This is a genomic window from Rhodanobacter soli (assembly GCF_039523495.1).
Taxonomy (GTDB): domain Bacteria; phylum Pseudomonadota; class Gammaproteobacteria; order Xanthomonadales; family Rhodanobacteraceae; genus Rhodanobacter; species Rhodanobacter soli.
The window spans coordinates 1,027,812-1,083,161 of record NZ_BAAAFK010000001.1; the positions used below are offsets into that span (position 1 = coordinate 1,027,812).

A 55,350-nucleotide genomic window follows, 5' to 3' on the forward strand; every position below is an offset into this window, starting at 1 on the left:
GGCTGGGCAATCCCGGTGCCGAATACCTCCGAACCCGGCATAACGCCGGGTTCTGGCTAGTTGATGCCCTCGCCAGCGGGCAGGGCGAGCGCTTCGCCTTCGACGGCAAGCTGCACGGCGAAGCCTGCCGCGTGCGCCTCGGTGGCGAGTCGGTCTGGCTGCTGAAGCCGGCCACCTTCATGAACAAGAGCGGCATCGCCGTGGTCTCGGCGCTGCGCTATTACAAGATCGAGCCGGAGCAGTGCCTGGTCGCGCATGACGACCTGGACCTGCCGCCCGGCACTGTGCGCCTGAAGTTCGATGGCGGCCACGGCGGCCAGAACGGCCTGCGCGACATCATGGGCCACCTCGGCCACGGCAAGTTCCATCGCCTGCGCGTGGGCATCGGCCATCCCGGCCACCGCGACCAGGTCACGCCGTGGGTGCTGGGTCGGCCGTCGGCCGCGGACGAGGACGCCATCCTCGACGGCATCGCCCGCGCGCTGGACGTGCTGCCGCTGGCGGTGGACGGCCAGTTCGACAAGGCGATGCAGCAGTTGCATACGACGGGAACGGGGAATGGGGAACGGGGAACGTAAGCGCCTGATCAAGGCCGCAACGTTCGCGCCTCCTCAAACCTCATGTTCCCTGTTCCCCATTCCCCGTTCCCCGGAGTCCCACCATGGGCATCAAATGCGGCATCGTCGGTCTGCCCAATGTCGGCAAGTCCACCCTGTTCAACGCGCTGACCAAGGCCGGCATCGCGGCGGCGAACTTCCCGTTCTGCACGATCGAGCCGAACGTCGGCGTGGTGCCGGTGCCGGACCCGCGACTGAACGCGCTGTCGGAGATCGTCAATCCGCAAAAGGTGGTGCCGACGGCGGTGGAGTTTGTCGACATCGCAGGCCTGGTTGCCGGCGCGTCGAAGGGCGAGGGACTGGGCAACAAGTTCCTGGCGCACATCCGTGAAGTGGACGCGATCGCGCACGTGGTGCGCTGCTTCGAGGGCGACGTGATCCACGTCGCCGGCAAGGTCGATCCGATCTCCGACATCGACACCATCGACACCGAGCTGGCGCTGGCCGACCTGGAGTCGGTGGACAAAGCGCTGAACCGCGCCGAGCGCGCGGCCAAGGCAAACGACAAGGAAGCGCTGGCGAAGAAGCCGGTGCTGCAGAAGCTCTCCGCCGGCCTCAACGAAGGCAAGTCTGCGCGCAGCCTGGGCCTGGACGAGGAGGAGAAGGCGCTGGTGCGCGACCTGTTCCTGCTCACCCTGAAGCCGCTGATGTACATCGCCAACGTCGCCGACGACGGCTTCGAGAACAACCCGTTGCTCGATGCCGTGCGCGAGCGCGCCGTCGCCGAGGGCGCCGAAGTGGTGCCGGTGTGCGCGGCGATCGAGGAGGAGCTGGCGCAGTTGGAAGAGGCCGACCGCGACGAGTTTCTCAAGGACATGGGCCTGGACGAGCCGGGTCTGAACCGGGTGATCCGCGCCGGTTACAAGCTGCTCGACCTGCAGACCTACTTCACTGCCGGCGTGAAGGAAGTGCGCGCGTGGCAGGTGAGGCGTGGTGCGACCGCGCCGCAGGCCGCCGCGGTGATCCACACCGACTTCGAGCGCGGCTTCATCCGCGCCGAGACAATCAGCTACGACGACTTCATCCAGTACAAGGGCGAAGCCGGTGCCGGCGCGGCCGGCCGGCTGCGCAAGGAAGGCAAGGAATACATCGTCAAGGACGGCGACGTGCTGCACTTCCTGTTCAACGTTTGAGCGGCATCCCGAACGAAGGCAGCGCACCCACGGGTGCGCTGCCTTCGTCGTTCAGAGCGCGCTGCCGCCGAATTTCCAGGTGAACTGCAGGTAGTAGCTGCGTCCGGCCGCGTCGAACCACGAGATGTCGTAGTACGGGTACGACGTGTAGGTGGGATCGCGCGGCGGCATCTTGTCGAACAGGTTGTCCACCGCCAGCGACAGCTGCGCGTGGTCGCTGAACTTGTACTGGATCGAGGCGTTGTAGCGGTAGGTGGCGCCGATCCAGGCGGTCTCGCCGGCTGCGGTATCGACGATCTGGTCGTATGAATCCGAGTTCGGCAGGCGACCCAGGCGCGAGCCGAACAGCGTCGCCGACCAGGCGTTGCGCTCCCACGACACGCTGGCACTGGCCTTGCTGCGCGGGATGTCGAAGCCGCTGTTGACCGCGAGCTCGTCCAGCACCGGGTCGCCCGGGTACTGCTGGAACAGATGGTTGCGTGCCCAGGTGTAGTTGCCGTTGAAGCGGAACGTGCCGATCGCCGTTGCCAGCTTGTAATGCGTGCTGGCATCGATGCCGCTGGTGCGCTCGTTGGCGACGTTGATCGGGTTGACGAAGATGCCGTACAGGCCGCCCGGGTCGACCGCGCTGCTGGTCGGATAGCGGTTCACCCGCGAGATCGCGTCGACGCAGCTGGGCGAGTTCGCATCGACCGCGTTGCCGTTGACGTCGGTGCCGATGCGGCAGTTCGCTTCCAGCTGCAGGATGCGGTCGGTGCTGAGGTCCTGCACTTGGTTCTGCATGCGGATGCTGAAGTAGTCGACCGAGAAGTCCAGGTTCGGCGTCGGCGACCAGACGAAGCCGGTGGTCCACGAGGTGCTGGTCTCGGAATCGAGGTCGCGGTTGCCCTGGCGCGTGCGGATCAGGCCCTCGCCGGAATAGTCGCAGTCGGTGATGTCGACGCCCGGTTCCTCGGTGCGGCAGCGGTAGTAGTCATTGCCCGAGGTCTCGTCGTTGCCGATGCCTGCGTAGACGTAGTGCAGGTCCGGCGCGCGGAACGCGGTGCCGTACGAGCCGCGCAGCAGCAGGCTGTCGAACGGGCGCCATTCCAGGCCGGTGCTGTAGGTCAGCTTGCCGGTCTTGCGGCCGGAGAAACGGTACTGGTCGTAGCGGCTGGCCAGGCTGAGGTTGAGCGTCTCTAGCAGCGGCAGGCGCAGTTCGCCGGCGGCGGCCCAGCGGTTGCGGCTGCCGTGGCCGTCGGAGTCCTTCCAGCTGTAGTAGTAGTACTGCGTGGCCAGCGGGTCGGGGTTGAGGTCGTAGGCCTGGTTGCCGTACTCGACCACGCCGGCGAAGCCGGCTGGCCCGGCCGGCAGCTGGAACAGGTCGGTGTTGGTGAGGGTGAACGCCAGCGTGTCGCTGCGCGATTCGGGGCGATAGTTCGTGCGCGCGGTGATCGCGTCGTACTCGGCGCGGGTCAGCGGCGTGTACAGGCGGGCCGGGTCGGCGTCGAAGATCGGCAGGCCGCTGTCGGCGTCGACGCCGAGCTGCGGGCCGAGGTAGAGGTCGTTGGCCTTCGCCGCCACGGTCTGCGGCCAGCTGATCAGCGCCTTGTATTGCGAATGGCTGAGCGCAGCTTCGTAGTCCCAGCGTTCGCCGAACGTGCCCTTGAAGCCGGTGGTCAGGCTGAAGGTCTTCTGCGTGTTCTTGATCATGCCGCGGTCGAGGCCACCCATTTCTTCCGGCGTGAACTGGCGGTACCAGTTCTCGATGCCGCCGCTGTGCGCGTTGTAGAAGTAGCCGTCCTCGTTGCCGTCGGGCGCCTGGTAGTTCCACTGCTCGACGTCGCGGAACAGGCTGACCTTGCTGTAGCCCAGCTGCATGTCGCCGAACCAGGACAGTGTGTCGTTGATCTTCAAGTTGGCCGAGGTGTAGGTGTTGATGCCGCGGCGCTGGCTGAGGATGGTGCCGTAGCCGATCGATTCGGCACTACCGCAGAAATTGCCGTAGCGCGGCCGGTTCGCGTACACCGTGGTGCCGCCGTTGAGATACGACAGCGCATCGCAGGTGGCCTGGCCCGGGTCGATGTAGTCGTCGTTCCAGTCGCCGTTGAGGAAGGTGCGCCGCGGCACCTGCGAGCGCGCGGTGGGCGCGTCGGCGGTGGAGTCCTGCAGTTTGCGCTGGTACGCCCAAAGCGGCTTCTGCTCGATCAGCTCGGCGCCGAACACCAGGTTGAAGTCGTTGTGCGAGAAGCCGGTGGAGAAGTTGAGCTTGTACGACTCGCCGCCGCCGCGGGTGGTGTCGCCGTAGCGCAGGTCGATGGTGGTGCCGTCGGCATGCTGCTTCAGGATGAAGTTGACCACGCCGGAGATCGCGTCCGAGCCGTACACCGCCGAGGCGCTGCCGGTGAGCACCTCGATGCGGTCGATCATGCCGATCGGAATGTTGGAGATGTCGGTGAAGTTGCTGCGGCCCTTGAACGGCATCGGGAAGTCGGCGATGCGCCGGCCATTGACCAGCACCAGAGTGTGGTTGGGACCGAGCCCGCGCAGGTCCACCTGTTCCGCGCCCGGGGAAAAGTCGGCGCCACTGGACGACTGCTGACTCTGCGTCTCGCCGCCGTTCTGGGTGATCGCGCGCATCACGTCGGGCACGCTGGCGAAGCCGCTGGCCTTGATGTCGCTGGCGGTGATCACGGTGACCGGCGCCGGCCCCTCGATCTGCGCGCGCGGAATGCGCGAGCCGGTGACCTGGATCTCGTCCAGCCGGGTGGCTTCCTGCGGGGCCGCTGCGGCCGCGCTGCGGCTGCTGGCCGGGGCGGATGGTGCCGGCGGCTGGGCGGGCTGGCTGGCGCCCTTCACGATGACGGCGGCGCCGGAGTCGTCGCGATGGACGGTGAAACCGCTGCCGGCCAGCAGCCGTCCCAGCGCGTCGTCCGCCGACAGCGTGCCATGCACGCCGGAGGTGCGCAGCCCCTTGAGCTGGTCGGCCTGGTAGATGAATTGCGCGCCGGATTGGCGGGCCAGGGTATCCAGCGCGGTGACCAGGTCCCCGGCCGGAATATCAAGCTGTCGGACTGTAGCGGTTTGCGCGGATGCCATGGCGGACACCGAACAAGCCAGCACGAACATCGCGCCGCGTAGCGAACGGATCATCGTCACCTCTCCCCAGGTGGGCGCACACGATGTGCGCCATGTATTGCCGGGACGAACTGACGACGCAAATCCCGCCCGTCGGTTGCCGTGTGCTGGCGTCAGCGCCGGGTCAGCACGATGTTGCCGCCCTGCTGACGGGCCCTGATCGGGAAGCCCTGCGCCAGCAGCCGCACGAAGGCGTCGGTGTTGGACCAGCGGAAGTTGCCGCCCACGCGCATGGCGCCGACGTTGGCATCGCCGATCACGATCTTGCGAGTGTTGTAGCGGTTGAATTCGGCGGCGGCGGTGGCCAGCGGGGTGTCGTGGAAGCTGACGAAGCCGCTGCGCCAGCTCAGGTATTCCTCGGCCTGCTGCACCGAACCGGAGTGCACCACCACCCCGGCATCGCTGGCCAGCGCCACGCTGCCGGCGGGCAGCAGGGTGGTGGGTTGGCGGTGGCCGCCCGGTAGGCGATCCGATTCCAGCCGTACCAGGCCCTCGGTCACCACCACGCGCAGGTCGGCCAGGTCGCGGCGCACGGAGAAGCGGGTGCCGACGGCCGTCACCCGACGACCGCCGATGCTGACCACGAACGGCCGCGCGGGGTCCTTGGCCACCGCGAAGAATGCCTCGCCCTGCTGCAGGTCGACATGGCGCTCGCCGTGCGACAGGGTGACCAGGATGCGGCTGTCGCTGCTCAAGGTGGCGGTGGAGCCGTCGGCCAGCGGCACCTCCTGCAGATCGCCGATCGCCGTGCGGAAGGACGCCTGCTCCACCGCGGTGTAGTGACGCCAGCCGAGCGCCAGCGACACGACCAGTGCCAGCACCGCGGCGGTGGCGAGATGACGAAGCAGGCTGCGGCGTTGTCCCCGATGCCGACGAGGGACGTGCCGGTGTGCGTCGGCGTCGGTGTGCGCCGGGCGCAGGTGGCGCGGTTCGTCCGCAGGTTCATCGGCGTTGCCGAACGGCGAGGGCGTCCAGCTGCCGCGCGCAGGTACCACGCCCGCAGGTACGCCGGCGCCAAGTGCCTTCAGCCGGTCGCTCTGCCGCCACGCTGCGTCGAGCCGGATGAAGGCGACGCGGTGGGCCGTGGACGCGTCCAGCCACGCGTCCAGCTGCTGCCGGTCGCGTTCGCTCCAGTCGCCGGCGTCGCGCCTGGCGAGCCAGGCGGCGGCGGTATGTTCAATCTCCCTGCTGCTGACCATGTCCGTTCTCGTATGCGGTGTCCATCGCGTCGCCGTGAGCCGGGCGACGTGCATGGCTGCCGCCGTAGAAGTATTCCGCGATCAGGCGCGCACCCTTGGCGACCTGCTTCTCCACCGTCTTCTCGCTGATGCCCATGCGCGCCGCCACTTCCTTCTGCGACAGCTCCTCGACCCGGCGCAGCCAGACCACCTCGCGGCAGCGGTCGGGCAGGCGGTCGAATGCGTCGGTCAGGCGCTTCAGCTCCTGCCGTGCGCCTAATCGCCGTTCCGGCGAGATCTCGTCTATCAGGACGTTCAGCGCGTCGATATCACCCACGGCCTCGATCGAGACGACGCGTCCGCGGCGCAGCCGGTCGGTCATCAGGTGGCGTGCGGTGGTGAACATGAAGGATTTCGGCATCGCCGGGCGGGCCTTCGCCGCGGCCTCGTAGACGCGCACGTAGATTTCCTGGCGCAGGTCGTGGATCTCTTCGCGGCGGAACCAGCTGCGCAGCAGATAGCGCATCAGCGCGCTCTCATGCACCAGGATTTCGCGGGCAAACCAGTTGTTGAGAGAGTCGTCCACACGGCGACCTTAGCGTCAATCCGCAGCGGAAATACAACGATGGGGGAAACGCTGCGCAGGTTCGTCCCGGTTTTGAGTGCGCCGCGCTTTGGACGCTTTCCGTACCACCTTCGCTCGGGATATCGACTGATGCTTCCGTTCAAGCAACTGCCCGTCTTCCTGCGTCCCGCCGCTTCCTGCCTGCTGGCCCTGGGTCTGGCGGTGATCGGCGCAAACGCGCTGGCCAAGTCGGCGGATCCGACCGCCGTACGCGATGGCTACGAGTATTACCAGGTCGGTGACCTCAAGGCGACCCGGTCCGGCGCTACCGAGCCGGCGCTGCTGCTGATGGGCGGTGGCGAGTGGCCGCACCAGGCGTTCGCCTGGTTGGTGGCGAAGGGCGGCCACGGCCATTTCGTGATACTGCGCGCGTCCGGAGACGACGATCTGCAGAAGGAGCTGTACCACGACGTCGGCGGCGTGGCTTCGGTGCAGACGCTGGTGTTCCACAGCCGCGCAGCGGCCAGCGATCCGAAAGTGCTGGAGGTCGTGCGGCAGGCCGACGGCATCTTCCTCGCCGGCGGCGACCAGGCGAATTACGTGCGGTTCTGGAAGGGCACGCCGCTGAACGCGCTGCTGGACCGGCACGTCGCCGAGGGCAAGCCGATCGGCGGCAGTAGCGCCGGCCTGGCGATCCTTGGCGGCCATGCCTACGGCGCGCTGGACGGCGGCAGCATGGTTTCGGAAGAGGCCTTGCGCGATCCGCTGGGCAAGGGCATCACCCTGGTCGACGGTTTCCTGCATATGCCGTATCTGCAGCAGGTGATCACCGACACCCACTTCAATGCACGCGAACGGCAGGGTCGGCTGATCGCCTTCGTCGCCCGGCTGCGGCACCAAGGTCATCCGGACGTGATTGGTCTGGGTGTGGATGAAGGGACGGTGCTGGCCGTCGATGGCAACGGCAGCGGCCGGGTGTTCACGCTGAACAACGGCTTCGCCTGGCTGCTGCGCCCCCAAGGCCAACCTGAGCGGGTCGAAGCGGGCAAGCCGCTGGACTACCGCGGCGTGCGGGTAACCGGCATCGGCACGCAAAGCCGGGTCGACATGCGTGACCTCAGCGTGCAGCGGCCGGTGTTCGAGACGATCACCGATGTGCGCGGCGGCAAGCTGTACCTGCATGGCGGGGTGCCGCCGCTGCTGGTGATCCATGGTGGCGCGGGGGTGGAGCGTGCGCAGATGACCCCGCAGATCGAGGCGCAGGCGCGCGTCGCGCTGGAGCTGGCGTTGCGCAATGGCCATGCACGATTGAAGGCGGGCAAGCCGGCACTGGAGGCGGTGACCGCCGCGATTACCGTGCTGGAAGACGACCCGCTGTTCAATGCGGGGCGTGGCGCGGTGTTCACGCATGACGGCAGGAACGAGCTGGACGCATCGATCATGGACGGCTCGACGCTGGCCGCCGGTGCCGTGGCGGGCGTGCACCGGGTGCGCAATCCGGTGCTCTTGGCGCGCGCCGTGATGGAGCATTCGCCGCACGTGATGATGGTCGGCAGCGGCGCGGAGCAGTTCGCCGCCGAGCAGGGTATCAAGCTGGTCGATCCTGCGTATTTTCGTACCGAGAAACGCTGGCAGGATCTGCAGAAGGCGCTGAAGGAATACGCCGCGGGCGAAAAGCTCGGAACACGACTGGCGGCGCTGAAGCACTTCGGCACGGTCGGGGCGGTGGCGCGCGACAGCGAGGGTCGCCTCGCCGCGGCGACCTCGACCGGCGGCATGACCGACAAGCGCTACGGCCGCGTCGGCGATTCGCCGATCATAGGTGCCGGCACCTATGCGAACGCCGCTTGCGCGGTCTCAGGCACGGGTTGGGGCGAGTACTACATCCGCGTTTCCGCAGCACGCGAGATCTGCCTGCGCATGACCGAGTTGAACGAATCCGCGGAGCAGGCCGGCAAGGCGGTGATCAATGAGGAAATACCGCAGATGGGCGGCGACGGCGGTGCGATCATCCTGGGCGCGGACGGCAGCGTGTCGATGCCGTTCAACACCGAGGGCATGTATCGCGGCTGGATCGGCGCAGATGGCGTGCCGCATGTGGCGATCTACAGCGGCGATCCGCTGGCGTTGCCCGGGCCGTCACGCTGATGGCGTGCCGCTCAGGCGTCGTCGTTGTCGCCTTCGGTGATCTGCCGCTGCATGCGGTCCAGGTAGGCGTCGAGTTCCTGCGTGCTGGTGAAGACCTCGTTCACCGGCACGGCCTTGACGATGTCGAACACCTTGCGCACCTGTGGCTGCGGGTTCAGCAGTAGGGTGTGGCCGTTGCGGGTGCGCATGCTCTTGCGGATCCTGGCGAAACTGCGCAGCCCGGCGCTGCTGACGTATTCCAGTCCGGCCAGGTCGACCACCACGGTGCCGCCGTCGCCGAGCCGGGGCAGCAGGGCCAGCATGGCTTCATCGAGTTCGCCGAAGGTCATCGCGTCGAGGCGGCCGCCGACGTGCACGACGACACGATCGGGTGCGGAGAATTCGTGGTTCAGGCTGAGCGTCATGGTGAAGATCCGTCCGGGTTCGGGTAAGCGAAGCGAAGCAGTAGATGGTTGCCGTCGGCATCCCGTGTGTAGCGCATTTCGCTGGCCATGGTGCGCGCGAGATGGATGCCGAGACCGCCGACCTGTTCACGGTCGGCGAGGTCGCCGGTAAGGTCGGGGGTGGCCGACTGCAGCGGGTCGAAGACGACGCCGTCGTCGATCAATTCGATCGCGACAGCGTCCGGCTGGGGCTGCAGCAGGATGCGGATCTGGCCGGGGCGTCCGTCGGGATAGCCGTATTCGACCGTGTTGACCATCAGCTCTTCCAGCACCAGGCGCATGTCACTGCGCAACGCGGCCGGCACGTCGGCTTCCTGCAGCAGGTTCTCGCAGCGGTCGAGCGCACCGAACACGTCGGCCAGTTGGTTGTCGATGCACATCTCGGTGCCCGGCGCCGTGGCGCCGTGCCAGGTCAGCGCCAGCACGGTGATGTCGTCGGCCTGTGCGGCCTCCCCCACGAAATGGTCCACGTCGCCCAGCAGTCGTTCGATGTAGCCGGCGGTGGAAGCCGTCGGCGGCACCTGGGCGAGGCTTTCCACGGTGCGCTCGATGCCGTACATCTGCTGCCAGCGGTCGCTGGCCTCGGTGATGCCGTCGGTATACATCAGCAGGGTCTCGCCCTGGCGCAGGCGCAGGCGATGTTCCGGGTAGTCGGAGTCCTCGTACAGGCCGAGCACCGCGCCGGTGGGGAAGTCCAGCAGTTGCGGCGCGCCGCGGCCGCACAGGATCGGCGGCTCGTGTCCGGCGCTGGCCAGCACCAGGCTGCCGTTGCCGGTATCCAGCAGGCCGCACAGCAGGGTGACGAACATGCAGCTGTCGTTGCCGCGGCAAAGTTCGAGGTTGAGCAAGCGCAGCAGGTTCTGCGGCGTCTGCGCGCGCGGCGCCAGCGCCTTGGCCAGGGTGATCGTCTGCGCCATGAACAGGGCGGCCGGAATGCCCTTGTCGGAGACGTCGCCGACCATCACGAAGAAGCGCTGCGGGTCGAGCATGAAATAACTGTAGAGATCGCCGCCGACCGCCCGGGCCGGGCGCAGCGCCGCATGCAGTTCGAAATAGGCGCAGACGGCGTCGAGATAGTGCTCGCTCGGCAGCAGGCCGATCTGGATCTGGCGGGCGATCTCCAGCTCGCTGGCCAGCCGCTGCTTTTCCCGCGCCACCCGGGCCAGGTTCTCCATGTGCAGGGCCAGCTCGCGGCGCATCTGATCGAAGGACTGGGTGAGGCGGCCCACCTCGTCGGGGCGGCGCGGCGGCGGCAGCTCGAAATCCAGCTCGCCGCGGGCGACGCGCTCGGCGCGGTCGGCCAGCACCCCCAGCGGCGCCATCGTGCGGCGGATGGTCAGCAGCGTGATCAGCGCGACGCCCAGCAGAGCCAGCAGGCCCAGCGCGAGACTCAGCAGGAAGATGCGCCTTACACCGGCATAGATCTGGTATTCCGGGACCACCAGGCCAAGCCGCCAACGGGTACCTTCGATCGGGGCGGAATAAACCCAGACCGGGCCGTGTGCCCGTGGGTTTTGCGCCACCGGCAGGCGCGTCGATTCGGCCTGGTCGCTTGCCAGCACCTTGAGCAGGGCCGTCATGCCGCGCTTGCCCACCAGGTCGGGGTTGTCGTGCGCCAGGTAGTCGCCGTCGCTGTCCAGCACGAAGGCATAGGCGCCCTCGGGTTTGGCCAGGCTGCCCAGTATCTGGTGCAGCCAGTCGAGCGTGACGTCGGCGTTGATGATGCCGACGGGGTGCCCGTCGCGACTGATCGCCACGGAGTAGTTGATCAGCTGGCGGTGCCGGGACTGCGAAAAGAACGCTCGCTGCCAGCAGCCATTGCCGCAGCCGAGTCCGCCGAGGAACCAGTTGCTGTTCCGGTAGGGGCTGGCGTCGCGCGCGAGGTCGCGGCTGGTCAAGGTGCCGTTGTCCAGCCGGCTCACGAACGGCGAGTGCGGCGGGGCGTGGGCCGGATTCGGCGAGGGCCTGAACACCGCAGCCAGCCCGTCCATGTCCAGGTTCGCAGCCAGGGTGTCGCGCAGCAGCGGTTCGGCGTCGTCCTGGCGGGTGGCGACGATCGCGGCGAGCATCCGTGCCGAAACTGCGACACGGTCGATCCGGGCCTGGATCTGGCTGCCGGCGTTGGCCGCCAGGGCCGCTGCCTCATGGTGGGTGTGTTCGAGGATCTGTGTGCGGGTCAGGCTGAGCAACAAGGCGCCAATGGCTGCCAGCACCAGGGTGGAGCCGACCAGGACCCACAGCGCCGTCCGTGATGCAATGCTGCGCAAGACCAATGAATGGCTCCCCCTGCTTCCCTGACCCCCATCTAGCCATGAAGCGGGGCGGGCCGCAAGCTGACGGATGGTGCGTCGACGCGGGCAAGTGCGTGCGCTCAGGCATAATCCCGGCTTCGGATTTCGCCCACGAGTCGTCAGCCCCATGTCCGGAAAACAGCACGAAGTGACGTTCCGCTTCCTCGCCCAGCCCACCGACGTCAATTTTGGCGGCAAGGTGCACGGCGGTATGGCAATGAAGTGGATCGACCAGGCCGGTTATGCCTGCGCGGTGGGCTGGAGCGGGGCGTACTGCGTCACTGCCTCGGTCAGCGGGATCCAGTTCGTGGCGCCAATCCTGATTGGCGACCTGGTCACAGTGCGGGCGCGCCTGATCCACACCGGCACCAGCAGCATGCATCTGGCGGTCGACGTGCTGGCGCGTGACCTGCGAAAGGACGAGCAGCGCCTGGCGACCAGCTGCGTGATGGTATTCGTGGCGCTGGACAGCCCGGACGGCAAGCCAACCCCGGTGCCGCGCTGGGAGCCGCGCGACGACAACGAGCGCCGGCTGCAGACGCAGGCGAAACAGCTGCTGGAGTTGTCCAAGGGCATGGAGCAGTTGGTCGATCTGCGCGCGACCTCGCTGGACTGAGGACCCCCGCGAAAAATCGCCTCCGCATGCGGAAGCGACGCCGCAAGGTGTTGACAGCTCGGGGTCCGATCCACACAATACGCGTTCTTTGTTGGAGGGATACCCAAGCGGCCAACGGGGGCAGACTGTAAATCTGCTGGCTTACGCCTTCGGTGGTTCGAATCCACCTCCCTCCACCAGCTTGAGTGCCATCGGTAATCAAGTTTGTAGAGATCCGACATGCAGGGCCGTGGAGGTGGATGAAATCCGCCGCCGTGGTTCGACAAAATCGCAGGAGCGATTTTGAACGCGACGCGAAAGTGGCGCGGCCCCGGAGGGGCGGAGGGCAGGATGCCCGGAGTAATCCACCTCCCTCCATCAGCAAGAGTTCCGCGCAGGGCGGGAGTAGTTCAATGGTAGAACATCAGTTTTCCAAACTGATTACGCGGGTTCGATTCCCGCCTTCCGCTCCATTGGGTACTTCACTTTTTTGAAAAGTCCGGCAGGACGCCGGCCTTGTCTTCGCCGTCATGGAGGATGGCTGAAATTTCCGCTCATGTAGCTCAGTCGGTAGAGCACTTCCTTGGTAAGGAAGAGGTCACAGGTTCGATTCCTGTCATGAGCACCACTCATTCGGCCGTCATGGTCAGCCCGAAACGGGCAGTTTTCTCCAGTTCATTGACTCCATCGGGGTTTAGCGCGCATGGCAAAGGGTAAATTCGAACGCACCAAGCCGCACGTCAACGTCGGCACGATTGGTCACGTGGATCACGGCAAGACGACGCTGACGGCGGCGCTGACGAAGGTCGGTGCGGAACGTTTTGGTGGCGAGTTCAAGGATTACAGCGCGATCGACGCGGCGCCGGAAGAGAAGGCGCGCGGCATCACGATCTCGACCGCCCACGTGGAATACGAGTCGCCGAACCGCCATTACGCGCACGTCGATTGCCCGGGCCATGCGGACTATGTGAAGAACATGATCACCGGTGCGGCGCAGATGGATGGCGCGATCCTGGTGTGCTCGGCCGCGGACGGCCCGATGCCGCAGACGCGCGAACACATCCTGCTGAGCCGTCAGGTCGGCGTGCCGTACATCGTGGTCTACCTGAACAAGGCGGACATGGTGGACGACGCCGAGTTGCTCGAACTGGTCGAGATGGAAGTGCGCGAGCTGCTGACCAAGTACGACTTCCCGGGCGACGACACGCCGATGATCCACGGTTCGGCCAAGCTGGCGCTGGAAGGCGATCAGAGCGAGATTGGCGTGCCGTCGATCATCAAGCTGGTCGATGCGCTGGACAGTTACATTCCGGAGCCGGTGCGTGCGATCGACAAGCCGTTCCTGATGCCGGTGGAAGACGTGTTCTCGATCTCGGGCCGCGGCACCGTGGTGACCGGTCGCATCGAGCGCGGCATCATCAAGGTTGGCGACGAAATCGAAGTGGTCGGCATCCGCGACACGCAGAAGACCACGGTCACCGGCGTGGAGATGTTCCGCAAGCTGCTGGACCAGGGTCAGGCAGGCGACAACGCCGGCCTGCTGCTGCGCGGCCTGAAGCGTGACGACGTGGAGCGTGGCCAGGTGCTGTGCAAGCCCGGCACGATCAAGCCGCACACCGACTTCGAGGCCGAGGTGTATGTGCTGTCGAAGGACGAGGGTGGCCGTCATACGCCGTTCTTCAAGGGCTACCGCCCGCAGTTCTACTTCCGCACGACCGACGTGACGGGTGCCGTGACCCTGCCGGAAGGCGTGGAAATGGTGATGCCGGGCGACAACGTGAAGATGGTGGTGAGCCTGATTCACCCGATCGCGATGGATGAGGGCCTGCGTTTCGCCATCCGCGAGGGCGGCCGTACCGTCGGCGCCGGCGTGGTGGCCAAGGTCATCAAGTAAGTAAAAGCTTTTGTGAGAAGTCCGGCAGGATGCCGGTCTGATCTTTGCCATCAGGGAGGATGGCTGAAACAAATGTAAAAAGTCCGGCAGGATGCCGGGTTGATCTTTGCCATCAGGGAGGATGGCTGAAATAATCCTCACGGGGCGAGCGGATTCAAGCCGCTCGCCGTCGTGTTTCAAGTTCAAGCCATGTACGCCAGTAGCTCAATTGGCAGAGCAGCGGTCTCCAAAACCGCAGGTTGGGGGTTCAAGTCCCTCCTGGCGTGCCACTTCCCCGAGGATCGAGACGGGTGACGATGGCAAGGTCGGCCGCAAGGCACGGCATGCTGCTGACACCTGGTCACTAGTGCATGAATACCAAGGCAGAACAGTCCAAGGGCACGAACGCCGCCGACATCGGCAAGCTGGTACTGGCGGGTCTGGTGCTGGCTGGCGGTATCTTCGCCTATTCCTGGCTCGGTCGGGATGGCAGCATTTCATCGTCGGTGCGCCTGCTGGGCGTGCTGGCTGCGATGGTGGTTGCGCTGGCGATTGCCGCGTTCACCGCGCTGGGCCGGCGGGTACGGAACTTCATCGCCGAGTCGCAGTTCGAAATGCGCAAGGTGGTCTGGCCGACCCGCGACGAGACGATCAAGACGACCGGCATCATCATCGTGGTGGTGATCATCCTGTCGCTGCTGCTGGGTCTGATCGACCTGATCCTGAAGTCGGTCATTCTCGACTGGCTGCTGAAGCTGGGTGGCTGAGGTGAGCATGAGCAAGCGTTGGTACGTGGTGCACGCCTATTCGGGCTTCGAGAATCAGGTGAAGCGTTCCCTCGAGGAGCGCATCAAGCGCGCCGAGATGGAAGAGAAGTTCGGCGAAGTGCTGGTGCCGACCGAGGAAGTGATCGAGATGCGTGGCGGCCAGAAGCGCCGCAGCGAGCGCAAGTTCTTCCCCGGCTACGTGCTGGTGCAGATCGAGACGAATACCGAGGGCAAGTCGCCCCGGATCGACGACGAATGCTGGCATCTGATCAAGGAAACTCCGAAGGTGATGGGTTTCATCGGAGGCACCGCCGACCGCCCGTTGCCGATTCGCGACAGCGAGGCCGAGGCGATCCTCAGCCGCGTGCGCGAAGGCGTCGAGAAGCCCCGGCCCAAGGTGCTGTTCGAACCGGGCGAGATGGTGCGCGTCACCGAGGGCCCGTTCAACGATTTCAACGGCGTGGTCGAGGAAGTCAACTACGAGAAGAGTCGCCTGCGCGTCGCGGTGCTGATCTTCGGTCGCTCGACCCCGGTCGAGCTGGAGTTCGGTCAGGTCGAGAAGGCCTGAGCGGACTGTTCCGGTCGGGGCGACCCGGCCATCCGATCCGGCGACCTTGGCACGGGGCTTGCTGACGATCCACTAAATCTCTATACTGCGCGGTTCACGCGGGGTCTTCTTGGCCCGGCGTGTCCGCGTTTCGGATCTGCACGAGGCAGATCTTCCCTCCATCCATGGAACGGTGAACAGCGAGGAGCCGCAAGGCGCCTGCACTCGCGAGGAAAATCCAATGGCAAAGAAAGTTGTCGGTTACATCAAGCTGCAGGTCAAGGCCGGCCAGGCCAACCCGTCGCCGCCGGTGGGCCCCGCCCTCGGTCAGCGCGGCCTGAACATCATGGAGTTCTGCAAGGCGTTCAATGCCGCCACGCAGAAGCTGGAGCCCGGCCTGCCGATCCCGGTGATCATTACCGCGTACTCCGATCGCAGCTTCACCTTCATCACCAAGACCCCGCCCGCCACGATCCTTCTGAAGAAGGCTACCGGTGTCGCCAAGGGCTCGCCGAAGCCGAATACCGACAAGGTCGGCAAGGTCACTCGCAAGCAGCTGGAAGACATTGCGAAGCAGAAGGAGCCGGATCTGACGGCTGCCGACCTTGACGCCGCGGTGCGCACCATTGCCGGTAGCGCCCGCAGCATGGGCCTGACGGTGGAGGGCTAAGACATGGCAAAGATCACGAAGCGTATGAAGGCCGCGCAGGCCGCGGTGCAGCCGGGCAAGTTCTACGCCCTGGAAGAGGCCCTGAAGATCGTCAAGGACAACGCCAAGGCGAAGTTCGCCGAGTCGGTGGACGTGGCCGTGCGTCTGGGCATCGACGCCAAGAAGTCGGACCAAGGCGTGCGCGGCTCCTCGCTGCTGCCGCACGGCACCGGCAAGACCGTCAAGGTCGCCGTGTTCTGCCCGCCGGGCGAGAAGGCCGAGGCCGCCAAGGCTGCCGGTGCCGACGCCGTCGGCATGGACGACCTGGCCGAGCGCATGCAGGCTGGTGATCTCGACTTCGGTCGCGTGATCGCCACGCCGGACGCGATGCGCGTGGTCGGCAAGCTGGGCCAGCTGCTCGGCCCGCGCGGCCTGATGCCGAACCCGAAGGACGGCTCGGTCACCGCCGACGTCGCCACCGCGGTCAAGAACGCCAAGGCCGGCCAGGTGAAGTTCCGCAACGACAAGGCGGGCATCATCCACGCCACCATCGGCAAGGCCAGCTTCGAGGCCGCCCAGCTGGCGGACAACCTCAACACGCTGATCGCCGACTTGCTGAAGGCCAAGCCGGCCACGGCGAAGGGTCAGTTTCTGCAGAAAGTGGCGTTGTCCAGCACGATGGGCGTCGGCGTTGCCGTCGATACCTCGTCGCTGGTCATTTCCGCGAAGTAAGACTCAAGCCCCGCTCGACGCTTTTGTCGGTGCGGGCAGTTTTTGAGGGTAGCCCCGGTTCTTCGCATGAAGATCGGGGCCGCTGTCAAAGACCGCAGGCGCGTTCAGCGCGCGACGACGACGGGCAGGGAGCTCGTACAAGGCAGGGAATCGCCGTCGCCGCCAGCGGGATCGCTTAATCGGGTTTCCTGCAAATCCGGCCTGCGTAGATGGTGCTGCCCCTTCTGGAATCGTTCGATTTTCTGGAAAGGCCAACACCCGGGACCCCCGCGTCCCCGACGTCACGGATGGCGTCGCCCAGGACCGCAAGCGGCAGGAGCCGTAAGCGGAGTTCATTTGGAGGAGTGCAATGGCTCTCAATCTGTCTCAGAAGCAAGAAGTAGTCGCCGAACTGGCAGAAGTTGCCGCGAAGGCTCACTCCCTGGTCGCTGCCGAGTATGCGGGCACCACGGTCGAACAGATGACCGCGATGCGCAAGAAGGCCCGCGAATCCGGCGTGTACTTGAGGGTTGTCAAGAACACGCTGGCGTCGCGCGCCGTGGTCGGTACCGAGTTCGAGGTCGTCAAGGACGCCCTGGTCGGTCCGCTGCTGTACGCATTCTCGACGGAAGAACCCGGCGCTGCCGGGCGTCTGATCAAGGAATTTGCCAAAAGCAACGACAAGCTGAAGGCGAAAATCGTCTCGGTGGAAGGCAAGCTGCTGCCGGCTGCGCACGTCGACGTGCTGGCCTCGCTGCCGACCCGCGAACAGGCGCTGGCCATGCTGGCCCGCGTGCTGGCCGAACCGGCCACGATGTTCGCCCGTGTCGTCAAGGCTGTGGCCGACAAGCAGGGTGGTGGCGAAGTCGCTGCCGAAGCCCCGGCCGAAGCCGAGCCCGCCTAAGTTCAACGTCTATTCAAACCGAATCCATTTCCAGAGGTAAATCAAATGTCCCTGACCAACGAACAGATCGTTGAAGCCGTCGCCGCCAAGTCGCTCATGGAAGTGATGGACCTGGTGAAGGCCATCGAAGAGAAGTTTGGCGTGACCGCAGCTGCCCCGGTCGCCGTGGCCGGTCCGGCCGCTGCTGCCCCGGCTGCCGAAGCGCAGACCGAATTCGACGTCATCCTGAAGACCGCCGGCGCCAAGAAAGTCGACGTGATCAAGGCTGTCCGCGCGATCACCGGCCTGGGCCTGAAGGAAGCCAAGGACCTCACCGAGGCCGGCGGCGTCCTGAAGGAAGCCGTATCGAAGGAAGATGCCGAGAAGTTCAAGAAGGACCTCGAAGCTGCCGGCGCCACGGTCGAACTGAAGTAATCGGCGCCCTTGCGCGTCGTCAGTTTGATCTAGCGTCAAGCAAGCCTGGGGGCGTGAGCCCCCGGGCTTTGCCTGCTTAGGCGGGAAGGGGAATGGAGAATAGGGATTCGCAGGTCGATTCCCCATTCTCGATTCCCAAATCCGCGGATTTGTCGAACATCTGATTTTTCATTCAGCCGGTGTGTGCACCACCGGCGTCACTGCGAACCGAGGCGCTACCGATCATGGCCTACTCGTTTACCGAGAAGAAACGCATCCGCAAGGATTTTGGCAAGCGTCCGCCCGTACTGGGCGTGCCGAACCTGCTGACCATCCAGACCGATTCCTACCGGGAGTTTCTGCAGGAGCATGTCGCGCCGAAACAGCGCGGCGAGAAGGGTTTGCATGCCGCGTTGAAGTCGGTGTTCCCGATCTCCAGCTATTCGGGCAATGCAGCGCTTGAGTATGTCGATTATCGCCTCGGCGAGCCGGCGTTCGACGAGCGCGAGTGCCGTAACCGCGGCATGACCTATGGTGCGCCACTGCGCACCACCGTGCGCCTGGTCATCTACGACAAGGACAGCCCGGCCTCGAAGAAGGTGGTCAAGTACATCAAGGAGCAGGAGGTCTACATGGGCGAAATTCCGCTCATGACCGACACCGGCACCTTCATCATCAACGGCACCGAGCGCGTGATCGTCTCGCAGCTGCATCGTTCGCCGGGCGTGTTCTTCGACCACGATCGCGGCAAGACGCACAGCTCGGGCAAGCTGCTGTTCTCGGCGCGCGTGATTCCCTACCGCGGCTCCTGGCTGGACTTCGAGTTCGACCCGAAGGACGCGCTGTTCACCCGCATCGACCGTCGCCGCAAGCTGCCGGTGACGGTGCTTCTGCGCGCGCTCGGCTACAGCAACGAGGAGATGCTGGGCATCTTCTTCGAGCACAACGTGTTCCACCTGGGCAAGAAGGGTGGCACCACGCTGGAGCTGGTCGCCGAGCGCCTGCGCGGCGAGACGCTCTCCTTCGACCTGGCGATCGGCGGCAAGGTGCTGGTGGAAGCCGGCAAGCGCATCACCGCGCGTCACGTGCGCCAGCTGGCGGCCGAGAACATCACCGCGCTGGAAGTGCCGGACGACTACCCGGTCGGCCGCATCGTGGCGACCGACATCGTCGACGCGAAGACCGGCGAGCTGCTGGCCTCGGCGAATGACGAGATCACTGCCGAGCAGCTGGAGAACTTCCGCAAGGCCGGCATCGAGATCGTGCCGACGCTGTACGTCAACGACCTCGACCGTGGCGCCTACATCTCGCACACCCTGCGCATCGACAACACCAAGACGCCGCTGGAGGCGCTGGTGGAGATCTATCGCATGATGCGCCCGGGCGAGCCGCCGACCAAGGATGCCGCGCAGAATCTGTTCTTCAACCTGTTCTTCACCTTCGATCGCTACGACCTGTCGGGCGTGGGTCGGATGAAGTTCAACCGCCGCGTGGGTCGCAAGGAAATCCTAGGCCCGGGCGTGCTGTACGACCACAAGTACTTCAGCGAGCGCAAGGAAGATGCGTCGCAGGCGATGGTCAAGGAACTGGGCGAAAGCTCCGACATCCTAGACGTGCTGAAAGTGCTGATCGACATCAAGAACGGCCACGGCACCGTCGACGACATCGACCACCTGGGCAACCGTCGCGTGCGTTCGGTCGGCGAGATGGCCGAGAACACCTTCCGCATCGGCCTGGTGCGCGTCGAGCGCGCGGTGCGCGAGCGCCTGTCGCTGGCCGAGGCCGATGGCCTGACCCCGCAGGACCTGATCAACGCCAAGCCGGTCGCGGCGGCGGTGAAGGAGTTCTTCGGCTCCTCGCAGCTGTCCCAGTTCATGGATCAGAACAACCCGCTGTCGGAAGTGACGCACAAGCGCCGCGTTTCCGCACTCGGGCCGGGCGGCCTGACCCGCGAACGCGCCGGCTTCGAGGTGCGCGACGTGCACCCGACCCATTACGGCCGCGTCTGCACCATCGAAACGCCGGAAGGCCCGAACATCGGCCTGATCAACTCGCTGGCCGTGTATGCCCGCACCAACTCGTACGGCTTCCTCGAGACGCCATACCGCAAGGTGGCGAACAGCAAGGTCACCGACAAGGTCGATTACCTGTCGGCGATCGAGGAAGGCGACCACGTGATCGCCCAGGCGAACTCGCCGCTGGACAAGCACGGCGCGTTCCTGGAGGACTTCGTGTCCTGCCGTTTCCGCGGTGAATCCGAGCTGCGTCCGGCCGCCGAGGTCGACTACATGGACGTCTCGCCGATGCAGACCGTGTCGGTCGCCGCGGCGCTGGTGCCGTTCCTGGAGCACGATGACGCGAACCGCGCCCTGATGGGCGCGAACATGCAGCGCCAGGCCGTGCCGACGCTGCGTTCGCAGACCCCGCTGGTGGGTACCGGTATCGAACGCGCGGTGGCGCGCGACTCCGGCGTCATCGTTTCCGCCAAGCGCGGCGGCGTGATCGACCAGGTCGATGCGGCGCGCATCGTGGTGCGCGTCAACGAAGAAGAGGTCGGCGACAACGACGCCGGCGTCGACATCTACACGCTGACCAAGTACACCCGCTCCAACCAGAACACCAACCTCAACCAGCGTCCGCTGGTGAACGTCGGTGACGTGGTGGCGAAGGGCGACACGCTGGCCGACGGTTCGTCGACCGATCTGGGTGAGCTCGCGCTCGGCCAGAACATGCTGATCGCGTTCATGCCGTGGAACGGCTACAACTTCGAAGACTCGATTCTGCTGTCCGAGCGAGTCGTGCAGGAAGACCGCTACACCTCGATCCACATCGAGGAGCTGTCCTGCATCGCGCGCGACACCAAGCTGGGCGCCGAGGAAATCACCGCCGACATCCCGAACGTGGGCGAGCAGGCGCTGGCGCGTCTGGACGAGTCGGGCATCGTCTACATCGGTGCCGAGGTGAAGGCCGGCGACATCATGGTCGGCAAGGTCACGCCGAAGGGCGAGAGCCAGCTGACCCCGGAAGAGAAGCTGCTGCGCGCGATCTTCGGCGAGAAGGCGTCGGACGTGAAGGACTCGTCCTTGCGCGTGCCGCCGGGCATGGACGGCACCGTCATCGACGTGCAGGTGTTCACCCGCGACGGTATCGAGAAGGACAAGCGCGCCAAGCAGATCGAGGAAACCGAGGTCAAGCGGGTCCGCAAGGATCTGGACGACCAGTTCCGCATCCTCGAGGGCGCGATCTACAGCCGCATGCGTACCCAGCTGGTCGGCAAGTCCGCGATGAGCGGTCCGGGCGGCCTGAAGCGCGGCGCGGAGATCACCGACGCGTACCTGGACGGCCTGAAGAAGGACGACTGGTTCAAGATCAACGTCAAGGACGAGGAAGTCACCGAGTTCCTCGAGCGCGCGGCCGACCAGGTCAAGCGCCACAAGGAGGAGTTCGACAAGCGCTTCAAGGAGAAGCAGGGCAAGATCACCCAGGGCGACGATCTGGCACCGGGCGTGCTGAAGATGGTCAAGGTGTTCCTGGCCGTGAAGCGCCGCATCCAGCCGGGCGACAAGATGGCCGGCCGCCACGGCAACAAGGGCGTGGTATCGAACGTGGTGCCGGTCGAGGACATGCCGTACTCCGCCGACGGCGTGCCGGTCGACATCGTGCTGAATCCGCTGGGCGTGCCGTCGCGCATGAACATCGGGCAGATTCTGGAAGTCCATCTGGGCTGGGCCGCCAAGGGCCTGGGCAAGAAGATCCAGAAGATGCTCGAGGCACAGGAGAAGGTCGCCAAGATCCGCGAGTTCCTCGACCAGATCTACAACACCCATGTGGCCGGTGCCGTGCAGCACGTCGATCTGAAGTCGCTCACCGACAAGGAGATCTTCACGCTCGCCACCAATCTGCAGGAAGGCGTGCCGATGGCGACGCCGGTGTTCGACGGTGCGGAAGAGACCGAGATCAAGGCGATGCTCAGGCTTGCCGACCTGCCGGAATCCGGTCAGACCATGCTGTACGACGGCCGTACCGGCGAGGCGTTCGATCGCCCGGTCACCGTGGGCTACATGCATTACCTCAAGCTCAACCATCTGGTCGACGACAAGATGCATGCGCGTTCCACCGGTCCGTACTCGCTGGTCACCCAGCAGCCGCTGGGCGGCAAGGCGCAGTTCGGCGGCCAGCGCTTCGGCGAGATGGAAGTGTGGGCGCTGGAAGCCTACGGCGCGGCGTACACCCTGCAGGAAATGCTGACGGTGAAGTCCGACGACGTGCAGGGCCGCAACCAGATGTACAAGAACATTGTCGACGGCAACCACGAAATGTCCGCGGGCATGCCGGAATCCTTCAACGTACTGGTGAAGGAAATCCGCTCGCTCGCCATCGACATCGATCTGGAAGAGATCAAGTGATCCGCGCAGTCACCGGAGATTTCGAATGAAAGACCTGCTCAATCTGTTCAACCAGCAGCGCGCGACGCCGGATTTCGACGCGATCAAGATCGCGCTGGCCTCGCCGGAGCTGATCCGCTCGTGGTCGTACGGCGAAGTGAAGAAGCCGGAAACCATCAACTACCGTACCTTCAAGCCGGAGCGTGACGGCCTGTTCTGCGCCGCCATCTTCGGACCGGTGAAGGACTACGAGTGCCTGTGCGGCAAGTACAAGCGCATGAAGCATCGTGGCGTGGTCTGCGAGAAGTGCGGTACCGAGGTCACCCTGGCCAAGGTGCGTCGCGAGCGCATGGGCCACATCGAGCTGGCCAGCCCGACCGCGCACATCTGGTTCCTCAAGTCGCTGCCCTCGCGCATCGGCCTGATGCTGGACATGACCCTGCGTGACATCGAGCGCATCCTGTATTTCGAGGCGTTCGTGGTGATCGATCCGGGCATGACCGCGCTCGAGCGCGGCCAGTTGCTCAGTGAGGACCAGTACCTGGAAGCGACCGAAGAGCACGGCGACGAGTTCGACGCGCGCATGGGCGCCGAGGCGGTGTTCCATCTGCTGAAGTCGCTCGATCTGCCGGGCGAAGTCATCCGCCTGAAGGAAGAGATCGGCTCCACCAACTCCGAGACCAAGCTGAAGCGGCTGACCAAGCGCGTGAAGCTGATCGAGGCGTTCCTGGAATCCGGCAACAAGCCGGAGTGGATGGTGCTGACCGTACTGCCGGTGCTGCCGCCGGACTTGCGTCCGCTGGTGCCGCTCGATGGTGGCCGCTTCGCCACCTCCGATCTGAACGATCTGTACCGTCGCGTGATCAACCGCAACAACCGCCTGAAGCGTCTGCTCGAACTCAATGCGCCGGACATCATCGTGCGCAACGAGAAGCGCATGCTGCAGGAATCGGTCGACGCGCTGCTCGACAACGGCCGTCGCGGCCGTGCCATCACCGGCACCAACAAGCGCGCGCTGAAGTCGCTCGCCGACATGATCAAGGGCAAGCAGGGTCGCTTCCGCCAGAACCTGCTCGGCAAGCGCGTGGACTACTCCGGTCGTTCGGTGATCGTGGTCGGCCCGACCCTGCGCCTGCACCAGTGCGGCCTGCCGAAGAAGATGGCGCTGGAGCTGTTCAAGCCGTTCATCTTCGCCAAGCTGCAGGCGCGTGGCGAAGCCACCACCATCAAGGCGGCGAAAAAGCTGGTCGAGCGCGAGGAAGCCCAGGTGTGGGACATCCTCGAAGAGGTGATCCGCGAGCATCCGGTGCTGCTGAACCGTGCACCGACCCTGCACCGTCTGGGCATCCAGGCGTTCGAGCCGAAGTTGATCGAAGGCAAGGCGATCCAGCTGCATCCGCTCGTCTGTACGGCGTTCAACGCCGACTTCGACGGTGACCAGATGGCCGTCCACGTGCCGTTGTCGATCGAGGCGCAGCTGGAAGCGCGCACGCTGATGATGTCGTCCAACAACATCCTCAGCCCCGCCAACGGCGAGCCGATCATCGTGCCGACCCAGGACGTGGTGCTGGGCTTGTATTACATGACCCGCGAGCTGATCAACGTCAAGGGCACCGGCATGGTGTTCTCCGGCATCTCCGAGGCGCGTCGTGCGTACGACAACCGCGCGGTCGAGTTGCACGCCAAGGTCAAGGTGCGTCTGAAGCTGGTGCACATTGCCGAAGACGGCACCCGCACCCACGAGACCAAGATCGTCGATACCACCGTCGGCCGTGCACTGCTGGCGGAAATCCTGCCGGAAGGCCTGCCGTTCGAGCTGGCCAACACCGAGCTGACCAAGAAGAACATCTCGCGCCTGATCAACTCCAGCTATCGCTTGCTGGGGCTGAAAGAGACCGTGGTGTTCGCCGACAAGCTGATGTACACCGGCTATCGCTTCGCGACCCGTGCCGGCATCTCGATCGGCATCGACGACATGCTGATTCCGGCCGAGAAGAAAACCATTCTTGACGAAGCCGAGAAGGAAGTCGTCGAGATCCAGCAGCAGTACCAGTCGGGTCTGGTCACCGCTGGCGAGCGCTACAACAAGGTGGTCGATATCTGGTCGCGCACCAGCGAACTGGTGGCCAAGGCGATGATCGATGGCATCGGCACCGAGAAGGTGATGGATGCCGACGGCAAGATGGTCAGCCAGAAGTCGATGAACTCGCTGTACATCATGGCCGACTCCGGCGCGCGTGGTTCGGTCGCGCAGATCCGCCAGCTGGCCGGCATGCGTGGCCTGATGGCGCGTCCGGACGGCTCGATCATCGAGACCCCGATCAAGGCCAACTTCCGCGAAGGCCTGAACGTGCTGCAGTACTTCAACTCCACCCATGGCGCCCGCAAGGGCCTGGCGGATACGGCGTTGAAGACGGCGAACTCCGGCTACCTGACCCGGCGCCTGGTCGACGTGGCCCAGGACGTGGTCATCACGATGGACGATTGCGGCACCGAGAACGGTGTGATCATGCAGCCGATCGTCGAAGGCGGCGACGTGGTCGAGCCGTTGCGCGAGCGCGTGCTGGGCCGTGTGGTGGTCGAGGACGTCTACGCCCCCGGCGACGACGACCAGCCGATCGTCACCCGCGACACCCTGCTCAACGAAGCCTTGGTCGAGAAGCTCGACAAGGCCGGCGTGCAGATCCTCAAGGTGCGTTCGCCGATCACCTGCGAAGCCGCGCATGGCGTGTGCAAGCTGTGCTACGGCCGCGACCTGGCCCGTGGTCACCTGGTCAACATGGGTGAGGCGGTGGGCGTGGTTGCCGCGCAGTCGATCGGTGAGCCGGGTACCCAGCTGACCATGCGTACGTTCCACATCGGTGGTGCGGCTTCGCGAGCGGCAGCGGTGGACAACGTGACGGTGAAGACCACCGGCTCGCTGAAGTTCAACAACCTGAAGTCGGTACAGCACAAGCAGGGTCACCTGGTTGCAGTGTCGCGTTCGGGCGAACTGAGCGTGATCGATGCCAGCGGCCGCGAGCGCGAGCGCTACAAGGTGCCGTACGGCGCCATCATCGCGGTCAAGGACGGTGCGCCGGTCAAGCCGGGCCAGACCGTGGCGAACTGGGATCCGCATACCCATCCGATCGTCACCGAGGTGGCCGGCGTGGTGCGCTTCATCGACTTCCTCGATGGCGTTACCGTGCAGAGCCAGACCGACGAACTGACCGGCCTGGAGTCGGCGGTGGTCACCGACCCGAAGCGCCGCGGCGCGCAGGCGAAGGACCTGCGTCCGATCGTGCGCCTGGAAGACGCCAAGGGCCGCGAGCTGAAGCTGCCGGGTACCGACATCGCCGCGCAGTACTTTCTGCCGGCCGGCGCGATCGTGTCGATCCAGAACGGTGCCGAAGTGGGCGTGGGTGACGTGGTTGCCCGTATCCCGCAGGAAAGCTCGAAGACCCGCGACATCACCGGCGGTCTGCCGCGTGTGGCCGATCTGTTCGAGGCGCGCAAGCCGAAGGAGCCGGCGATCCTGGCCGAGCGCTCCGGCATCATCAGCTTCGGCAAGGACACCAAGGGCAAGCAGCGTCTGGTCATCAAGGATGTCGACGGCAACGAGCACGAAGAGCTGATCCCGAAATGGCGCCAGGTCATCGTGTTCGAAGGCGAGCATGTGGAGAAGGGCGAGACCGTCGTCGACGGCGAGCCGAGTCCGCATGACATCCTGCGCCTGCTGGGCGTGGAGCCGCTGGCCACGTACCTGGTCAAGGAGATCCAGGACGTGTACCGCCTGCAGGGCGTGAAGATCAATGACAAGCACATCGAGGCGATCATTCGCCAGATGCTGCGCAAGGTCGAGATCGTCGAGCCGGGCGACAGCCATTACCTGCGCGGCGAGCAGATCGAGCGCGTGCGGATCAATGGTGAAAATGATCGTGCGGTCGCCAAGGGCGAGCGTCCGGCCGAATACCAGTCGATCCTGCTGGGCATCACCAAGGCATCGCTGGCCACCGAGTCGTTCATCTCGGCAGCCTCGTTCCAGGAAACCACCCGCGTCCTCACCGAGGCGGCGGTTCGTGGGACGCGCGATACCTTGCGCGGCCTGAAGGAAAATGTTATTGTCGGCCGTCTTATTCCGGCAGGCACGGGCTTGGCGTACCACGCATCGCGTCGTCGCCAGGGCGGCCTGACCGCCACGGAACTGGAGACTCTTTCCGGTTCCGCATCCGCGGTCTCGTTCGCCGAGGCTTCGGTCGGCAGTGAAAACGGTGTCGAGTAAACCCGTTCGGGATCCTACTCGCTGACATACGAAATGAGGTGCATGGACGCACCTCGTGTTCGGGTCCAGGACGGCTGAGCGTTGGCTTGCCTATGGCAGGCTGCTCATGTTAAATTCCCGCTTCTTGGCAGACCGAGCTTATTCGGGCTGCCTTTATGTTTTCAGGAACAGCTTCGCATGACGACAGTCAACCAATTGGTGCGCAAATCCCGCAGCCCCAAGACCTACAAGAGCGGGTCGCCGGCCCTGCAGAGCAGCCCGCAGCGTCGTGGTGTCTGCACGCGCGTTTACACGACCACCCCGAAAAAGCCGAACTCGGCCCTGCGCAAGGTTGCCAAGGTGCGCCTGACCAATGGCTTCGAGATCATCAGCTACATCGGTGGTGAAGGCCATAACCTGCAGGAGCACTCGGTGGTGCTGATCCGCGGCGGTCGCGTCAAGGATCTGCCCGGTGTGCGTTACCACACGGTGCGCGGCAGTCTCGACTGCGCTGGTGTCACCAAGCGCCGTCAATCGCGCTCGAAGTACGGCGCCAAGCGCCCGAAAAAGTAAAGGACTCGAAACATGTCGCGTAAAGGTTCACATCCCGCCCGTCTGGTTCTGCCGGATCCCAAGCACGGCAGCCAGCTGATTGCCCGTTTCATCAACATGGTGATGAAGAGCGGCAAGAAGTCGGTGGCTGAAAGCATCGTCTATGGTGCGCTGCAGTATATCGGCGAAAAGAATGCCGAGCCGGTGGCTCTGGTCGAGAAGGCGCTGAACAACATCGCTCCGGCGGTCGAAGTGAAGTCGCGTCGTGTCGGCGGTGCCACCTACCAGGTGCCGGTCGAAGTGCGTCCGGGTCGCCGCATGGCGCTGGCGATGCGCTGGGTCATCGACGCTGCCCGCAAGCGCGGCGAGACCTCGATGCCGCGCAAGCTGGCTGCCGAGTTGCTGGAGGCTTCGGAAAGCCGCGGTGGCGCTGCCAAGAAGCGTGAGGAAACGCACCGCATGGCAGAGGCCAACAAGGCCTTCTCGCATTACCGCTGGTAATTGCCTTGCTTTGCCGTCCTCGCTGACGGCAAAGCGCAAATCCGCCATTCACGGCGGACTCTTGGAGTTCAAGCCGTCTTCCCTGATGGCAAGAACAAGCCGGCATGCAAGTCGGACTCTTCACTAAAAGCGTGGCCCGGACGGCCGCATAGAATCGGGCAGGCAGCCCGGCACAGGTACATACCAATGGCACGCACCACTCCAATCGATCGCTACCGCAATTTCGGCATCATGGCCCACATCGATGCCGGCAAGACCACCACCACGGAGCGCATCCTGTTCTACACCGGCGTCAGTCACAAGATTGGCGAGGTGCACGACGGTGCCGCCACGATGGACTGGATGGAGCAGGAGCAGGAGCGTGGCATCACCATTACTTCGGCGGCGACGACGGCGTTCTGGAAGGGCATGGATGGCTCGCTCGAGCAGCATCGCTTCAACATCATCGACACTCCCGGACACGTCGACTTCACCATCGAAGTCGAGCGTTCGCTGCGCGTGCTTGACGGCGCCGTGTTCGTGCTGTGCGCGGTCGGTGGCGTGCAGCCGCAGTCCGAGACCGTGTGGCGCCAGGCCAACAAGTACAAGGTTCCCCGTCTCGCCTTCGTCAACAAGATGGACCGCACCGGCGCCAACTTCGACAAGGTGGTCGATCAGCTGAAGACCCGTCTTGGCGCGCATCCGGTTCCGATGCAGGTGCCAATCGGCGCCGAGGACGGTTTCGAGGGCGTGGTCGACCTGCTCAAGATGAAGGCGATCGTCTGGGACATGGAGTCCCAGGGCATGAAATTCGTGCTCAAGGATATTCCTGCGGATCTGGCCGACAAGGCTGCGGAAGCGCACAGCTTCATGGTGGAATCCGCTGCGGAAGCCACCGAGGAGCTGATGAACAAGTATCTCGAAGGTGGTGACCTCACCATGGACGAGATCATCGCCGGCCTGCGTCAGCGCACGCTCGCGAACGAGATCATCCCGGTGTTCTGCGGTACCGCGTTCAAGAACAAGGGTGTCCAGGCGATGCTCGACGCAGTGGTTCAGCTGCTGCCGTCGCCCGCCGACCGCCCGCCGGTTGCCGGTATCGACGAGAACGATCAGGAAGCCACGCGCAAGGCGGACGATGCCGCGCCGTTCTCCGCGCTCGCGTTCAAGATCATGACCGATCCGTTCGTCGGTTCGCTGACGTTCTTCCGTGTCTATTCGGGCATGTTGAACTCCGGCGATGCCGTGTACAACCCGATCAAGAGCAAGAAAGAACGCATCGGCCGTATCCTGCAGATGCATGCGAACGAGCGCCATGAGCTGAAGGAAGTCCGTGCTGGCGACATCGCCGCCGCGGTCGGCCTGAAGGATGTGACGACTGGCGATACGCTGTGCGCGCAGGATCACATCATCACTCTGGAGCGCATGACGTTCCCTGAGCCGGTGATCTCGATGGCGGTCGAGCCGAAGACCAAGTCGGACCAGGAAAAGATGGGCGTCGCCCTTGGCCGTCTGGCCGCGGAAGATCCGTCGTTCCGCGTGCGCACGGACGAGGAGTCGGGCCAGACGATCATCTCCGGCATGGGTGAGTTGCACCTGGACATCCTGGTCGATCGCATGCGCCGCGAGTTCAACGTCGAGGCGAATGTCGGCAAGCCGCAGGTGGCCTACCGCGAGACGATCCGCACGTCGGACGTCAAGTCGGACTACAAGCACGCCAAGCAGTCGGGCGGCAAGGGCCAGTACGGTCATGTCGTGATCGAGCTGTCCCCGATGACCGAGGCCGATCGCGCCGACCCGAACGTGAAGAATGATTTCCTCTTCATCAACGACATCACCGGTGGCGTGATTCCGAAGGAGTTCATCCCGTCGGTCGAAAAGGGCCTGCGCGAGACCATCACCAGTGGTCCGCTGGCCGGCTTCCCGGTCGTCGGCGTGAAGGTGAAACTCGTGTTCGGCTCCTATCATGACGTCGACTCGTCCGAAATGGCGTTCAAGCTCGCCGCATCCATGGCGTTCAAGCAGGGCTTCGCGAAGGCGTCGCCGGTGCTGCTCGAACCGATCATGAAGATCGAAGTGGTGACGCCGGAAGATTACGTCGGTGATGTCATGGGCGACCTGAGCCGCCGCCGTGGCCTGCTCCAGGGCCAGGACGACACGCCGTCGGGCAAGACCATCGACGCGATGGTTCCGCTGGGCGAGATGTTCGGCTACGCGACGACCATCCGCTCGCTGACCCAGGGTCGCGCCACCTTCACGATGGAATTCGACCACTACGCCGAAGCGCCGAACAACATCGCCGAGCAGGTCATGAAGAAGGCCTGATAAGGCCGGCTTTCCAATACATACCGTTCTTTTCTAGAGGTTCAGAGTCATGGCAAAGGGTAAATTCGAACGCACCAAGCCGCACGTCAACGTCGGCACGATTGGTCACGTGGATCACGGCAAGACGACGCTGACGGCGGCGCTGACGAAGGTCGGTGCGGAACGTTTTGGTGGCGAGTTCAAGGATTACAGCGCGATTGACCGTGCGCCGGAAGAGAAGGCGCGTGGCATCACGATCTCGACCTCGCACGTCGAGTACGAATCGCCGATGCGTCACTACGCGCACGTCGATTGCCCGGGCCATGCGGACTATGTGAAGAACATGATCACCGGTGCGGCGCAGATGGATGGCGCGATCCTGGTGTGCTCGGCCGCGGACGGCCCGATGCCGCAGACGCGCGAACACATCCTGCTGAGCCGTCAGGTCGGCGTGCCCTACATCGTGGTCTACCTGAACAAGGCGGACATGGTGGACGACGCCGAGCTGCTCGAACTGGTCGAGATGGAAGTGCGCGAGCTGCTGACCAAGTACGACTTCCCGGGCGACGACACGCCGATGATCCACGGTTCGGCCAAGCTGGCGCTGGAAGGCGATCAGAGCGAGATCGGCGTGCCGTCGATCATCAAGCTGGTCGATGCGCTGGACAGCTACATCCCGGAGCCGGTGCGTGCGGTCGACAAGCCGTTCCTGATGCCGGTGGAAGACGTGTTCTCGATCTCGGGCCGCGGCACCGTGGTGACCGGTCGTATCGAGCGCGGCATCATCAAGGTTGGCGACGAAATCGAAGTGATCGGCATCCGTGACACGCAGAAGACCACGGTCACCGGCGTGGAGATGTTCCGCAAGCTGCTGGACCAGGGTCAGGCAGGCGACAACGCCGGTCTGCTGCTGCGCGGTCTGAAGCGTGACGACGTGGAGCGTGGCCAGGTGCTGGCCAAGCCGGGCACGATCACCCCGCATACCGACTTCGAGGCCGAGGTGTATGTGCTGTCGAAGGACGAGGGTGGCCGTCATACGCCGTTCTTCAAGGGCTACCGCCCGCAGTTCTACTTCCGCACGACCGACGTGACGGGTGCCGTGACCCTGCCGGAAGGCGTGGAAATGGTGATGCCGGGCGACAACGTGAAGATGGTGGTGAGCCTGATTCACCCGATCGCGATGGATGAGGGCCTGCGTTTCGCCATCCGCGAGGGCGGCCGTACCGTCGGCGCCGGCGTGGTGGCCAAGGTCATCAAGTAAGAGCGGTTGGATCGCACCGGGTCGTCAGTGGCGACCTGGTGTCGGCCAGTTTCCTGCCGATCGCATCAGGTGAAGTGTTCTTTGCGAGATTTGTCATCGGACCACTTCACTAAGCAAACATTTGCAGGTATACTTCGCAGCTCACTTGTCGGTCAGGGCTTGACCCTGACCGATCTACCGCGAAATGAGGCGCAGGACGTGCTTCGAGTTCGCTGGCCGAGGACCGGCCCTCGCAAGTCGACGTAATCGCAGGGCACGCCCTGCTGAGTACGTCTTTTTGCGCGAGATGCAAACCTGTCCAAGCGAGCCAACCGGTGCTCGCTTGGTCTTTTCGAATTGGGGCCGTGCGGAATCTCCGGCGGTTGCCGATGTGGTGGCAAAGGGTAGTGCGAGGCGGTGAGAAGCCGCTTCGTTTCACATTACGTTCTTTCGACAACAGGACACGGTTATGGCGAACCAGAAGATTCGGATTCGGCTGAAGGCGTACGATCACCGGCTGATCGACCGCTCGGCCAGCGAGATTGTCGAGACGGCTAAGCGCACGGGTGCCACGGTACTCGGCCCGATTCCGCTTCCGACCAAGATCGAGCGTTACACCATCCTGACGTCGCCGCACGTCGACAAGGATGCACGCGACCAGTACGAGACTCGTACCCACAAGCGTGTGCTCGACATCGTCGACCCGAACGACAAAACCGTGGACGCGCTCATGAAGCTTGATCTCGCCGCTGGCGTCGATGTTCAGATCAAGCTCGGTTGAGCGACAGACAGGATACGAAGATGAGTATCGGATTGGTTGGCCGCAAATGCGGCATGAGCCGACTCTTCACTGAAGATGGCCGCTCGATTCCGGTGACGCTGATTGAAGCGACGCCGAACCGCGTGACCCAGTTGAAGACGGATGATAACGATGGCTACAGCGCCGTCCAGGTTTCGGCGGGCAGCAAGCGCGCGAACCTGCTGACGCAGCCGCTGAAGGGCCACTACGCGAAGGCCAAGGTTGAGCCGGGTCGTGGTTTGTGGGAGTTCCGCGTATCTGCCGACGATCTCGGCAAGTACACCGTGGGCGCCGAGATCAAGGCGGACGACGTGTTCTCCGTCGGCCAGATCGTCGATGTCGCCGGCGTGTCGAAGGGCAAGGGCTTCCAGGGCACGATCAAGCGCTGGAACTTCAAGATGGGTGACGCCACCCACGGTAACTCGCTGTCGCATCGCGCACCGGGTTCCATCGGTCAGCGCCAGACGCCGGGTCGCGTGTTTCCGGGCAAGAAGATGGCCGGTCACATGGGTGCCGTGCGCCGTTCGGCGCAGGGTCTCGAAGTGGTCAAGGTCGACGCCGAGCGTCACCTGATTGCGGTGAAGGGCGCGGTACCGGGTGCAACCGGTGGCGACGTCATCATCCGCCCGACGACCAAGGGTTGAGGAGAGTCGCCATGGAATTGAATGTCATTGGCGCCAAGCCGCTCAACGTGTCGGACGAAGTGTTCGGCGGTGAGTACAAGAAGGCCCTGGTCCATCAAGTCGTGATCGCCTATCAGGCGGCCGGTCGTGCCGGTACCCAGTCGCAGCTGTCGCGCGGCGAGATGTCCGGTACCACCAAGAAATTCAAGAAGCAGAAGGGCGGCGGTGCCCGTCACGGTGATTACCGTGCACCGATCTTTGTCGGTGGTGGCCGCACCTTCGCGGCGAAGCCGCGCAGCTACGAGCAGAAGGTCAATCGCAAGGCCTACCGCGTCGCGATCCGCTCGATCTTCTCCGAGCTGGTCCGTCAGGGCCGCCTGAAGGTCGTCGAGAGCTTTGGCGTCGAGACGCCGAAGACCTCCGCGATGGTGGCCAAGCTGGCCGAGCTGGAAGTTTCCGGTCGCGTGCTGCTGGTGTCGGAAGACGCCTCCGAGGCGGTGTTCCTGGCTGCCCGCAACATCCCGTATATCCATGTGCTGGACGTGATGGCCTTGAACCCGGTCAGCCTGGTCGGTTCCGATCAGGTGGTGATGACGGTTGAGGCCGTGAAGAAGGTCGAGGAGTGGCTGGCATGAACAACGAACGCATTCTCGACACGCTGCGCGCGCCGCACATCTCCGAGAAATCGGCGCGCTTGGCCGAGCACAACCAGTACGTATTCGTGGTTGCCCCCGCGGCAACCAAGGCCGATGTCCGCGCTGCCGTGGAGAAGCTGTTCGATGTCAAGGTCGAGCAGGTGAACCTCGTCAACACCAAGGGCAAGGTCAAAGCCTTCCGTCAACGCGCTGGCAGCCGCCAGGGCAAGCGTAAGGCCTATGTGCGTCTTGCCGATGGCCAGACCATCGACGTTTCCGCCAAGGCCTGAGCCAGGAGTTCTGTGAGATGGCACTAATCAACCACAAGCCGACCTCGCCGGGTCGTCGTGACGCAGTCAGCGTCAAGACGGAAGGCCTGCACAAGGGCGCGCCGTACGCGGCGTTGACCGAGTCGCAGTCGCGCACCGGCGGTCGCAATCATCATGGCCGCATCACCGTGCGTCATCGCGGCGGCGGTCACAAGCAGCATTACCGCATCATCGACTTCAAGCGTGACAAGGAAGGCATCGCCGCCCGCGTCGAGCGCATCGAATACGATCCGAACCGCACCGCACATATCGCGTTGCTGTGCTACGCCGACGGCGAGCGCCGTTACATCATCGCGCCGAAGGGTGTGCAGGTGGACGATCGCCTGGTGTCCGGCCGTGATGCGCCGATCAAGGCCGGCAACTGCCTGCAGCTGCGCAACATTCCGATGGGCAGCACGATTCATTGCATCGAGCTGCGTCCCGGCAAGGGCGCGCAGATCGCCCGCAGCGCCGGCGCCTCGGTGCAGCTGGTCGCCCGCGAGTCCGGTTATGCCACGCTGCGTCTGCGCTCCGGCGAGATGCGTCGCGTCTCGGTCGATTGCCGCGCCACCATTGGTGAAGTCGGCAACGGCGAGCACAGCCTGAAGAAGCTCGGCAAGGCCGGCGCCAAGCGCTGGCTGGGTATTCGCCCGACCGTTCGCGGCGTGGTGATGAACCCGGTCGACCATCCGCACGGCGGTGGTGAAGGCAAGACTTCTGGCGGTCGTCATCCGGTCAGCCCGTGGGGCACGCCGGCCAAGGGCTACAAGACCCGTAACAACAAGCGCACGCAGCAGTTCATCGTGCGTCGTCGTACCAAGTAACAGGAAGCCGACATGCCGCGTTCTCTGAAGAAAGGTCCGTTCGTCGACCTTCACCTCGTAAAGAAGGTGGAAGCTGCGGTTTCCGCCCACAACAAGCGCCCGATCAAGACCTGGTCGCGTCGCTCGATGATCCTGCCGGAAATGGTCGGCTTGACCATCGCCATCCACAACGGCCGTCAGCACGTGCCCGTCCTGATCAACGAGAACATGGTCGGGCACAAGCTCGGTGAGTTCGCGGTGACCCGTACATTCAAAGGCCATGTCGGCGACAAGAAGGGCAAGTGATGAGCACTGAAGCCAAAGCGATCCTGCGCGGCGCCCGCATTTCGGCGCAAAAGGCACGCCTGGTGGCTGATCTGGTCCGCGGACTTCCCGTGGGCCGGGCCAGCGACGTGCTCACCTACACCAACAAGAAGGCCGCACTCCTTGTCCGCAAGGTGCTGCTGTCGGCCGTCGCCAACGCCGAGAACAATCTCGGCGCCGACGTCGACGAACTGAAGGTGGCCAGCATCTTTGTCGACGAAGGTCCGGCGATGAAACGCATGTATGCCCGCGCCAAAGGCCGCGGTTCGCGCATTCTCAAGCGCACCAGCCACATCACTGTGGTTGTTGGTAACTGACCGGGGACATAGACGATGGGTCATAAAGTTCATCCCACCGGTATCCGCCTCGGCATTGCCAAGGACTGGAACTCGAAGTGGTACGCAAACAAGGCTGACTACGCCAAGTATCTCGTGGCCGACATCAAAGTCCGCGACATGCTGAAGAAGAAGCTGGCTGCCGCCGGCATCTCGAAGATCCAGATCGAGCGCCCGGCCAAGACCGCGCGCGTGACGATTCACACCGCCCGCCCGGGCGTGGTGATCGGCAAGAAGGGCGAGGATATCGAGAAGCTGCGCAAGGAAGTCAGCGACATGATGGGCGTCCCGACGCACATCAACGTCAGCGAAGTGCGCAAGCCCGAGCTGGACGCGCAGCTGGTGGCCGAGTCGATCGCGCAGCAGTTGGAGCGCCGCATCATGTTCCGCCGCGCGATGAAGCGCTCGGTCGGTAACGCGATGCGCCTGGGCGCGCTGGGCATCAAGATCAACGTGTCCGGTCGTCTGAACGGTGCCGAGATCGCCCGCTCCGAATGGAGTCGCGAAGGTCGCGTGCCGCTGCATACGCTGCGCGCGGACATCGACTACGGCTTCGCCGAGGCAAGCACGACCTACGGCATCATCGGCATCAAGGTGTGGGTCTACAAGGGCGAGATCTTCGATCTGACCCAGATTGGCCAGGAGTCGAAGGACGAGTCGTCCTCGCAGCCGCGCCGCGAAGGTGGCGAAGGTCGTCGTAATGATTCGCGTCGCGAGGCCGGTGACGGCCGCCGCGAGCGGTCTGCGAAGTAAGGAGAGTTGCCATGTTGCAACCCAAGCGAACCAAATACCGCAAGCAGTTCAAGGGCCGTAACGACGGTCTGGCGCAGTGTTCCAACCTCGTCAGCTTTGGCGAGTACGGCCTGAAGGCTACGACCCACGGCGCGCTCACCGCACGCCAGATCGAAGCCGCCCGTCGTTGCATCACCCGTTTCGTCAAGCGTGGCGGCAAGTTGTGGATCCGCGTGTTCCCGGACAAGCCGATCACCAAGAAGCCGATCGAAGTCCGCATGGGCGCGGGCAAGGGCAGTGTCGAGTTCTGGGTCGCACCGATCCAGCCTGGCCGCATGCTCTATGAAATCGAGGGTGTCGACGAGTTGACGGCTCGCGAGGCGTTCCGCCTGGCCGCCGCCAAGCTGTCGGTACAGACCCAGTTTGTGACCCGGGCGGTGATGTGATGGCCAGCAAAGATATCAACAACCAGTCGGCCGAAGAGTTGCAGAAGCATCTGCTGGACCTGCGCAAGGAGCAGTTCAATCTGCGCATGCAGAAGGGTTCCGGCCAGCTCACTCAGCCGCACCAGCTCCGCCGCGTTCGGCGTGACATCGCCCGCACGAAGTTCGTGCTCGGCGGCAAGAAGTAAGGGACGGCCGACATGAGCGACAACAACAAGCAGACGCGCACCCTCGAGGGTCGCGTCACCAGCAACAAGATGGACAAGACGGTCACGGTCCTGGTCGAGCGCCAGGAACAGCACTGGCTGCTCGGCAAGATCATCCGCCGGTCGACCAAGCTGCATGCGCAGGACGATCTGGGTGCGAATGAGGGCGACCTCGTGCGTATCGCGGAATGCCGTCCACTGTCCAAGACCAAACATCACCGCGTGGTTGAAATCATCACGCGCGCCAACGTCTAAGGGAGGGTGCAGACATGATCCAGATGCAAAGCACGCTTTCCGCAGCGGACAACAGCGGCGCGAAAGAACTGATGTGCATCAAGGTGCTCGGCGGCTCCAAGCGCCGTTACGCCGCGATCGGTGACGTGATCAAGGTCACCGTGAAGGATGCGATCCCGCGCGGCAAGGTCAAGAAGGGCGAGGTGTACAACGCCGTGGTGGTGCGTACCGCCAAGGGCGTGCGTCGTCCCGATGGTTCGCTGATCCGTTTCGACGGCAATGCAGCGGTCCTCCTCAACAACAAGCTCGAGCCGATCGGTACCCGTATTTTCGGGCCGGTTACCCGCGAGCTGCGCAGCGAGAAGTTCATGAAGATCGTCTCGCTTGCTCCCGAAGTGCTCTGAGCGGAGTCAAGAAATGAACCGTATCCGCAAGGGTGATCAGGTCCTCGTGATCACCGGCAAGAACAAGGGTCAGCGCGGCGATGTGCTGCGTGTTGCAGACGATCGCGTGTTCGTCTCCAACGTGAATCTGATCAAGCGCCACACCAAGCCGAATCCCCAGGCCAACCAGGCTGGCGGTATCGTCGAGCGTGAAGCCTCGATCCATCTCTCCAATGTGCAGCTGTTCAACCCCGCCACGAACAAGGGTGAACGCGTCGGCACCAAAACGCTCGAAGATGGGCGCAAGGTCCGCGTGTTCCGTTCGACTGGCGAGGTCGTGGACGCGTAAGGAACACGATCATGACGCGCCTTGAAAATTTCTACAAAGAGCAGGTAGTTGCCAAGCTCACCGAGCAGTTCGGCTACCAGAACGTGATGCAGGTTCCCCGCATCACCAAGATCACGCTGAACATGGGCGTGGGCGAAGCTGCGGGCAACAAGAAAGTGCTCGAGAACGCCGTGGCCGACATGGCCAAGATCTCCGGCCAGAAGCCGATCACGACCAAGGCGCGCGTTTCCGTCGCCTCGTTCAAGATCCGCGACGGCTGGCCGATCGGCTGCAAAGTCACCTTGCGCCGCGCGCAGATGTTCGAGTTCCTCGATCGCCTGATCAACATCTCGCTGCCGCGCGTGCGCGACTTCCGCGGTGTCTCGGGCAAGGCCTTCGACGGCCGTGGCAACTACAACTTCGGTATCAAGGAACAGATCATCTTCCCTGAGATCGACTTCGACCAGGTCGATGCGCTGCGTGGCATGGATATCTCCATCACCACCACCGCCAAGACCGACGAAGAGGCGAAAGCCCTGCTGGCCGCGTTCAGCTTCCCGTTCCGCAACTGATAGGCGTAATCCATGGCCAAGACATCAATGGTGAACCGCGATATCAAGCGGACCAAACTCGTCCAGAAGTTCGCTGCCAAGCGCGCTGAACTGAAGGCGACCGTGCTGAGCCCCAGCTCCTCCTACGAGGAGAAGATGGAAGCCCAGTCCAAGCTGCAGAAGCTGCCGCGCGACGCCAGCCCGGTGCGCCAGCGCACCCGTTGTGCGTTGACCGGTCGCCCGCGTGCCGTCTACGCCAAGTTTGGCCTGGGCCGCAACAAGCTGCGTGAAGCGACCATGCGCGGCGACGTGCCGGGTCTGCGCAAGGCCAGCTGGTAATACAAAAGCCGGAGTCGCTCGGGGCGCAAGCGTCGCGAGCGACTCACCGGGCTGCTCAATAAGCAGCCGCTGATGCGACTACCGCATCGAGATTCGCTAAAACCTGAAATTGCTGATATAGTCGGCGGTCTGCGCAAGGCAGGCTGCCGTTTGTGGCGGCTCACAATCTGATTGATTTCCGGTTTTATCGGATATCGGTGCACTCTGAAGGATGTTTTCATGAGCATGACTGATCCCATCGCCGATCTGTTCACGCGCGTCCGCAATGCCCAGGCCATGGGCAAGCCGACCGTGCGTATGCCGTCGTCGAAACTGAAGTTGGCGATCGCCAACCTTCTCAAGAACGAGGGCTACATCCTCGACGCCAAGACTTCCGCCGAGGAAGGCAAGCCGGTGCTCGAGCTCAAGCTCAAGTATTTCGAGGGCCAGCCGGCCATCGAGCGCATTTCTCGTGTCAGCCGCTCCGGCCTGCGTGTGTATCGCGGCAAGGACGAACTGCCGAAGGTCCTTGGCGGCCTTGGTATCTCGATCATCTCGACTTCCGCTGGTCTGTTGACCGATGCGCAGGCCCGTGCCAAGGGTCTGGGCGGCGAAGTCATCGGCCAAGTGGCATAAGGAGTCTTTCGATGTCACGTGTTGCCAAACAACCAATTTCCCTGCCCAAGGGCGTCGAGATGACTGTCGGTAGCGACAGCATTTCGGTGAAGGGCCCGAAGGGCACGCTGTCCGTGCATCACCTGCCGGGCGTCAGCGTCGCCGTGGACAATGGCGTTGCGAACATCAGCCTCGTTGATGGCGCCGACGACAAGTTCGGCGGTACCGCGCGTGCGCTGCTGTCCAACATGGTCACCGGTGTCTCCACCGGCTACGAGCGCAAGCTTGAGCTGGTCGGCGTCGGCTACCGCGTTTCCATGCAGGGCAAGTCGCTGAACCTGAGCCTGGGCTTTTCCCACCCGGTGGTGTTCGAGGCGCCGGAAGGCATCAGCATCGAAACCCCGACGCAGACCGAAGTCCTGATCAAGGGCGCCGACAAGCAGGCGGTGGGCCAGGTGGCGGCCAAGATTCGCGGTTTCCGTCCGCCGGAGCCCTACAAGGGCAAGGGCGTGCGCTATGCCGGTGAGAAGATCACGCTGAAGGAAGCCAAGAAGGCGTAATGCGGGTCCCTCCGCGAAGGTCGGTCATTTATGACCGGCTCTTCAAAAGAGCCCAACCCCATCCAGCCGATCCGCTTTCGAGGAATTATGACGATGAACAAGAACGAAAACCGCCTGCGCCGTGCCAAGTCCACGCGTGCCCACATCCGCAAGTTGGCCGTGGCTCGCCTGTCGGTGCACCGTACCGGTCAGCACATTTATGCGCAGGTGTTCGACGCCTCCGGCAAGAACGTGGTGGCTGCCGCCTCCACCGTGCAGAAGTCGGTCGCCGAGGGCCTCAAGGGCACCAAGAACTTGGCCGCTGCTGCCGCGGTAGGCAAGGCAGTCGCCGAGCGCGCGAAGGCTGCAGGCATCGAATCGGTCGCGTTCGACCGCTCCGGTTTCCGCTACCACGGTCGCATCCAGGCGCTGGCCGATGCAGCACGCGAGGCCGGCTTGAAGTTCTAAGCGGTACCCGGGTCAGGGCGCAGCCCTGATTTCCACAGCGACACCTACAACTCCAAGCGGCTCAGCCGCAAGCAAAGTCCCGGTTCGCCGGGCACATGGAAAAGAACATGTCTTCTACCGATCGCGAAAATTCCGACGGCCTGCTGGAAAAGTTGATTGCCGTCAACCGTGTGGCCAAGACCGTCAAGGGTGGCCGTCAGATGAGCTTCACCGCACTGACCGTGGTTGGTGACGGCGAGGGCAAGGTTGGCTTCGGTTATGGCAAGGCGCGTGAAGTGCCGGTTGCCATCTCCAAGGCCATGGAGCGTGCCCGCCGCCAGATGGTGAACATCGAACTGAATAACGGCACCCTGTGGTACGCCGTGAAGGCGAATCATGGTGCCGCCCGCGTCTATATGCAGCCCGCTTCCGAAGGTACCGGCGTGATCGCCGGTGGCGCCATGCGCGCCGTGCTGGAAGTGGTCGGCGTCAAGAACGTGCTGGCCAAGGCCGTGGGTTCGCGCAATCCGATCAACCTGGTGCGCGCCACCATCAAGGGCCTGCAGGCGGTTGCCTCGCCCAAGAAGATCGCCGCCAAGCGTGGCAAGACCCTGGAAGAGGTGCTGGGCAATGGCTAAGAAGAACGAAACCGCCGCCACCGTGCGCGTGCGCCTGGTCAAGGGTCTGCGCGGCGTGCAGGCACGCCATCGCCTGAGCGTCAAAGCGCTGGGCCTGGGCAAGATCGATGACGTCCGTGAGTTGAAGGACAGCCCGCAGGTCCGTGGCCTGATCAACACGGTCTACTACCTGGTTCGGGTCGAGGAGTAATCATCATGCGTCTCAATGACATCAAGCCGGCCGCCGGTTCCCACAAGACGCGCCTGCGCGTCGGTCGCGGCATCGGTTCGGGCATGGGCAAGACTGCCGGTCGCGGCCACAAGGGTCAGCATGCCCGTGCGGGCGGCACCCACAAGTATGGTTTCGAAGGCGGCCAGATGCCGCTGAATCGTCGGATGCCGAAGGTCGGTTTCCGCTCGAAGTTGAAGGTCGCGAGCCAGGAAGTGTTCCTGTATCAGCTGGCCAATCTCAAGGCTGACGTGATCGACGTCGTCGTGCTGCATCAGGCTGGCCTGATCGACAGCCGCGCGAAGAAGGTCAAGGTCGTCCTCAAGGGTGAAATCGGTCGCGCGGTGAAGTTGTCCGGTCTGCTGGCTACCGCCGGCGCCAAGGCAGCCATCGAGGCTGCCGGCGGCAGCGTGGAGTAATCAGGTGGCAGCAGCCAAGGGCAACGCACTCGGCAAGCTCGGCAAACTGACGGAGCTTCGTCAGCGCATTTTCTTCGTGATCGGTGCGCTGGTGGTGTTTCGGCTCGGTTCGTTCATCCCGGTCCCGGGCGTCAATCCGGAGGCGATGACCAATCTGGTCAACGGCAATGGCCTGATGGACATGTTCAACATGTTCTCGGGTGGTGCGCTGGAACGCTTCTCGGTATTCGCGCTCGGCGTGATTCCGTACATTTCGGCGTCGATCGTGTTCCAGATGATGGGCGCGGTGGTGCCGAGCCTGCAGAGCCTGCGCAAGGAAGGCGAGGCCGGCAAGCGCAAGATGACGATGTATACGCGCTATGCCACGGTGGCCTTGGCGGCGTTCCAGTCGTTCGGCATTGCGGTGGCGCTGCAGGGCCAGGTCGCGGCCGGTGGCGCACCGGTGGTTTATACACCGGGTTTCGGTTTCATCTTTTCGTCCGTGGTCGGGCTTACCGCCGGCACCATGTTCCTGATGTGGCTGGGCGAGCAGATGACCGAGCGCGGTGTCGGCAACGGCATTTCGCTGCTGATATTCGCCGGTATCGTCGCCGGCCTGCCGGGGGCGGTGGTACATACCCTGGGCATGGCCAGCAACGGTGAGTTGTCGCTGATCAAGTTGTTGATGGTGTTTGGTCTGGCGTTGGCGGTGACGGCGTTCGTGGTGTTCATGGAGCGCGCCCAGCGGCGCATCACGGTGAACTACGCACGGCGTTCCGGCGGGCAGAAGGCCTATCAGAACCAGAGTTCGAACCTGCCGTTGAAGATCAATATGGCGGGTGTGATTCCGCCGATCTTCGCCTCGAGCCTGCTGATGTTCCCGGCCACGGCGATCAGCTGGTTCAGCACCGGGCAGCAGTCGCGCTGGCTGCAGGATCTGACCCAGGCACTGAGCCCAGGCAACCCGTTGTACGAGACGGTGTCTTCGATACTGGTGATGGGTTTTGCGTTCTTCTACACGGCGATCGTGTTCAACGCCGATGAGACGGCCGACAACCTCAAGCGGTCGGGTGCGCTGATCCCGGGCATCCGTCCGGGCAAGGCCACAGCCAGTTACATCGATGCGGTGATGACTCGTCTGACCGGTGTCGGTGCGTTGTATCTGGTGGCGGTGTGTCTGGTGCCGTCGTTCATGCAGAACGCCTGGCATGTACCGTTTTACTTCGGTGGCACGTCGCTGCTGATCGTGGTGGTTGTGGTGATGGATTTCACGTCTCAGGTGCAGGCGCACCTGGTCAGTCACCAATACGAAAGTCTGCTCAAGAAGGCCAATCTCCGCCGCAGCTGAGGCTGCGGTTTGGTTGGTCAAAGTCGGGGAGTGGCGACACCGCGGTGTCGCAGGGCTTTCCAGTTAGGGTAATTCAGGTTAAAATTGCGCGTTTACCGCGCACGAAACGCATCGGAGAAAGTACATCATGGCGCGCATCGCGGGTGTCAATTTGCCGGTCCAGAAGCATGTCTGGGTTGGTCTGCAGAGCATTTACGGTATCGGCCGCAGCCGGGCCAAGAAGGTCTGCGTGGATGCTGGCGTGGTTCCGACCACCCAGATCAAGTCCCTCAGTGAAGGCGAGGTGGAGAAGATCCGCCATGAGATCGCCAAGTACACCGTCGAAGGCGATCTGCGCCGTGAGGTGGGCATGGCCATCAAGCGTCTGATGGACCTGGGTTGCTACCGTGGCCTGCGCCATCGTCGTGGCCTGCCGGTGCGCGGTCAGCGCACACGTACCAACGCACGTACCCGCAAGGGTCCCCGTCGCGCAATCAAGAAGTAACGGATTCCGAATATGGCTAAGCCGGTCAAGACCAAGAAGAAGATCAAGCGCGTTGTCACGGATGCCGTGGCCCACGTGCAGGCCTCCTTCAACAACACCATCGTCACCATCACCGATCGTCAGGGCAATGCCTTGTCGTGGGCTACCGCCGGCGGCGCCGGTTTTCGTGGCTCGCGCAAGTCGACCCCGTTCGCTGCCCAGGTGGCCGCCGAAAAGGCCGGCCGCGCGGCAGGCGACTACGGCGTGAAGACGGTGGAAGTACGCATCAAGGGCCCCGGCCCGGGCCGCGAGTCGGCGGTGCGTTCGCTGAACGCGTTGGGCTACAAGGTGCTCAACATCATCGACGTCACGCCGATTCCGCACAACGGCTGCCGTCCCCCCAAGAAGCGTCGAGTCTAAGGAGCATACCCATGGCCCGTTATCGTGGAGCTACCTGCAAACTCGCCCGTCGTGAGGGTGCAGATCTCAGCCTGAAGAGCCCGGCGCGCGCGCTGGACTCCAAGTGCAAGCTGGAAAACAAGCCCGGCCAGCATGGCGCGAACAAGCGCATGCGCATGTCCGACTATGCCGTGCAGCTGCGTGAAAAGCAGAAGGTCAAGCGCATCTACGGTGTGCTCGAGCGCCAGTTCAGCAACTACTACACCAAGGCATCGACGTCCAAGGGCAACACCGGTGAAAACCTGTTGCGCCTGCTCGAAAGCCGCTTGGACAACGTCGTCTATCGCATGGGCTTCGCGGTCACGCGCGCCCAGGCTCGTCAGCTGGTTGCCCACAAGGCGATCCTGGTGAACGGCAAGAAGGTGAACATCCCTTCGTACCAGGTTCGTCCGGGCGACGCGATCGCGTTGACCGAGCGCGCCCGCAGCCAGCTGCGCGTGCAGGAAGCGGCGACCGTATTCGACACCATGGACCTGCGTCCGGTCTGGGTCGAGGTCGACGCCAAGAAATTCGAAGGTACGTTCAAGTCGGTGCCGGATCGCGGTGATCTGCCGTCCGACATCAATGAAGCACTGATCGTCGAGCTTTACTCGAAGTAATCACCGGAGCTCTGCATGGCAGTTTCGTCAACTAGTGTGCTGCGGCCTCGGGGCCTCAGCGTCGAACAGCTCGGAGCCAACCGCGCCAAGGTGGTGGTCGAGCCGCTCGAGCGTGGCTTCGGCCATACCCTGGGCAACGCGCTGCGCCGCGTGCTGCTCTCCTCGATTCCTGGCAGTGCCATCGTCGAGGTGGAAATCGATGGCGTGCTGCACGAATACACCACTCTGGAAGGCCTGCAGGAGGACGTCATTGAAGTCCTGCTCAACCTCAAGGACGTGGCGATTCGTCAGCATACGGGTGATGAAGTCACCCTGACCCTGTCGAAGAAGGGCAAGGGCGTGGTCACGGCCGGCGACATCGTCGTCGACCATTCGGTGGAAATCATCAACCCCGAACACGTGATCTGCCACTTGACCAAGGACATCGCGCTCAACATGCGCCTGAAGGTGCGTCGTGGTGTCGGCTACCAGCCGGCCAGCTCGCGCCAGCATCCGGATGACGAGGCGCGCCCGATCGGTCGCCTGCAGCTGGACGCGTCGTTCGCGCCGGTGCTGCGCGTGGCCTACGAGGTGGACGCAGCTCGTGTCGAGCAGCGCACCAACCTCGACAAGCTGGTGCTGGACATCGAGACCAACGGCACGATCGGTGCTGAAGACGCGGTCCGCAAGGCCGCCGAGATCATCAACGACCAGCTGTCGGTGTTCGGTGACTTCTCGCGTCGCGAGAGCGCCACCGACAAGGCGGAGAAGAGCGGTTTCGACCCGCTGCTGCTGCGTCCGATCGACGATCTGGAGCTGACCGTGCGTTCGGCGAACTGCCTGAAGGCCGAGAGCATCTACTACATCGGCGACCTGGTGCAGAAGACCGAGGTCGAGCTGCTGAAGACGCCGAACCTGGGCAAGAAGTCGCTGACCGAAATCAAGGACGTGCTGGGCGGGCGTGGTCTCGCACTGGGCATGAAACTCGAGAACTGGCCGCCGCCGGGCTTGTCCCACGGCATGCAGTTGGGTTGATGAGCTTTGCCGGCGCGATCGATTGCTGATCGCCCCGGCAGGAACGACTGGGCGAGCGGGTACATGACGGCTCGCCAGGCACCATAAGCAGCCATTCAAGGCTGCACTCTTCAGAAAAGCCCGTTCCCACAGGGCTTTTTATAAGCGGGTAACCGCGGGAAGCCGGACCTGAGCGCCGGCTTTTCATAACAACAGACAGAGAGTTTTTCGCCATGCGCCACCAAAAATCCGGACGCAAACTCAACCGCACCAGCAGCCACCGCGAAGCGATGTTTCGCAACATGGCCTCGTCACTGGTGAAGCACGAGCTGATCCGCACCACCCTGCCCAAGGCGAAGGAACTTCGCCGTGTAGCCGAGCCGCTGATCACGCTCGCCAAGGTCGACGGTGTGGCCAATCGCCGCCTTGCCTTCTCGCGCATGCGCGACAAGGAAGCGGTCGGCAAGCTGTTCGTCGAGCTGGGGCCGCGTTACAAGGAGCGTCCCGGCGGCTACCTGCGCATCCTCAAGTGCGGCTTCCGCCCGGGCGACAATGCGCCGATGGCGTATGTCGAGCTGGTCGGTCGCCCGCAGGTCGAAGCTGTCGACGCCGAATAAGTCTGTCGGCCGCGGTCGATAGGGCTCGGCATTCAGACGTCCAAACACGAAACCCGGCCGGGCGACCTGCCGGGTTTTCGTGTATGTGGGCATCGACGAACCGGATATTTCCCCCGGGATGCCGCAAGCCTGCTGACAGCGCCCCGGCGAACAGGTAAGGTCATTGTTCCGCAACGCAACAATCCGCCATGAATCCATTCCGCTGGTCGTACCGTGTCAGTTTTCTCGTCGGTTTCCTGATCTGCGCAGGCCTGCTCGGCTTTGCGCTGTATGCCGAATACGGGCTGGGCATGACACCGTGCCCGCTGTGCGTCTTCCAGCGCATCGCCTTCCTGTTCATGGCGCTGTTTTTCCTGCTGGGCGGGCTGCATGCGCCACGCGGCAACGGCCGCTGGGCCTATGCGGGGCTGGTGCTGGCGAGTGCCGTGGGCGGCATCGTTACTGCCGGCCGCCATCTGTGGCTGCAGAGTCTGCCGGCCGACCAGGTGCCCTCCTGCGGCCCCGGGCTGGGTTACATGCTGGACGCGTTCCCGTTGTCGAAGCTGTTGAAGCTGGTGTTCACCGGTTCCGGCGAGTGCGCCAAGGTTGAGCCCATCCTCGGCCTGCCGATGCCAGCCTGGAGCCTGCTGTGGTTCGTCGCGCTGGCCGTGCTGGCGGTCGTGGCGGCGTGGCGCCGGGCCGCATCGAAGTGAATGCCCCTGCTGTTGCCAAGGCCGTGCGATGAATCCTGTTTTGCCGAACACGTTTACGCCCAGTGACTGGACTCCCGGTTCCTGGCAGCAGCGCGTGGCGCTGCAGCAGCCGCATTACGACGATGCGGTCGAGCTGGCCCAGGCCAGCGTGCATCTTGCCCAGTTGCCGCCACTGGTGACGTCGTGGGAGGTGCTGGCGCTGAAGCAGGCACTGGCCGAGGCGCAGGAAGGCGGGCGTTTCCTGTTGCAGGGTGGCGACTGCGCGGAAAGCTTCGCCGACTGCACCAGCCCGGTGATTTCCAACCGGCTGAAGGTGCTGCTGCAGATGAGCCTGGTGCTGGTGCACGGGCTGAAGAAGCCGGTGCTGCGGGTGGGCCGTTTTGCCGGGCAATACGCGAAGCCGCGCTCGACCGATACCGAGACCCGCGACGGCGTGACCCTGCCGAGCTTTCGTGGCGACGTGGTCAACAGTCCGGCGTTCACCGCCGAGGCGCGTCGTCCCGATCCGCAACGGCTGATCCGGGCGCATGCGCATTCCGCGCTGACGATGAACTTCGTGCGCGCGCTGATCGACGGCGGCTTTGCCGATCTGCATCATCCGGAGTACTGGGACCTGGCCTGGGTCGAGCATTCGCCGCTGGCTGCCGAGTACCGGCAGATGGTCGCCGCCATCGGCGACTCGCTGCGCTTCATGGAGACCCTGGCCGGCCCGATCGCCGGGTTCTCCAAGGTGGATTTCTTCACTTCGCACGAAGCGCTGCTGCTGCATTACGAGCAGGCGCTGACCCGCCAGGTGCCGCGCCACCCCGGCTGGTTCAACCTGTCCACCCACTTTCCGTGGATCGGCATGCGCACGGCGGCGCTGGACGGTGCCCACGTGGAGTATTTCCGTGGCATCCGCAATCCAGTCGCGGTGAAGGTGGGGCCTTCGGTGACACCCGGGCAACTGCTGCCGCTGATCGATGCGCTGAACCCGCGTGACGAGCCGGGGCGGCTGACCCTGATCCATCGCATGGGCAACGCGAAGATCGCGACCGCGCTGCCACCGCTGCTGGAAGCGGTGAAGCGCGAGGGCCGGCGCGTGCTGTGGGTGGCCGATCCGATGCACGGCAATACCGAGAACACCTCGAATGGCCACAAGACCCGCCGCTTCGACAACATCCGCGGCGAGCTGGAGCAGGCGTTCGACCTCCATGCGGCGGCCGGTACCCGACTCGGCGGCGTGCACCTGGAGCTGACCGGCGAGGATGTCACCGAATGCATGGGTGGCGCCCGCGACCTGTCCGAGAGCGACCTCGACCGTGCCTACAAGTCGATGGTCGATCCGCGCCTGAACTACGAGCAGTCGCTGGAGCTGGCGATGTTGATCGTGCGCAAGTCGGTGGGCGGACAGGGCTGACGCGCCAGGTCGGGCGTACGATGAAAAGGCGGCCACCGGCCGCCTTTTCCCGTTGCAGGCTCAGTGAATGGTTGTCACCGGCTTGCCGCCGACCGTATCCAGGAACTGCGGCGGCTGCCATGCCCTGGCATGTTGCTCGAAACCGTAGGCGATCGAGATCAGCGTCGGCTCGCTCCACTGCGCGCCGAACAGCACGATGCCGACCGGCAGGCCGTGGGCGAAGCCGGCCGGTACGGTGATCGAGGGATAGCCGGCCACGGCCGCCGGCTGCGAGGCGCCGCCGACAGTGGGGTCGCCGCTGACGATGTGGTCGCCCAGCACCGGATCGGTCATGAAGGCCGGGCCCCACGACGGTGCCAGCAAAGCGTCCAGGTGCTGCGCCTTCAGGGCAGCGTCGATGCCCTGCGGGCCGGACAGCCGCTTCGCCTGCGCCAGTGCGTTCGTATATGCCTTCTCGCTGAGCGGCCCCTTCTTCTCGGCCTGCTCGAACAGTTCCTGGCCGAACCAGGCCATCTCTTCGCCGGCATGCGCCTGGTTGAACGCGATCAGGTCGGCCAGCGTCTTCACCTTGAGGCCCGTGCGGCCGGACAGATAGGCGTTGATGTCGTGCTTGAAGTCGTACAGCAACACGGTGATCTCCGGCTTGCCGAGCTCGGCCAGGTGCGGCAGCGTGACCGGGTCGACGATGATCGCGCCTTGTGCCTTCATCAGCGCGATCGACTGCTCCAGCACGCGGTCGGCGTTCGGCTCGGCGCCGGCGAGCTGGCGCACCACGCCGATGCGTTTGCCCTTGAGTCCGTTCGGATCGAGGAAGCGGCGGTAGTCGGTGGCATGTCGATCGGCCTCGGCGGTGGCCGGGTCGCGCGGGTCGCTGCCGGCGATCACGCTGAGCAGGGCGGCGGCGTCGGCCACGTTGCGCGCCATCGGACCGGCGGTGTCCTGGCTGTGGCTGATCGGCACGATGCCGGCGCGGCTGACCAGGCCAAGGGTGGGCTTGATGCCGACGATGCCGTTCATCGCGGCAGGGCAGATGATCGAGCCGTCGGTCTCGCTGCCGATCGCCACCGTGGCCAGGCCTGCCGCCACCGCGGCGCCGGACCCGGCGCTGGAGCCGCACGGGTTGCGGTCGAGCACGTAGGGATTGCGGGTCTGCCCGCCACGCCCGCTCCAGCCGCTGCTGGCATGGTTGGAGCGGAAGTTGGCCCATTCGCTCAAGTTGGTCTTGCCCAGGATCAGCGCACCGGCCTGGCGCAGCCGTTCGACCAGGCCGGCGTCGCGCGGCGCCGGCGCATCGGCCAGTGCCAGCGAGCCGGCGGTGGTGAGCATGCGGTCGCCGGTGTCGATGTTGTCCTTCAGCAGCACCGGAATGCCGTACAGCGGGCCGCGCGACTTGGCACTGCCGCGTGCGTCGTCGAGCGTGCCGGCCAGTTGCAGCGCGTCGGGGTTCGTCTCGATTACCGCGCGCAGGGCAGGGCCGGAACGATCGATCCGCTGGATGCGTTCGAGCAACTCCTGCGTCAGCTGGCGGCTGTCCAGCGTGCCGGCATCCATGTGCTGCTGCAGCTGGTCGATGGACGCGTAGGCGACACTCGGCGGTGTGGCCTCGGCGGCCAGCGCCGGGCCGGCAAGCAAGGCAGTGACGAGTGCGGCGAGATGGACGGCTGAACGGTTCACGGTAACCCCCGGTTTCGTGATGCGGCATGTTGTCGCGTGGCCCCAGCTTAGCGCCGGTCCGGCATGGGTGCTGCTTTCGCAAGCGTACAATCGCCGGATGAATACGAACGCCAGCCTGTGTCATGCCAAGCCGTTCGGTGTTGTCACCCTGTTCGCGGTCGCCCTGTTCTACGGCACCGCCAGTCGCGCCGCCGACAACCCCCCGATTCCCGACACCTTGCAGCAGCGCATCGCCGCCTGCACCACCTGCCATGGCGTGCATGGCGAAGGCACGCCCGGCAGCGGCTATTTCCCGCGCCTCGCCGGCAAGCCGGCAGCCTACCTGGCGCGCCAGATGCAGGATTTCCAGAACGGCCTGCGCAAGTACGCGCCGATGGAGTACACCGTGCGCCAACTGCCGCCGGCGTACATGCGAGAGATCGCCGAGTACTTCGCGGTGCAGCAGGTGCCGTACAGCCGTTCGCCGTTGCCGCCGGTGTCCACCGCGGCGCTGCAGCGTGGCGAGCAGCTGGTCAGTAAGGGCGACCCGGCGCGCAAGATTCCGGCCTGCGCCAGCTGCCACGGCAGCCAGCTGACCGGCGTGGAGCCGTCCACGCCGGGTCTGGTCGGCCTGCCGTACGACTACATCAGCGCGCAACTGGGCTCCTGGCGCACGCATACCCGCGCCACGGTGGCACCCGATTGCATGGCGACGGTGGCGAACCGGCTCAGCGAGTCGGACATCACCGCCGTGGCGGCAGCGCTGGCCAGCCGCGAGTTGCCGGCCGACACGCACGCGCAACCGGCCGGCTCGGTGACGCCGCCGTTAGCCTGTGGCGTGCTGGGCGCGACGGGAGACCCGTCATGAGGTGGCTGCGTTGGCTGTTGCTGCTGATCGTGCTGCTGGTGGCGTTGGTGTTGGGTTGGGTGTTGTTCGGCGGCAGTGGCAGCCGGCCGACCCCGCCGGCCGCGAGCAAAATCGCGGCGACCACCTTGCGCGATCCGGCACTGATCGCGAAAGGCGAATACCTGACCACGGTCGGCGACTGCGCCGGCTGCCATACCGCGCAAGGTGGTGCGCGCTACGCCGGCGGGCGCTCGCTGGCCACGCCGTTCGGTGATATCCCGGTGCCCAACATCACGCCCGATCGCGAGACCGGCCTGGGCGACTGGAGCTTCGAGGACTTCTGGCAGGCGCTGCACAGCGGCAAGGGCCGTCATGGCGAACTGCTGTACCCGGCGTTCTCGTACATCTCGTACACCAAGGTGAACCACGACGATGCACTGGCGATCTTCGCCTACCTGCAATCGCTGGCGCCGGTGCACCAGCCGGCCGTCGCATCGGCGCTGGCGTTCCCCTACAGCGTGCGCAAGAGCCTGGCGGCGTGGCGCACGTTGTACTTCAAGGAGGGCGAGTTCAAGCCCGATCCGGCGCAGTCGGCCGAGTGGAACCGCGGCGCCTATCTGGTGCAGGGACTGGGCCACTGCAACGAATGCCATGCCGCGCGCGACACGCTCGGCGGCACGCCGCAGGACGTGCACCTCACCGGCGGCCAGATCCCGATGCAGAACTGGTACGCGCCCGACCTGAGCACGCAGAAGAACGGTGGCCTGGAAGGCTGGGGCGCACAGGACATCGTCGACCTGCTGAAGACTGGCCAGTCCGCAAGGGGCGCGGCGTTCGGCCCGATGGCCGCGGTGGTGTCGGGCAGCACCCAGCACATGAGCGACGCCGACCTGCGCGCGATAGCCAGCTACCTGCAGTCGCTGCCGCCGCGGGCTCCGCTGGCCGAGCCGAGTTCGCCGTTCGACACCAGGGCGCTGACCGAACAGGGCGGGAAGGTCTACGCGAAGCACTGCGCCGAATGCCATGGCAAGCGCGGCGAGGGCGTGGCCGGAGTCTATCCGCCTCTGGACGGCAACTCCTCGGTAACCGAACCGACCGGCATCAACGCGACCCGGATGGTCCTGCTCGGCGGTTTCGCGCCGGTCACCGCGGCCAACCAGCGACCGTACTCGATGCCGCCGTTCGCGCAGCAGCTGAACGACGGCGAGGTGGCGGCGGTGGTTACCTATATCCGCCGCGCGTGGTCGAACAAGGCTTCGATCGTGCGCGCCCAGGGTGTCAGCACATACCGGCACACACCGGTCGAGTGAGCTCGCGAGTCCCTACGGAGTGGCATGAACGGCGTGGTACAGCTCGCTCAACGCCAGCCATGGCGCCAGGTCCCAGTGTCCGCGCGCCTGGCCGGACGGCGACGGCAACACGACCAGTCGTGTGTCGCCGATGGTTTCGTCCAGCAGCCCGCAGCTGACCGCGTGGCCAAGTGCGCTGCGTGCCGCGTTCTTGCTGGTGAAGGCGAGCAGGCGTGGGGCGTGGCGTTCGATCTTGGCGACCAGCGCGGGCGCGTCGAACGCGTCGCGCGGCAGTTCGTCGTCGTTGCCCATGTGGCGCTTGGCCAGGTCGGTGAGGCCGATGCTGTAATCGAGCAGCAGGGGAAACTCCGGCGGCAGCAGCAGGCGCGGAGTCAGCCCGGCGTCGAACAACGCGCGCCAGAACAGGTTGCCGGGGTGGGCGTAGTAGGCGCGTTCGGCGGCCGAACGCCGGCCCGCGGCGGTGCCGCAGAACACCAGCGCCAGCCCGGGCTGCAGCAGGTCGGGCAGGATGTGGCGTTCAGTCCGGCGCGGCATGCTCGTCCAGCAGGAAATCGGTGAACTGGAAGCGCCCGTCGCGCAGCACGGATTCGCCGCGGCGCAGTTTGAGCGGTCGGTGGAACAGCGGCCCGGCGTAGCTCAGCGTGTGGAATTCGCCGCGCTCGCCGCAGGGGTCGACGCCGGCCGGCAGCGCGTCGAGCAGGGCGGCGTCGTAGTCGCGGCCGCAAAAGTCCGCGTCGAGCTGCTGGGTATCCACGCAGCACAGCACCGCACGATGGCCTTCGCCGACGAAGCGGCGCGCCAGCGCGGCGGTGTCCTCGCCCCACAGCGGGAACACCGCGCGCCAGTTTTCGCGGCCGAGCTGGCGCACGCGGTAGTCGCGCACATCCTCCAGGAACAGATCGCCGAACGCACAGTGGCGGATCCCCGGCCAGCGCATGCGCGCCTCGACCAGCGCCTGCGCGTGCGCCGCCTCATAGGCCTCGTTGCTGCCGGGCCAGTCCAGCATCACCTCCAGCAGCGGCAGGCCCAGCGCGGCGGCCTGTGCCTGCAGCACGGCGCGCGGGGTGCCGTGCATGGCCACGCGCTGGTAGTTGCGGTTGACCGTGGTGAGCAGGCCGGTCACCCGCCACTGCGGATCGGCCAGCAAGCGCTGCAGGGCCAGCAGGCAGTCCTTGCCGCCGCTCCAGGCCAGCAGGGTAGGCGTCGGCGTGGACGTCGTCATGCGTTCAGCTCCAGGGTGATTGGTCGGGCGGCGGCACTCCGCACGTCAGTGTCCATTTTGCGTTATCCGGCCCGGCCATGCGGATTCCATGCAGTGGTTCATCGACAGTCCGTGGCCGCACCGCTATAAAGATCATCTGTCCGGGGGAGTATGCGGTGAGCGAAGAAATCCTGATCAACGTGACCCCGCGCGAGACGCGGGTCGGGGTGGTCGAGAACGGCATGCTGCAGGAGGTGCACGTCGAGCGGGCGTCCCGGCGCGGCTATGTCGGGAATATCTACAAGGGCCGCGTGCAGCGGGTGATGCCGGGCATGCAGGCGGTATTCGTGGAGATCGGGCTGGAGCGCGCGGCGTTCCTGCACGCCTCCGACATCGTGCGCCCGCCGCCGCCCGAAGGTGCCGAATCGAACGGCAACGGCAATGGCCACGTGCCCTCGATCAGCGAACTGGTGCATGAAGGCCAGGAGATCGTGGTGCAGGTCGTGAAGGACCCGATCAGCACCAAGGGTGCGCGATTGTCGGCGCACCTGTCGATTCCCTCGCGCTACCTGGTGCTGCTGCCGTATGCACGGACCCTGGGCATTTCCGCAAGGATCGAGGACGAGGCCGAGCGCCAGCGGCTGCGCGACGTGCTGACCCCGCTGATCGGCGACACCCCGCTGGGCTACATCGTGCGCACCAATGCCGAGGGCCAGAGTGCCGAGTCGCTGGCGTTCGACGTGGCCTACCTGGGCAAGGTATGGCGGGTGGTGCAGGAGAACATCGCCAAGGCCAGGGTCGGCGAGCGCGTGTACGAGGAGTTGTCGCTGCCGCTGCGCAGCCTGCGCGACATGCTCAACGAGGACATCGAGAAGGTGCGGGTGGATTCGCGCGCGACGTTCGAGAACGTGGTCAAGTTCGTGCACAAGTTCATGCCGAGCCTGGACGATCGCATCGAGCACTACGACGGCGAGCGGCCGATCTTCGACCTGTACGGCGTCGAGGACGAGATGCAGCGCGCGCTGAAGAAGGAGGTGCCGCTGAAATCCGGCGGCTACCTGATCGTCGACCAGACCGAGGCGATGACCACGATCGACGTCAACACCGGCGCCTACCTGGGTACGCGCAACCTGGAAGAAACCGTCTACCGCACCAACCTGGAGGCGGCGCAGGCGGCGGCGCGCCAGCTGCGGCTGCGCAACCTGGGCGGCATCATCATCATCGACTTCATCGACATGAGCGATGAGGAACACAAGCGCCAGGTGCTGCGCATGCTCGGCAAGGGACTGGCGCGCGACCACGCCAAGACCACGGTGTACCCGATGTCGGCGCTGGGCCTGGTCGAGATGACCCGCAAGCGCACCACCGAAAGCCTGGCCCGCCAGCTGTGCGAGCCGTGCCCGACCTGCAGCGGTCGCGGCGTGCTGAAGACCGCCGAAACGGTGACCTACGAGATCTTCCGCGAGATCACCCGGGCGGTGCGCCAGTTCAACGCGCAGAAGCTGCTGGTGATGGCAAACCCGGCCGTGGTGAACCGGATCCTGGAGGAAGAATCCAGCGCGGTCGCGGAACTGGAAGAGTTCATCTCCAAAAGCATACGCTTTCAGGCTGAAGAGCATTATTCGCAGGAACAGTTTGATGTCGTCTTGCTGTAAATCCGGCTGCCGTAAATTCGACTGGGGCCGCTGCGCGTGAACGCGTTGTGGCAGCGGCGGCTGCACCGTTGTGCCCGCGCGTCGGGCTGGACCGTCGGGGTCGCGCTGATCCTGCTTGCCGTCATCGCGGCGCTGGCCCAGTTGCTGCTGCCGCTGCTGGCGCGGCACCCGGACTGGGTGGCCGCACAACTCAGTGCACGGCTGCAGCGTCCGGTCAGCTTTGCCTCGATGGAGGGGCGCTGGACCGGCTCCGGCCCAGAGTTCGTGATGCACGGGGTGACCATCGGTGCGGCGGCCGGCGAGAGCGGCGCTGCGCTGCAGCTGCCCGAGTCCGAACTGAAATTCGACTTCGGCGGCTGGCTGCTGCCGTCGCGGCACCTGCTCAACCTGCACGTGCGCAACCTGCAACTGGACCTGCTGCACGATGCCCACGGCTGGCACGTCAACGGCATCGGCGTGGCCGGTGGCAGCGGCCGGCAACCGCTGTCGCTGGGCCGGCTGTCGGCCGACCTGTGGCTGGAAGATCTGCGCGTGGTGGTTACTGACGCCACCCTGGACAAGCACTACACGCTGCTGTCGAAACAGCTGCGGCTGAGCCACCAGGGCAGCCATATCCGTTTCGGCGGCGTGCTGCGGCGCGATGGCGTGAGCGCCGCGGTGCGCACCGCCGGCCGCTTCCGCGATGACGGCAGCGCGGGCCAGGTGTGGGCCAGCGTCGACGGCACCGAACTGAAGCCGTTGCTGGACGGCATCGATATGGGCGGCTATGCGGTCGATCACGGCCGCGGCTGGCTGAATGCCTGGCTCGACTGGCGCAAGGGCCAGCTGAGCCGCAGTCTGGTCCGTTTCGACCTGGACACGCTGGCGGTGATCGCGCCCACGGGTGGCAGGGCCAGCGTGGCGTCGCTGCACGGCTTGGCTGGCGTGCGCCATGTCGACGACGGCTACGACGTGCGCTGGGCCGGCGACGACGGCAGCGCACTGGCGTTGAGCCTGCACCGGCCCGGCACCGAAGACGCCAGCGCGGACGTTGCCGCGCGCAAGCTACAACTGGCGCCGCTGCTGCCGTGGCTGGCGTTGAAGCCGGCGCTGGCGCCGGCGCTGGCGCAGTGGCT

The 55,350-nt window shown here is 64.7% G+C and carries 58 protein-coding genes, 4 tRNA genes, 1 other RNA gene and 1 pseudogene (1 of these 64 cut by a window edge); 56 read left to right on the top strand and 8 right to left on the bottom strand.

All coding sequences use genetic code 11. The annotated features are described in order from the left end of the window. The first annotated feature begins 2 nt into the window (after positions 1 to 2). Positions 3 to 578, top strand: coding sequence for an aminoacyl-tRNA hydrolase (pth, locus tag ABD024_RS04525; protein ID WP_343850134.1), 576 nt, complete (start codon positions 3 to 5; stop codon positions 576 to 578). An 83-nt stretch (positions 579 to 661) separates the two neighbouring features. Further along, positions 662 to 1,750: a redox-regulated ATPase YchF gene (gene ychF / locus ABD024_RS04530; RefSeq protein ID WP_343850136.1), complete on the top strand. Its 1,089-nt coding sequence runs from the start codon at positions 662 to 664 to the stop codon at positions 1,748 to 1,750. A gap of 51 nt (positions 1,751 to 1,801) precedes the next feature. Here the strand turns inward: ychF and ABD024_RS04535 are convergent, their stop codons facing one another. The 3 genes from ABD024_RS04535 to ABD024_RS04545 form a co-directional block, all read right to left on the bottom strand. Further along, a complete protein-coding gene (locus tag ABD024_RS04535; RefSeq protein WP_343850138.1) occupies positions 1,802 to 4,882 on the bottom strand; it encodes a TonB-dependent receptor in 3,081 nt (1,026 codons plus the stop codon). A 98-nt stretch (positions 4,883 to 4,980) separates the two neighbouring features. Continuing rightward, positions 4,981 to 6,066, bottom strand: coding sequence for a FecR family protein (locus ABD024_RS04540; protein ID WP_343850140.1), 1,086 nt, complete (start codon positions 6,064 to 6,066; stop codon positions 4,981 to 4,983). Continuing rightward, the gene (locus tag ABD024_RS04545; protein WP_343850142.1) at positions 6,044 to 6,631 is read right to left on the bottom strand and encodes an RNA polymerase sigma factor; all 588 of its coding nucleotides are present in this window, start codon (positions 6,629 to 6,631) and stop codon (positions 6,044 to 6,046) included. Before ABD024_RS04545 ends, ABD024_RS04540 begins: the two co-directional genes overlap by 23 nt. 327 nt (positions 6,632 to 6,958) lie before the next feature. Here ABD024_RS04545 and ABD024_RS04550 point away from each other — a divergent pair. Together ABD024_RS04550 and ABD024_RS04555 are read left to right on the top strand one after the other, a co-directional pair. Next, positions 6,959 to 7,561: pseudogene (locus tag ABD024_RS04550) on the top strand (cyanophycinase); the annotation flags it as partial. Positions 7,562 to 7,744: 183 nt separating this feature from the next. After that, positions 7,745 to 8,758, top strand: coding sequence for an isoaspartyl peptidase/L-asparaginase family protein (locus ABD024_RS04555; protein WP_343854496.1), 1,014 nt, complete (start codon positions 7,745 to 7,747; stop codon positions 8,756 to 8,758). An 11-nt stretch (positions 8,759 to 8,769) separates the two neighbouring features. Here ABD024_RS04555 and ABD024_RS04560 read toward each other — a convergent pair whose 3' ends face one another. Both ABD024_RS04560 and ABD024_RS04565 read right to left on the bottom strand, forming a co-directional pair. Further along, positions 8,770 to 9,162 (bottom strand): STAS domain-containing protein, encoded by a 393-nt coding sequence (locus ABD024_RS04560; protein WP_343850145.1) that lies wholly within the window; start codon positions 9,160 to 9,162, stop codon positions 8,770 to 8,772. Beyond that, the gene (locus ABD024_RS04565; protein ID WP_343850147.1) at positions 9,159 to 11,468 is read right to left on the bottom strand and encodes a SpoIIE family protein phosphatase; all 2,310 of its coding nucleotides are present in this window, start codon (positions 11,466 to 11,468) and stop codon (positions 9,159 to 9,161) included. Before ABD024_RS04565 ends, ABD024_RS04560 begins: the two co-directional genes overlap by 4 nt. 151 nt (positions 11,469 to 11,619) lie before the next feature. Here ABD024_RS04565 and ABD024_RS04570 point away from each other — a divergent pair, with 151 nt between their 5' ends. The 48 genes from ABD024_RS04570 to ABD024_RS04805 all read left to right on the top strand — a co-directional run bounded on the left by ABD024_RS04570 (position 11,620) and on the right by ABD024_RS04805 (position 47,569). Continuing rightward, a complete protein-coding gene (locus ABD024_RS04570; protein WP_343850149.1) occupies positions 11,620 to 12,108 on the top strand; it encodes an acyl-CoA thioesterase in 489 nt (162 codons plus the stop codon). A 93-nt stretch (positions 12,109 to 12,201) separates the two neighbouring features. Beyond that, positions 12,202 to 12,287, top strand: a tRNA-Tyr gene (locus ABD024_RS04575). Positions 12,288 to 12,326: 39 nt separating this feature from the next. Beyond that, positions 12,327 to 12,468, top strand: a non-coding RNA gene (locus ABD024_RS04580) — RtT sRNA. Positions 12,469 to 12,486: 18 nt separating this feature from the next. Then, positions 12,487 to 12,560: transfer RNA gene (locus tag ABD024_RS04585), tRNA-Gly, on the top strand. Positions 12,561 to 12,639: 79 nt separating this feature from the next. Continuing rightward, a tRNA-Thr gene (locus ABD024_RS04590) sits at positions 12,640 to 12,715 on the top strand. A gap of 75 nt (positions 12,716 to 12,790) precedes the next feature. Continuing rightward, positions 12,791 to 13,981: an elongation factor Tu gene (gene tuf / locus ABD024_RS04595; RefSeq protein ID WP_343850151.1), complete on the top strand. Its 1,191-nt coding sequence runs from the start codon at positions 12,791 to 12,793 to the stop codon at positions 13,979 to 13,981. Between the two features lie 193 nt (positions 13,982 to 14,174). After that, positions 14,175 to 14,250 (top strand) — tRNA-Trp (locus tag ABD024_RS04600). An 81-nt stretch (positions 14,251 to 14,331) separates the two neighbouring features. Beyond that, a complete protein-coding gene (gene secE, locus ABD024_RS04605) occupies positions 14,332 to 14,727 on the top strand; it encodes a preprotein translocase subunit SecE (protein ID WP_343850153.1) in 396 nt (131 codons plus the stop codon). Between the two features lie 7 nt (positions 14,728 to 14,734). Beyond that, the gene (gene nusG, locus ABD024_RS04610) at positions 14,735 to 15,295 is read left to right on the top strand and encodes a transcription termination/antitermination protein NusG (RefSeq protein ID WP_056387085.1); all 561 of its coding nucleotides are present in this window, start codon (positions 14,735 to 14,737) and stop codon (positions 15,293 to 15,295) included. A gap of 220 nt (positions 15,296 to 15,515) precedes the next feature. After that, positions 15,516 to 15,944 carry a 50S ribosomal protein L11 gene (gene rplK / locus ABD024_RS04615; protein ID WP_056386859.1) on the top strand — a complete coding sequence of 143 codons (429 nt, stop codon included), beginning with the start codon at positions 15,516 to 15,518 and terminating at the stop codon, positions 15,942 to 15,944. A gap of 3 nt (positions 15,945 to 15,947) precedes the next feature. After that, the gene (gene rplA, locus ABD024_RS04620; RefSeq protein WP_056386857.1) at positions 15,948 to 16,655 is read left to right on the top strand and encodes a 50S ribosomal protein L1; all 708 of its coding nucleotides are present in this window, start codon (positions 15,948 to 15,950) and stop codon (positions 16,653 to 16,655) included. Between the two features lie 349 nt (positions 16,656 to 17,004). Then, positions 17,005 to 17,538, top strand: a complete 534-nt coding sequence (rplJ, locus tag ABD024_RS04625; RefSeq protein WP_343850158.1) for a 50S ribosomal protein L10 — start codon at positions 17,005 to 17,007, stop codon at positions 17,536 to 17,538. Between the two features lie 45 nt (positions 17,539 to 17,583). Continuing rightward, entirely contained in the window at positions 17,584 to 17,952 is a 369-nt protein-coding gene (rplL, locus tag ABD024_RS04630; protein WP_077515272.1) for a 50S ribosomal protein L7/L12, read from the top strand. Between the two features lie 221 nt (positions 17,953 to 18,173). After that, positions 18,174 to 22,337 (top strand): DNA-directed RNA polymerase subunit beta, encoded by a 4,164-nt coding sequence (gene rpoB, locus ABD024_RS04635; protein ID WP_483434645.1) that lies wholly within the window; start codon positions 18,174 to 18,176, stop codon positions 22,335 to 22,337. Between the two features lie 25 nt (positions 22,338 to 22,362). Continuing rightward, the gene (gene rpoC / locus ABD024_RS04640) at positions 22,363 to 26,577 is read left to right on the top strand and encodes a DNA-directed RNA polymerase subunit beta' (RefSeq protein WP_343850163.1); all 4,215 of its coding nucleotides are present in this window, start codon (positions 22,363 to 22,365) and stop codon (positions 26,575 to 26,577) included. Between the two features lie 177 nt (positions 26,578 to 26,754). After that, a complete protein-coding gene (gene rpsL, locus ABD024_RS04645; RefSeq protein ID WP_056386848.1) occupies positions 26,755 to 27,129 on the top strand; it encodes a 30S ribosomal protein S12 in 375 nt (124 codons plus the stop codon). A gap of 12 nt (positions 27,130 to 27,141) precedes the next feature. Beyond that, positions 27,142 to 27,609, top strand: a complete 468-nt coding sequence (gene rpsG, locus ABD024_RS04650) for a 30S ribosomal protein S7 (RefSeq protein WP_343850166.1) — start codon at positions 27,142 to 27,144, stop codon at positions 27,607 to 27,609. A gap of 186 nt (positions 27,610 to 27,795) precedes the next feature. Continuing rightward, on the top strand, positions 27,796 to 29,913 hold the full coding sequence (gene fusA / locus ABD024_RS04655; RefSeq protein WP_343850168.1) for an elongation factor G: 2,118 nt from the start codon (positions 27,796 to 27,798) through the stop codon (positions 29,911 to 29,913). Between the two features lie 49 nt (positions 29,914 to 29,962). Then, on the top strand, positions 29,963 to 31,153 hold the full coding sequence (gene tuf / locus ABD024_RS04660) for an elongation factor Tu (protein WP_343850170.1): 1,191 nt from the start codon (positions 29,963 to 29,965) through the stop codon (positions 31,151 to 31,153). A 448-nt stretch (positions 31,154 to 31,601) separates the two neighbouring features. Beyond that, a complete protein-coding gene (rpsJ, locus tag ABD024_RS04665) occupies positions 31,602 to 31,913 on the top strand; it encodes a 30S ribosomal protein S10 (protein ID WP_007082173.1) in 312 nt (103 codons plus the stop codon). A 20-nt stretch (positions 31,914 to 31,933) separates the two neighbouring features. Continuing rightward, the gene (gene rplC / locus ABD024_RS04670) at positions 31,934 to 32,575 is read left to right on the top strand and encodes a 50S ribosomal protein L3 (protein ID WP_056386844.1); all 642 of its coding nucleotides are present in this window, start codon (positions 31,934 to 31,936) and stop codon (positions 32,573 to 32,575) included. Positions 32,576 to 32,586: 11 nt separating this feature from the next. Beyond that, positions 32,587 to 33,189, top strand: coding sequence for a 50S ribosomal protein L4 (rplD, locus tag ABD024_RS04675; protein WP_056386841.1), 603 nt, complete (start codon positions 32,587 to 32,589; stop codon positions 33,187 to 33,189). After that, on the top strand, positions 33,186 to 33,479 hold the full coding sequence (gene rplW, locus ABD024_RS04680; RefSeq protein ID WP_056386840.1) for a 50S ribosomal protein L23: 294 nt from the start codon (positions 33,186 to 33,188) through the stop codon (positions 33,477 to 33,479). The genes rplD and rplW overlap by 4 nt, the downstream gene beginning before the upstream one ends. Before the next feature lie 17 nt (positions 33,480 to 33,496). Further along, on the top strand, positions 33,497 to 34,321 hold the full coding sequence (gene rplB, locus ABD024_RS04685; protein ID WP_056386838.1) for a 50S ribosomal protein L2: 825 nt from the start codon (positions 33,497 to 33,499) through the stop codon (positions 34,319 to 34,321). A gap of 12 nt (positions 34,322 to 34,333) precedes the next feature. Beyond that, on the top strand, positions 34,334 to 34,606 hold the full coding sequence (gene rpsS, locus ABD024_RS04690) for a 30S ribosomal protein S19 (RefSeq protein WP_056386835.1): 273 nt from the start codon (positions 34,334 to 34,336) through the stop codon (positions 34,604 to 34,606). Next, a complete protein-coding gene (gene rplV / locus ABD024_RS04695; RefSeq protein ID WP_056386833.1) occupies positions 34,606 to 34,941 on the top strand; it encodes a 50S ribosomal protein L22 in 336 nt (111 codons plus the stop codon). The genes rpsS and rplV overlap by 1 nt, the downstream gene beginning before the upstream one ends. 15 nt (positions 34,942 to 34,956) lie before the next feature. Continuing rightward, positions 34,957 to 35,712 (top strand): 30S ribosomal protein S3, encoded by a 756-nt coding sequence (gene rpsC / locus ABD024_RS04700; RefSeq protein ID WP_056386831.1) that lies wholly within the window; start codon positions 34,957 to 34,959, stop codon positions 35,710 to 35,712. Positions 35,713 to 35,723: 11 nt separating this feature from the next. Further along, entirely contained in the window at positions 35,724 to 36,137 is a 414-nt protein-coding gene (gene rplP, locus ABD024_RS04705; RefSeq protein WP_056386829.1) for a 50S ribosomal protein L16, read from the top strand. Further along, positions 36,137 to 36,322: a 50S ribosomal protein L29 gene (rpmC, locus tag ABD024_RS04710; protein ID WP_343850179.1), complete on the top strand. Its 186-nt coding sequence runs from the start codon at positions 36,137 to 36,139 to the stop codon at positions 36,320 to 36,322. The genes rplP and rpmC overlap by 1 nt, the downstream gene beginning before the upstream one ends. A 12-nt stretch (positions 36,323 to 36,334) precedes the next feature. After that, positions 36,335 to 36,595, top strand: coding sequence for a 30S ribosomal protein S17 (gene rpsQ, locus ABD024_RS04715; protein ID WP_027485136.1), 261 nt, complete (start codon positions 36,335 to 36,337; stop codon positions 36,593 to 36,595). A 14-nt stretch (positions 36,596 to 36,609) separates the two neighbouring features. Continuing rightward, positions 36,610 to 36,978 carry a 50S ribosomal protein L14 gene (gene rplN / locus ABD024_RS04720; RefSeq protein WP_007513359.1) on the top strand — a complete coding sequence of 123 codons (369 nt, stop codon included), beginning with the start codon at positions 36,610 to 36,612 and terminating at the stop codon, positions 36,976 to 36,978. Between the two features lie 13 nt (positions 36,979 to 36,991). Beyond that, on the top strand, positions 36,992 to 37,306 hold the full coding sequence (rplX, locus tag ABD024_RS04725) for a 50S ribosomal protein L24 (protein WP_077516239.1): 315 nt from the start codon (positions 36,992 to 36,994) through the stop codon (positions 37,304 to 37,306). A gap of 8 nt (positions 37,307 to 37,314) precedes the next feature. Then, a complete protein-coding gene (gene rplE / locus ABD024_RS04730) occupies positions 37,315 to 37,857 on the top strand; it encodes a 50S ribosomal protein L5 (RefSeq protein WP_200935632.1) in 543 nt (180 codons plus the stop codon). A 12-nt stretch (positions 37,858 to 37,869) separates the two neighbouring features. Beyond that, on the top strand, positions 37,870 to 38,175 hold the full coding sequence (gene rpsN, locus ABD024_RS04735) for a 30S ribosomal protein S14 (RefSeq protein WP_214555448.1): 306 nt from the start codon (positions 37,870 to 37,872) through the stop codon (positions 38,173 to 38,175). 219 nt (positions 38,176 to 38,394) lie between these two features. After that, a complete protein-coding gene (gene rpsH / locus ABD024_RS04740) occupies positions 38,395 to 38,790 on the top strand; it encodes a 30S ribosomal protein S8 (protein WP_343850185.1) in 396 nt (131 codons plus the stop codon). A gap of 11 nt (positions 38,791 to 38,801) precedes the next feature. After that, positions 38,802 to 39,329: a 50S ribosomal protein L6 gene (gene rplF, locus ABD024_RS04745; protein WP_343850187.1), complete on the top strand. Its 528-nt coding sequence runs from the start codon at positions 38,802 to 38,804 to the stop codon at positions 39,327 to 39,329. 87 nt (positions 39,330 to 39,416) lie between these two features. Then, positions 39,417 to 39,776, top strand: coding sequence for a 50S ribosomal protein L18 (gene rplR, locus ABD024_RS04750; RefSeq protein ID WP_343850189.1), 360 nt, complete (start codon positions 39,417 to 39,419; stop codon positions 39,774 to 39,776). A 107-nt stretch (positions 39,777 to 39,883) separates the two neighbouring features. Next, the gene (rpsE, locus tag ABD024_RS04755; protein WP_056387080.1) at positions 39,884 to 40,393 is read left to right on the top strand and encodes a 30S ribosomal protein S5; all 510 of its coding nucleotides are present in this window, start codon (positions 39,884 to 39,886) and stop codon (positions 40,391 to 40,393) included. Further along, complete coding sequence (gene rpmD / locus ABD024_RS04760; RefSeq protein ID WP_007513375.1) at positions 40,386 to 40,583, top strand: 50S ribosomal protein L30; 198 nt, start codon at positions 40,386 to 40,388, stop codon at positions 40,581 to 40,583. Before rpsE ends, rpmD begins: the two co-directional genes overlap by 8 nt. After that, a complete protein-coding gene (gene rplO / locus ABD024_RS04765; protein WP_343854501.1) occupies positions 40,583 to 41,020 on the top strand; it encodes a 50S ribosomal protein L15 in 438 nt (145 codons plus the stop codon). The genes rpmD and rplO overlap by 1 nt, the downstream gene beginning before the upstream one ends. Before the next feature lie 4 nt (positions 41,021 to 41,024). After that, positions 41,025 to 42,347: a preprotein translocase subunit SecY gene (gene secY, locus ABD024_RS04770; RefSeq protein WP_343850192.1), complete on the top strand. Its 1,323-nt coding sequence runs from the start codon at positions 41,025 to 41,027 to the stop codon at positions 42,345 to 42,347. 127 nt (positions 42,348 to 42,474) lie between these two features. Beyond that, entirely contained in the window at positions 42,475 to 42,831 is a 357-nt protein-coding gene (gene rpsM / locus ABD024_RS04775; RefSeq protein WP_056386816.1) for a 30S ribosomal protein S13, read from the top strand. 12 nt (positions 42,832 to 42,843) lie between these two features. Next, the gene (gene rpsK, locus ABD024_RS04780; RefSeq protein WP_007513384.1) at positions 42,844 to 43,230 is read left to right on the top strand and encodes a 30S ribosomal protein S11; all 387 of its coding nucleotides are present in this window, start codon (positions 42,844 to 42,846) and stop codon (positions 43,228 to 43,230) included. A gap of 11 nt (positions 43,231 to 43,241) precedes the next feature. Then, entirely contained in the window at positions 43,242 to 43,868 is a 627-nt protein-coding gene (gene rpsD / locus ABD024_RS04785) for a 30S ribosomal protein S4 (RefSeq protein WP_056386814.1), read from the top strand. A gap of 15 nt (positions 43,869 to 43,883) precedes the next feature. Continuing rightward, a complete protein-coding gene (locus ABD024_RS04790; protein ID WP_343850196.1) occupies positions 43,884 to 44,882 on the top strand; it encodes a DNA-directed RNA polymerase subunit alpha in 999 nt (332 codons plus the stop codon). Positions 44,883 to 45,094: 212 nt separating this feature from the next. Further along, positions 45,095 to 45,478 carry a 50S ribosomal protein L17 gene (gene rplQ, locus ABD024_RS04795; protein ID WP_343850198.1) on the top strand — a complete coding sequence of 128 codons (384 nt, stop codon included), beginning with the start codon at positions 45,095 to 45,097 and terminating at the stop codon, positions 45,476 to 45,478. Between the two features lie 188 nt (positions 45,479 to 45,666). Then, a complete protein-coding gene (locus ABD024_RS04800) occupies positions 45,667 to 46,170 on the top strand; it encodes a disulfide bond formation protein B (protein WP_343850200.1) in 504 nt (167 codons plus the stop codon). Positions 46,171 to 46,198: 28 nt separating this feature from the next. After that, positions 46,199 to 47,569 (top strand): class II 3-deoxy-7-phosphoheptulonate synthase, encoded by a 1,371-nt coding sequence (locus ABD024_RS04805; protein WP_343850202.1) that lies wholly within the window; start codon positions 46,199 to 46,201, stop codon positions 47,567 to 47,569. Positions 47,570 to 47,629: 60 nt separating this feature from the next. Here ABD024_RS04805 and ABD024_RS04810 read toward each other — a convergent pair whose 3' ends face one another. Next, entirely contained in the window at positions 47,630 to 49,243 is a 1,614-nt protein-coding gene (locus ABD024_RS04810) for an amidase (RefSeq protein WP_343850204.1), read from the bottom strand. Between the two features lie 97 nt (positions 49,244 to 49,340). On the opposite strand from ABD024_RS04810, the gene ABD024_RS04815 reads away from it, so the two are divergent. Beyond that, complete coding sequence (locus ABD024_RS04815; protein ID WP_343850206.1) at positions 49,341 to 50,090, top strand: c-type cytochrome; 750 nt, start codon at positions 49,341 to 49,343, stop codon at positions 50,088 to 50,090. Next, complete coding sequence (locus ABD024_RS04820) at positions 50,087 to 51,379, top strand: c-type cytochrome (RefSeq protein ID WP_343850208.1); 1,293 nt, start codon at positions 50,087 to 50,089, stop codon at positions 51,377 to 51,379. The genes ABD024_RS04815 and ABD024_RS04820 overlap by 4 nt, the downstream gene beginning before the upstream one ends. Before the next feature lie 12 nt (positions 51,380 to 51,391). Here the strand turns inward: ABD024_RS04820 and ABD024_RS04825 are convergent, their stop codons facing one another. Further along, entirely contained in the window at positions 51,392 to 51,913 is a 522-nt protein-coding gene (locus ABD024_RS04825; protein WP_343850210.1) for a mismatch-specific DNA-glycosylase, read from the bottom strand. Further along, entirely contained in the window at positions 51,897 to 52,601 is a 705-nt protein-coding gene (locus tag ABD024_RS04830) for a Dph6-related ATP pyrophosphatase (protein WP_343850212.1), read from the bottom strand. The genes ABD024_RS04825 and ABD024_RS04830 overlap by 17 nt, the downstream gene beginning before the upstream one ends. Before the next feature lie 155 nt (positions 52,602 to 52,756). Here ABD024_RS04830 and rng point away from each other — a divergent pair, with 155 nt between their 5' ends. Further along, entirely contained in the window at positions 52,757 to 54,235 is a 1,479-nt protein-coding gene (gene rng, locus ABD024_RS04835) for a ribonuclease G (protein WP_343850214.1), read from the top strand. A gap of 36 nt (positions 54,236 to 54,271) precedes the next feature. Next, positions 54,272 to 55,350, top strand: the 5' portion of a protein-coding gene (locus ABD024_RS04840; RefSeq protein ID WP_343850216.1) for a YhdP family protein. The gene runs 2,905 nt beyond the window's last position; the window shows 1,079 of its 3,984 coding nt (coding positions 1-1,079); the start codon lies at positions 54,272 to 54,274; the stop codon falls past the right edge of the window.

Bases quoted from the DNA above. Each gene is read 5' to 3' on its own strand.
- rpmC (WP_343850179.1), top strand. From the start codon at position 36,137: ATGGCCAGCAAAGATATCAACAACCAGTCGGCCGAAGAGTTGCAGAAG.
- rpsQ (WP_027485136.1), top strand. From the start codon at position 36,335: ATGAGCGACAACAACAAGCAGACGCGCACCCTCGAGGGTCGCGTCACC.
- ABD024_RS04825 (WP_343850210.1), bottom strand. From the start codon at position 51,913: ATGCCGCGCCGGACTGAACGCCACATCCTGCCCGACCTGCTGCAGCCC.
- rpsG (WP_343850166.1), top strand. From the start codon at position 27,142: ATGTCGCGTAAAGGTTCACATCCCGCCCGTCTGGTTCTGCCGGATCCC.
- ABD024_RS04535 (WP_343850138.1), bottom strand. From the start codon at position 4,882: ATGATCCGTTCGCTACGCGGCGCGATGTTCGTGCTGGCTTGTTCGGTG.
- rpsH (WP_343850185.1), top strand. From the start codon at position 38,395: ATGAGCATGACTGATCCCATCGCCGATCTGTTCACGCGCGTCCGCAAT.
- rpsE (WP_056387080.1), top strand. From the start codon at position 39,884: ATGTCTTCTACCGATCGCGAAAATTCCGACGGCCTGCTGGAAAAGTTG.
- secE (WP_343850153.1), top strand. From the start codon at position 14,332: ATGAATACCAAGGCAGAACAGTCCAAGGGCACGAACGCCGCCGACATC.
- rplK (WP_056386859.1), top strand. From the start codon at position 15,516: ATGGCAAAGAAAGTTGTCGGTTACATCAAGCTGCAGGTCAAGGCCGGC.
- ychF (WP_343850136.1), top strand. From the start codon at position 662: ATGGGCATCAAATGCGGCATCGTCGGTCTGCCCAATGTCGGCAAGTCC.
- tuf (WP_343850170.1), top strand. From the start codon at position 29,963: ATGGCAAAGGGTAAATTCGAACGCACCAAGCCGCACGTCAACGTCGGC.
- ABD024_RS04830 (WP_343850212.1), bottom strand. From the start codon at position 52,601: ATGACGACGTCCACGCCGACGCCTACCCTGCTGGCCTGGAGCGGCGGC.
- rpsC (WP_056386831.1), top strand. From the start codon at position 34,957: ATGGGTCATAAAGTTCATCCCACCGGTATCCGCCTCGGCATTGCCAAG.
- rplV (WP_056386833.1), top strand. From the start codon at position 34,606: ATGAGCACTGAAGCCAAAGCGATCCTGCGCGGCGCCCGCATTTCGGCG.
- rplF (WP_343850187.1), top strand. From the start codon at position 38,802: ATGTCACGTGTTGCCAAACAACCAATTTCCCTGCCCAAGGGCGTCGAG.
- rpsD (WP_056386814.1), top strand. From the start codon at position 43,242: ATGGCCCGTTATCGTGGAGCTACCTGCAAACTCGCCCGTCGTGAGGGT.
- rplX (WP_077516239.1), top strand. From the start codon at position 36,992: ATGAACCGTATCCGCAAGGGTGATCAGGTCCTCGTGATCACCGGCAAG.
- rpsM (WP_056386816.1), top strand. From the start codon at position 42,475: ATGGCGCGCATCGCGGGTGTCAATTTGCCGGTCCAGAAGCATGTCTGG.
- rplP (WP_056386829.1), top strand. From the start codon at position 35,724: ATGTTGCAACCCAAGCGAACCAAATACCGCAAGCAGTTCAAGGGCCGT.
- rpsS (WP_056386835.1), top strand. From the start codon at position 34,334: ATGCCGCGTTCTCTGAAGAAAGGTCCGTTCGTCGACCTTCACCTCGTA.
- rplB (WP_056386838.1), top strand. From the start codon at position 33,497: ATGGCACTAATCAACCACAAGCCGACCTCGCCGGGTCGTCGTGACGCA.
- rpsJ (WP_007082173.1), top strand. From the start codon at position 31,602: ATGGCGAACCAGAAGATTCGGATTCGGCTGAAGGCGTACGATCACCGG.
- rpmD (WP_007513375.1), top strand. From the start codon at position 40,386: ATGGCTAAGAAGAACGAAACCGCCGCCACCGTGCGCGTGCGCCTGGTC.
- ABD024_RS04820 (WP_343850208.1), top strand. From the start codon at position 50,087: ATGAGGTGGCTGCGTTGGCTGTTGCTGCTGATCGTGCTGCTGGTGGCG.
- ABD024_RS04815 (WP_343850206.1), top strand. From the start codon at position 49,341: ATGAATACGAACGCCAGCCTGTGTCATGCCAAGCCGTTCGGTGTTGTC.
- rplN (WP_007513359.1), top strand. From the start codon at position 36,610: ATGATCCAGATGCAAAGCACGCTTTCCGCAGCGGACAACAGCGGCGCG.
- rplQ (WP_343850198.1), top strand. From the start codon at position 45,095: ATGCGCCACCAAAAATCCGGACGCAAACTCAACCGCACCAGCAGCCAC.
- rplD (WP_056386841.1), top strand. From the start codon at position 32,587: ATGGAATTGAATGTCATTGGCGCCAAGCCGCTCAACGTGTCGGACGAA.
- ABD024_RS04805 (WP_343850202.1), top strand. From the start codon at position 46,199: ATGAATCCTGTTTTGCCGAACACGTTTACGCCCAGTGACTGGACTCCC.
- rplL (WP_077515272.1), top strand. From the start codon at position 17,584: ATGTCCCTGACCAACGAACAGATCGTTGAAGCCGTCGCCGCCAAGTCG.
- rplR (WP_343850189.1), top strand. From the start codon at position 39,417: ATGACGATGAACAAGAACGAAAACCGCCTGCGCCGTGCCAAGTCCACG.
- rplW (WP_056386840.1), top strand. From the start codon at position 33,186: ATGAACAACGAACGCATTCTCGACACGCTGCGCGCGCCGCACATCTCC.
- rplA (WP_056386857.1), top strand. From the start codon at position 15,948: ATGGCAAAGATCACGAAGCGTATGAAGGCCGCGCAGGCCGCGGTGCAG.
- ABD024_RS04540 (WP_343850140.1), bottom strand. From the start codon at position 6,066: ATGGTCAGCAGCAGGGAGATTGAACATACCGCCGCCGCCTGGCTCGCC.
- ABD024_RS04570 (WP_343850149.1), top strand. From the start codon at position 11,620: ATGTCCGGAAAACAGCACGAAGTGACGTTCCGCTTCCTCGCCCAGCCC.
- rpsK (WP_007513384.1), top strand. From the start codon at position 42,844: ATGGCTAAGCCGGTCAAGACCAAGAAGAAGATCAAGCGCGTTGTCACG.
- fusA (WP_343850168.1), top strand. From the start codon at position 27,796: ATGGCACGCACCACTCCAATCGATCGCTACCGCAATTTCGGCATCATG.
- nusG (WP_056387085.1), top strand. From the start codon at position 14,735: ATGAGCAAGCGTTGGTACGTGGTGCACGCCTATTCGGGCTTCGAGAAT.
- rplJ (WP_343850158.1), top strand. From the start codon at position 17,005: ATGGCTCTCAATCTGTCTCAGAAGCAAGAAGTAGTCGCCGAACTGGCA.
- ABD024_RS04790 (WP_343850196.1), top strand. From the start codon at position 43,884: ATGGCAGTTTCGTCAACTAGTGTGCTGCGGCCTCGGGGCCTCAGCGTC.
- rpoC (WP_343850163.1), top strand. From the start codon at position 22,363: ATGAAAGACCTGCTCAATCTGTTCAACCAGCAGCGCGCGACGCCGGAT.
- ABD024_RS04800 (WP_343850200.1), top strand. From the start codon at position 45,667: ATGAATCCATTCCGCTGGTCGTACCGTGTCAGTTTTCTCGTCGGTTTC.
- rplC (WP_056386844.1), top strand. From the start codon at position 31,934: ATGAGTATCGGATTGGTTGGCCGCAAATGCGGCATGAGCCGACTCTTC.
- rpsL (WP_056386848.1), top strand. From the start codon at position 26,755: ATGACGACAGTCAACCAATTGGTGCGCAAATCCCGCAGCCCCAAGACC.
- rpsN (WP_214555448.1), top strand. From the start codon at position 37,870: ATGGCCAAGACATCAATGGTGAACCGCGATATCAAGCGGACCAAACTC.
- tuf (WP_343850151.1), top strand. From the start codon at position 12,791: ATGGCAAAGGGTAAATTCGAACGCACCAAGCCGCACGTCAACGTCGGC.
- ABD024_RS04560 (WP_343850145.1), bottom strand. From the start codon at position 9,162: ATGACGCTCAGCCTGAACCACGAATTCTCCGCACCCGATCGTGTCGTC.